This is a genomic window from Candidatus Saccharibacteria bacterium, assembly GCA_012965045.1.
Taxonomy (GTDB): Bacteria; Patescibacteriota; Saccharimonadia; order Saccharimonadales; family DTSZ01; genus DTSZ01.
In genome coordinates, this window is sequence record DTSZ01000001.1 from 75,762 (window position 1) to 133,432 (window position 57,671).

Annotated in this window: 57 protein-coding genes and 1 pseudogene (2 of these 58 cut by a window edge); 45 read left to right on the top strand and 13 right to left on the bottom strand. The window is 43.7% G+C overall.

The window, feature by feature from the left end:
* From EYO12_00315 to EYO12_00360, 10 genes and pseudogenes are all read left to right on the top strand, one after another.
* Positions 1–421 (top strand): annotated as a pseudogene (locus EYO12_00315) (hypothetical protein); it begins 917 nt to the left of the window's first position.
* Positions 313–1,005 carry a hypothetical protein gene (locus EYO12_00320; GenBank protein ID HIA91545.1) on the top strand — a complete coding sequence of 231 codons (693 nt, stop codon included), beginning with the start codon at positions 313–315 and terminating at the stop codon, positions 1,003–1,005. Before EYO12_00315 ends, EYO12_00320 begins: the two are co-directional and overlap by 109 nt.
* Positions 1,006–1,430: 425 nt before the next feature.
* The gene (locus tag EYO12_00325) at positions 1,431–2,708 is read left to right on the top strand and encodes a DUF11 domain-containing protein (GenBank protein ID HIA91546.1); all 1,278 of its coding nucleotides are present in this window, start codon (positions 1,431–1,433) and stop codon (positions 2,706–2,708) included.
* Positions 2,709–2,793: 85 nt separating this feature from the next.
* Positions 2,794–3,876, top strand: a complete 1,083-nt coding sequence (locus EYO12_00330; GenBank protein ID HIA91547.1) for a peptide chain release factor 2 — start codon at positions 2,794–2,796, stop codon at positions 3,874–3,876.
* A gap of 21 nt (positions 3,877–3,897) precedes the next feature.
* Positions 3,898–4,578 carry a cell division ATP-binding protein FtsE gene (ftsE, locus tag EYO12_00335; GenBank protein HIA91548.1) on the top strand — a complete coding sequence of 227 codons (681 nt, stop codon included), beginning with the start codon at positions 3,898–3,900 and terminating at the stop codon, positions 4,576–4,578.
* Positions 4,575–5,501 (top strand): ABC transporter permease, encoded by a 927-nt coding sequence (locus EYO12_00340; protein HIA91549.1) that lies wholly within the window; start codon positions 4,575–4,577, stop codon positions 5,499–5,501. Before ftsE ends, EYO12_00340 begins: the two co-directional genes overlap by 4 nt.
* A gap of 54 nt (positions 5,502–5,555) precedes the next feature.
* Complete coding sequence (locus EYO12_00345) at positions 5,556–6,737, top strand: hypothetical protein (GenBank protein HIA91550.1); 1,182 nt, start codon at positions 5,556–5,558, stop codon at positions 6,735–6,737.
* Entirely contained in the window at positions 6,704–7,996 is a 1,293-nt protein-coding gene (locus EYO12_00350; GenBank protein HIA91551.1) for a S41 family peptidase, read from the top strand. Before EYO12_00345 ends, EYO12_00350 begins: the two co-directional genes overlap by 34 nt.
* A 157-nt stretch (positions 7,997–8,153) precedes the next feature.
* Entirely contained in the window at positions 8,154–9,758 is a 1,605-nt protein-coding gene (locus tag EYO12_00355) for a CTP synthase (protein ID HIA91552.1), read from the top strand.
* Between the two features lie 19 nt (positions 9,759–9,777).
* Positions 9,778–10,149, top strand: coding sequence for a response regulator (locus EYO12_00360; GenBank protein HIA91553.1), 372 nt, complete (start codon positions 9,778–9,780; stop codon positions 10,147–10,149).
* A 23-nt stretch (positions 10,150–10,172) separates the two neighbouring features.
* Here the strand turns inward: EYO12_00360 and EYO12_00365 are convergent, their stop codons facing one another.
* Positions 10,173–10,445: a 50S ribosomal protein L27 gene (locus EYO12_00365; GenBank protein ID HIA91554.1), complete on the bottom strand. Its 273-nt coding sequence runs from the start codon at positions 10,443–10,445 to the stop codon at positions 10,173–10,175.
* A 13-nt stretch (positions 10,446–10,458) separates the two neighbouring features.
* A complete protein-coding gene (locus EYO12_00370) occupies positions 10,459–11,631 on the bottom strand; it encodes a hypothetical protein (protein ID HIA91555.1) in 1,173 nt (390 codons plus the stop codon).
* Positions 11,632–11,670: 39 nt separating this feature from the next.
* Here EYO12_00370 and EYO12_00375 point away from each other — a divergent pair, with 39 nt between their 5' ends.
* From EYO12_00375 to EYO12_00540, 34 genes are all read left to right on the top strand, one after another.
* Positions 11,671–12,768, top strand: a complete 1,098-nt coding sequence (locus EYO12_00375) for a flippase-like domain-containing protein (GenBank protein HIA91556.1) — start codon at positions 11,671–11,673, stop codon at positions 12,766–12,768.
* Between the two features lie 5 nt (positions 12,769–12,773).
* Positions 12,774–13,925, top strand: coding sequence for an exodeoxyribonuclease VII large subunit (gene xseA, locus EYO12_00380; protein HIA91557.1), 1,152 nt, complete (start codon positions 12,774–12,776; stop codon positions 13,923–13,925).
* Between the two features lie 14 nt (positions 13,926–13,939).
* Positions 13,940–14,113, top strand: coding sequence for an exodeoxyribonuclease VII small subunit (xseB, locus tag EYO12_00385; GenBank protein HIA91558.1), 174 nt, complete (start codon positions 13,940–13,942; stop codon positions 14,111–14,113).
* Positions 14,114–14,121: 8 nt separating this feature from the next.
* On the top strand, positions 14,122–14,616 hold the full coding sequence (locus tag EYO12_00390) for a hypothetical protein (protein HIA91559.1): 495 nt from the start codon (positions 14,122–14,124) through the stop codon (positions 14,614–14,616).
* 29 nt (positions 14,617–14,645) lie between these two features.
* Positions 14,646–15,332, top strand: a complete 687-nt coding sequence (locus tag EYO12_00395) for a hypothetical protein (GenBank protein ID HIA91560.1) — start codon at positions 14,646–14,648, stop codon at positions 15,330–15,332.
* Positions 15,333–15,402: 70 nt separating this feature from the next.
* Positions 15,403–16,125 carry a HAMP domain-containing histidine kinase gene (locus EYO12_00400; protein HIA91561.1) on the top strand — a complete coding sequence of 241 codons (723 nt, stop codon included), beginning with the start codon at positions 15,403–15,405 and terminating at the stop codon, positions 16,123–16,125.
* Positions 16,104–16,523 (top strand): response regulator, encoded by a 420-nt coding sequence (locus tag EYO12_00405; GenBank protein HIA91562.1) that lies wholly within the window; start codon positions 16,104–16,106, stop codon positions 16,521–16,523. The genes EYO12_00400 and EYO12_00405 overlap by 22 nt, the downstream gene beginning before the upstream one ends.
* Positions 16,504–17,196: a DNA repair protein RecO gene (gene recO / locus EYO12_00410; protein HIA91563.1), complete on the top strand. Its 693-nt coding sequence runs from the start codon at positions 16,504–16,506 to the stop codon at positions 17,194–17,196. The genes EYO12_00405 and recO overlap by 20 nt, the downstream gene beginning before the upstream one ends.
* A gap of 21 nt (positions 17,197–17,217) precedes the next feature.
* Positions 17,218–18,651 (top strand): glycine--tRNA ligase, encoded by a 1,434-nt coding sequence (locus EYO12_00415; GenBank protein HIA91564.1) that lies wholly within the window; start codon positions 17,218–17,220, stop codon positions 18,649–18,651.
* A gap of 14 nt (positions 18,652–18,665) precedes the next feature.
* On the top strand, positions 18,666–19,085 hold the full coding sequence (locus EYO12_00420; protein HIA91565.1) for a ribonuclease HI: 420 nt from the start codon (positions 18,666–18,668) through the stop codon (positions 19,083–19,085).
* 23 nt (positions 19,086–19,108) lie between these two features.
* Complete coding sequence (locus tag EYO12_00425; protein ID HIA91566.1) at positions 19,109–19,750, top strand: hypothetical protein; 642 nt, start codon at positions 19,109–19,111, stop codon at positions 19,748–19,750.
* Positions 19,743–20,114 carry a VOC family protein gene (locus EYO12_00430; GenBank protein ID HIA91567.1) on the top strand — a complete coding sequence of 124 codons (372 nt, stop codon included), beginning with the start codon at positions 19,743–19,745 and terminating at the stop codon, positions 20,112–20,114. Before EYO12_00425 ends, EYO12_00430 begins: the two co-directional genes overlap by 8 nt.
* 12 nt (positions 20,115–20,126) lie before the next feature.
* The gene (locus EYO12_00435; GenBank protein ID HIA91568.1) at positions 20,127–20,753 is read left to right on the top strand and encodes a hypothetical protein; all 627 of its coding nucleotides are present in this window, start codon (positions 20,127–20,129) and stop codon (positions 20,751–20,753) included.
* A gap of 20 nt (positions 20,754–20,773) precedes the next feature.
* Complete coding sequence (locus tag EYO12_00440) at positions 20,774–21,832, top strand: DNA recombination protein RmuC (protein HIA91569.1); 1,059 nt, start codon at positions 20,774–20,776, stop codon at positions 21,830–21,832.
* Positions 21,832–22,386, top strand: a complete 555-nt coding sequence (gene msrA / locus EYO12_00445) for a peptide-methionine (S)-S-oxide reductase MsrA (GenBank protein HIA91570.1) — start codon at positions 21,832–21,834, stop codon at positions 22,384–22,386. The genes EYO12_00440 and msrA overlap by 1 nt, the downstream gene beginning before the upstream one ends.
* Positions 22,386–22,778, top strand: coding sequence for a hypothetical protein (locus EYO12_00450; GenBank protein ID HIA91571.1), 393 nt, complete (start codon positions 22,386–22,388; stop codon positions 22,776–22,778). The genes msrA and EYO12_00450 overlap by 1 nt, the downstream gene beginning before the upstream one ends.
* Positions 22,762–24,021 (top strand): class I SAM-dependent RNA methyltransferase, encoded by a 1,260-nt coding sequence (locus tag EYO12_00455; GenBank protein ID HIA91572.1) that lies wholly within the window; start codon positions 22,762–22,764, stop codon positions 24,019–24,021. The genes EYO12_00450 and EYO12_00455 overlap by 17 nt, the downstream gene beginning before the upstream one ends.
* A 40-nt stretch (positions 24,022–24,061) precedes the next feature.
* Positions 24,062–24,742: a response regulator transcription factor gene (locus EYO12_00460; protein ID HIA91573.1), complete on the top strand. Its 681-nt coding sequence runs from the start codon at positions 24,062–24,064 to the stop codon at positions 24,740–24,742.
* Positions 24,735–25,778, top strand: a complete 1,044-nt coding sequence (locus tag EYO12_00465; protein HIA91574.1) for a HAMP domain-containing histidine kinase — start codon at positions 24,735–24,737, stop codon at positions 25,776–25,778. Before EYO12_00460 ends, EYO12_00465 begins: the two co-directional genes overlap by 8 nt.
* A gap of 76 nt (positions 25,779–25,854) precedes the next feature.
* On the top strand, positions 25,855–27,354 hold the full coding sequence (locus EYO12_00470; protein HIA91575.1) for a DUF2779 domain-containing protein: 1,500 nt from the start codon (positions 25,855–25,857) through the stop codon (positions 27,352–27,354).
* 40 nt (positions 27,355–27,394) lie between these two features.
* Entirely contained in the window at positions 27,395–30,592 is a 3,198-nt protein-coding gene (locus EYO12_00475; protein HIA91576.1) for an ATP-dependent helicase, read from the top strand.
* A complete protein-coding gene (locus EYO12_00480; GenBank protein HIA91577.1) occupies positions 30,589–31,134 on the top strand; it encodes a M48 family peptidase in 546 nt (181 codons plus the stop codon). The genes EYO12_00475 and EYO12_00480 overlap by 4 nt, the downstream gene beginning before the upstream one ends.
* Positions 31,135–31,153: 19 nt before the next feature.
* Positions 31,154–32,152, top strand: a complete 999-nt coding sequence (locus tag EYO12_00485) for a YvcK family protein (protein ID HIA91578.1) — start codon at positions 31,154–31,156, stop codon at positions 32,150–32,152.
* Between the two features lie 34 nt (positions 32,153–32,186).
* A complete protein-coding gene (locus tag EYO12_00490) occupies positions 32,187–32,810 on the top strand; it encodes a hypothetical protein (GenBank protein ID HIA91579.1) in 624 nt (207 codons plus the stop codon).
* Positions 32,807–33,643 (top strand): hypothetical protein, encoded by an 837-nt coding sequence (locus EYO12_00495; GenBank protein HIA91580.1) that lies wholly within the window; start codon positions 32,807–32,809, stop codon positions 33,641–33,643. The genes EYO12_00490 and EYO12_00495 overlap by 4 nt, the downstream gene beginning before the upstream one ends.
* A complete protein-coding gene (locus EYO12_00500; GenBank protein ID HIA91581.1) occupies positions 33,579–34,388 on the top strand; it encodes a sulfite exporter TauE/SafE family protein in 810 nt (269 codons plus the stop codon). The genes EYO12_00495 and EYO12_00500 overlap by 65 nt, the downstream gene beginning before the upstream one ends.
* A gap of 167 nt (positions 34,389–34,555) precedes the next feature.
* Positions 34,556–34,936, top strand: a complete 381-nt coding sequence (locus EYO12_00505; protein ID HIA91582.1) for a hypothetical protein — start codon at positions 34,556–34,558, stop codon at positions 34,934–34,936.
* A 395-nt stretch (positions 34,937–35,331) separates the two neighbouring features.
* A complete protein-coding gene (gene rsmH / locus EYO12_00510) occupies positions 35,332–36,240 on the top strand; it encodes a 16S rRNA (cytosine(1402)-N(4))-methyltransferase RsmH (GenBank protein ID HIA91583.1) in 909 nt (302 codons plus the stop codon).
* Positions 36,241–36,529: 289 nt separating this feature from the next.
* Positions 36,530–36,769 (top strand): hypothetical protein, encoded by a 240-nt coding sequence (locus tag EYO12_00515; GenBank protein ID HIA91584.1) that lies wholly within the window; start codon positions 36,530–36,532, stop codon positions 36,767–36,769.
* A gap of 19 nt (positions 36,770–36,788) precedes the next feature.
* A complete protein-coding gene (locus tag EYO12_00520; GenBank protein ID HIA91585.1) occupies positions 36,789–38,537 on the top strand; it encodes a penicillin-binding protein 2 in 1,749 nt (582 codons plus the stop codon).
* Positions 38,538–38,548: 11 nt separating this feature from the next.
* The gene (mraY, locus tag EYO12_00525; GenBank protein HIA91586.1) at positions 38,549–39,589 is read left to right on the top strand and encodes a phospho-N-acetylmuramoyl-pentapeptide-transferase; all 1,041 of its coding nucleotides are present in this window, start codon (positions 38,549–38,551) and stop codon (positions 39,587–39,589) included.
* Complete coding sequence (locus EYO12_00530; protein HIA91587.1) at positions 39,523–40,737, top strand: cell division protein FtsW; 1,215 nt, start codon at positions 39,523–39,525, stop codon at positions 40,735–40,737. The genes mraY and EYO12_00530 overlap by 67 nt, the downstream gene beginning before the upstream one ends.
* Positions 40,734–41,891, top strand: coding sequence for a hypothetical protein (locus EYO12_00535; protein HIA91588.1), 1,158 nt, complete (start codon positions 40,734–40,736; stop codon positions 41,889–41,891). Before EYO12_00530 ends, EYO12_00535 begins: the two co-directional genes overlap by 4 nt.
* Positions 41,869–42,735, top strand: coding sequence for a hypothetical protein (locus EYO12_00540; GenBank protein ID HIA91589.1), 867 nt, complete (start codon positions 41,869–41,871; stop codon positions 42,733–42,735). The genes EYO12_00535 and EYO12_00540 overlap by 23 nt, the downstream gene beginning before the upstream one ends.
* A gap of 811 nt (positions 42,736–43,546) precedes the next feature.
* Here EYO12_00540 and EYO12_00545 read toward each other — a convergent pair.
* The 4 genes from EYO12_00545 to topA form a co-directional block, all read right to left on the bottom strand.
* Positions 43,547–46,159, bottom strand: coding sequence for a DUF87 domain-containing protein (locus tag EYO12_00545; GenBank protein ID HIA91590.1), 2,613 nt, complete (start codon positions 46,157–46,159; stop codon positions 43,547–43,549).
* A 37-nt stretch (positions 46,160–46,196) separates the two neighbouring features.
* Entirely contained in the window at positions 46,197–46,733 is a 537-nt protein-coding gene (locus EYO12_00550) for a hypothetical protein (protein ID HIA91591.1), read from the bottom strand.
* Positions 46,734–46,741: 8 nt separating this feature from the next.
* The gene (locus EYO12_00555) at positions 46,742–47,782 is read right to left on the bottom strand and encodes a hypothetical protein (protein HIA91592.1); all 1,041 of its coding nucleotides are present in this window, start codon (positions 47,780–47,782) and stop codon (positions 46,742–46,744) included.
* Between the two features lie 161 nt (positions 47,783–47,943).
* On the bottom strand, positions 47,944–50,244 hold the full coding sequence (gene topA / locus EYO12_00560) for a type I DNA topoisomerase (protein ID HIA91593.1): 2,301 nt from the start codon (positions 50,242–50,244) through the stop codon (positions 47,944–47,946).
* Positions 50,245–50,368: 124 nt separating this feature from the next.
* Here topA and EYO12_00565 point away from each other — a divergent pair, with 124 nt between their 5' ends.
* Positions 50,369–50,833, top strand: coding sequence for a hypothetical protein (locus tag EYO12_00565; GenBank protein HIA91594.1), 465 nt, complete (start codon positions 50,369–50,371; stop codon positions 50,831–50,833).
* Here EYO12_00565 and dprA read toward each other — a convergent pair.
* The 7 genes from dprA to EYO12_00600 all read right to left on the bottom strand — a co-directional run.
* The gene (dprA, locus tag EYO12_00570) at positions 50,820–51,689 is read right to left on the bottom strand and encodes a DNA-protecting protein DprA (GenBank protein ID HIA91595.1); all 870 of its coding nucleotides are present in this window, start codon (positions 51,687–51,689) and stop codon (positions 50,820–50,822) included. The two genes, EYO12_00565 and dprA, sit on opposite strands and share 14 nt — an antisense overlap.
* A 446-nt stretch (positions 51,690–52,135) precedes the next feature.
* On the bottom strand, positions 52,136–52,660 hold the full coding sequence (locus EYO12_00575) for an aminoacyl-tRNA hydrolase (protein HIA91596.1): 525 nt from the start codon (positions 52,658–52,660) through the stop codon (positions 52,136–52,138).
* The gene (locus EYO12_00580; protein HIA91597.1) at positions 52,657–53,349 is read right to left on the bottom strand and encodes an alpha/beta hydrolase; all 693 of its coding nucleotides are present in this window, start codon (positions 53,347–53,349) and stop codon (positions 52,657–52,659) included. Before EYO12_00580 ends, EYO12_00575 begins: the two co-directional genes overlap by 4 nt.
* Before the next feature lie 31 nt (positions 53,350–53,380).
* The gene (gene der, locus EYO12_00585) at positions 53,381–54,715 is read right to left on the bottom strand and encodes a ribosome biogenesis GTPase Der (protein HIA91598.1); all 1,335 of its coding nucleotides are present in this window, start codon (positions 54,713–54,715) and stop codon (positions 53,381–53,383) included.
* 429 nt (positions 54,716–55,144) lie between these two features.
* The gene (locus EYO12_00590) at positions 55,145–55,801 is read right to left on the bottom strand and encodes an rRNA pseudouridine synthase (GenBank protein HIA91599.1); all 657 of its coding nucleotides are present in this window, start codon (positions 55,799–55,801) and stop codon (positions 55,145–55,147) included.
* Positions 55,802–55,915: 114 nt separating this feature from the next.
* On the bottom strand, positions 55,916–57,466 hold the full coding sequence (locus EYO12_00595) for a response regulator (protein HIA91600.1): 1,551 nt from the start codon (positions 57,464–57,466) through the stop codon (positions 55,916–55,918).
* A gap of 43 nt (positions 57,467–57,509) precedes the next feature.
* Positions 57,510–57,671, bottom strand: the final stretch of a protein-coding gene (locus tag EYO12_00600; protein ID HIA91601.1) for a PAS domain S-box protein. It continues 1,569 nt past the right edge of the window; 162 of the gene's 1,731 nt are visible here — the last part of the coding sequence; its start codon lies off the right edge, out of view; the stop codon is at positions 57,510–57,512.

A 57,671-nucleotide genomic window follows, 5' to 3' on the forward strand; every position in this document is an offset into this window, starting at 1 on the left:
GTCGAAGATGTCGAGGTCCCGCTCAACGTTCAGGACGATGGTTCCTGCGATGACGATGAGCCCGAGACACACTTCGTCTGCCAAGATGGCGTCGAAGATGTCGAGGTCCCGCTCAACGTTCAGGACGATGGTTCCTGCGATGACGCGGAAGAGCCGAAGTGCTTCGACGATGATGGCAACCCCATCTTTGAAGAAGAGTTCTGCGGAACTTCCGACGCGGGTGGAGACCAGCAGCCTGTCCAGACGAGCGACCCGACCGAGGGTTACGAGGAAGACAGCGCTGAAGATAATGACGACGCTCAGGGTGGCCCTGTGGCCGAGGAGGACTTTGATCTCGAGGACGAAGCGTCTGACGCTGGAACCGAGATCGAGGACTCGCTGGACGGCGATGTCGCCATTGGCGGCGGTGACGAGAGTGTGACGGAAGAGCCTGGCGACGATGCTCAGGACAACCCCGATCACGACCCGGAAGCCGCTCCTTCGCCCGGTACCGAGGATGGTGTAACTACCGATCCTGCTGGTACGGGTGATGATGATGCAGCTGGTGACCCTGGCGGCTTTGGATCTACGCAGACTGCAAATGCTGATGAGGCAACCCCTCCGGCAGATGCAGACGAGCTGGAGTCCGATGACGCCGCTGAGGAGGCCGAGGAAACTCAGTCTACTAGTGGCTCTAGCCAGCCTATCCAGCCTGTGGTCGAAGACGGCATTCTTGCCGCCAATGAGAACGACACTACTGGTGCCGCTCTGGTGGCTGCAGAAGTTGTCGACGCTACGGTGGTAGTCGAACCCCGCGAAACCACCCCGGTGGTTGACGTGACTGTTGACACCACGACTCCCGTCGTTGAGGCAGCATCCGCTCCCGCTCCGACTCCCGTCGTTGAGGCACCGCCTGTTCCGACACCCGCTCCGGCCCCTGTGGTTGAAGCACCCGTCGTTGAGGCACCGCCTGTTCCGACACCCGCTCCGGCCCCTGTGGTTGAAGCACCCGTCGTTGCTACTTAACCAGTAGCACGCGCTAACTTTAGTTAGCGCAAAGTATAAGAACTGGCCAACTTTCACGCGAGTTTAAACTATCCATCCTACAATTGGATGAGTATAGCGGACACAAATCGTGTCTACCCGCGATCGCACCCAGTGCGAGTGAAAAGAGCATAAGACTTTGTTTCCTTGATTGCCGAGGAAGCTAAGCAGCAGTGAAGTTGGAAATGTTCTTCAAGGTTAGAAGAAGTAAGTGTTTTCCGGGGTAGAGGATTAATTGCATATAAGACAGCCGTAACATGGCGCCTTGCAACCTCCCCCGGACACACCTTGAATTTATTTGCAGTGATTTGACTAAAACGACAAACGAACCTGAAACAGAGGCTCTTTAACAAACTGACCGCTTAACAAAAATTTATAATTATTTACTAATTTTGAAAGGAAGCAATATGAGTATTTTTACAAGCTCTAATCGCTTGGCGTCTATAGTTTTTGCATTATTTTTTGCATTTGCTATTCCGCTTAGTGTTGTTGCGCAAGCTCCAGCTGTTCGTTTAGAAAGCGACCTAGGAGTTGCAAACCAAACCCAAGGTGACACAAGTTACTCTGACAGCGTTAACGCAAAAGTTGACGACGTTGTTAAGGTTCAACTGTGGTACCACAACATGGAAGACGCAGATTCTGGTTTAAACGCTGAGAAATTAACTGCGAAAATCAACATACCAACCGATAAAGGGGTTAATCAGACAATCTCTGCCACTGTAGGTGCAGACAATGCGAACACAGTAAACACATCGGTAGATGTAACATTAAGCCTTGAGAACGCGTATCTTGAATTTATTCCTGGTACCGTTGAATGGCGACACAACACCGGTGCAGCTACTGACCCAAGTGTTTGTGACACAGGCAATGACCCAGCTGGCGCACCAGCTAAATGTTACACAACAGAGGTGATAACCGATGAAGTAGTAACCAAACCTAACGGTGCGGTGATCGAAACTGACTACAAGCCGTGTTTTGGGTTTGAGTCTACTATTACTGTCTTAGCACGTGTTAAAGCTCAGGAAGTGAGCATTAACAAAACTGTGCGTGAAGCTGGCTTAACTGGTTGGCAGACACACAATGCTGCTAAGCCAGGTGCATTGCTTGAATACCAAATTCGTTTTGCGAATGAAGGTAATGTTCCACTTGAAGGTGTAATTGTTGGTGATAACTTACCAAAATACCTTAGCTATGTTGAAGGTTCGACTCGATTTATGTACAGCATGAAAGACGTTGACGATGTAGATGGCGACGGTGACACCGATGAGTTAATCGAAAAAGTTATCGAAGACGATAAAGACTTGATAACTCGTGGTGGATTCGACACCAGCGAGTACGTTGCAAGTTTTGGTCCAGGTGCAGTTGGGTACGTAATGTTCCAAGCACAAGTTGACGATGTTGAAGTATTTGAAAAATGTGGCGATTACGAGATAACAAACGTTGGTCTTGTACGTCCTGCAGGCATGAATACTTTTGTTAACACTGCTAAAACTGATATTCGAGTAGAGTGTGAACCTGGTGAAACACCGCCAGAAGAAACACCTGAAGAAAATCCTGAAGAACTACCAAACACTGGTGCAGGTAGCATGATTGCTGCCGCAGCTGGTACTGGTGTTCTCGCCCAAGGTGCAAACATATTTGTAAGCTCACGCCGCAAGCTTGCCGAAACACTTTTAACTAAGTAATAGAGCGCACCTCACCAAACAAAGACCTCGACTAACATCGGGGTCTTTTGTGTTTTAGGGGATAGAACATATACTTGATCAATAGATGAATGAACAGATCACCCAACTACAACGCGACATACAGGACGCTTTAGCGCGAATCGACAGCGATAGTTTGAGTGCGCAGCTAAGCGAACTCGAGCAGCATATGGCTGAGCCTGACTTTTGGAACGATCAAGAGCGAGCTAAGAAAATCACTAAACAACACGCCAAAATTAAAGCAAAGCTGCAGCCGTGGCTTGAAGTAGCCTCGAAAATTGACGAGATCGCTGAGCTAAGCACCATGGACGATGCGGCACTACACACCGAAATAAAACAAGAATACACCGCTATTAAAAAAACCTACGACCAGTTAGCGTTTGCCTTAAAACTGTCTGGTAAATATGACGACTACGATGCACTTATGGCCATCCATGCTGGCACCGGTGGAACCGACGCAATGGATTGGGCGGAAATGCTGGAGCGTATGTATCTACGTTTTTTCGAAAAAGCTGGTTTTAAAACAGAAGTTATTGAAAGAAGTGCTGGTGACGAAGCTGGAATAAAACGAGTGCAACTAGCTATAACCGGCCCATACGCTTACGGCAAGCTACAGAGCGAACATGGCGTGCACAGATTAGTCCGACTCAGTCCGTTTAATTCAGATAACTTGCGACAAACTAGTTTTGCGCTGGTGGAAGTAACTCCGCAGATTGATGAACCAGACGAGGTGGAGATTGACGACAATGACCTAAAGATTGACGTGTATCGCTCGGGCGGCAAAGGTGGGCAAAGTGTTAATACGACTGACTCTGCGGTGCGAATTACTCACGAACCAACGGGGATTGTAGTGGCGATTCAAAATGAACGGTCGCAGTTACAAAATAAGCAAACGGCTATGAAAATTGTGCGGTCTAAATTAGCGCAGCTGGCAGCCGAGCAACATGCTGAAAAAATCAGTGAAGTACGCGGCCCAGACGTGCAAGCGGCCTGGGGTAATCAAATTAGAAATTACGTGCTTCATCCATACACATTAGTAAAAGATACCCGCACCAAACACGAAACGACTGATGCCAGTGCTGTTCTTGATGGTGATATCGCTGACTTTGTGGACAGTTATTTAAACTGGAAAGTGGGTTCCGAAGCTTAGAACTTATGCTAAACTATTGAGGTGATTTTACTTGATCGTGTAAGCAAAGTTTACGGAAAAGACCACACAGCCCTTAGTCGCATTAATTTACATATTGAAGCGAAAGAATTTGTGTGTGTTGTCGGTACGAGTGGTGCCGGAAAATCGACGTTAATGAAGCTGTTAACCAGAGAAGAAGAGCAGACCAGCGGCAAAATTATTGTTAATGGTATTGATTACGATACCTTGAAAAAGCGAGACATTCCGTATTTACGACGCCGTATTGGTACGGTGTTTCAAGATTTTAAATTATTACCAGGTAAAACTGTGTACGAAAACGTAGCATTTGCGCTTGAGATCGTGGGTATTCCAAGCTCGCGCATTAAACATAACGTGCCAAAAGTTATTAAGTTGGTGGGACTAGAAGGTAAAGAAAACGCCTTTCCAAACCAGCTGTCTGGCGGTGAGCGTCAACGAGTTGCAATTGCTCGGGCAGTTGTGCGACAACCAAAGATATTAATTGCCGACGAACCAACTGGCAACTTAGACCCTAAACACGCCTGGGACATTATTAACTTGCTGCTTAAGATCAACAAACACGGCACAACAGTCTTGCTCACAACTCATAACGTTGAAATTGTTAATACCTTAAAACGCCGCGTTGTTACCATTAAAAATGGTCGAATCTCTACCGACCAAGCAGTAGGGATGTACAAAGTATGATTCGACTGTTTATTTCGATCGGTCGAGTGTTTAGGACAGGCATAAAAAACTTTGCTCGCAATTTATGGCTTTCAATGGCAGCAACCGCGATAATGGTAGTTACACTGGTTATTATTTTGTCGACTTTTGCTATAAACAACGCCACTAAAGACACCTTGCAGCAGGCGGCAGAAGATATTACGATTTCGATCTTTTTGACCGATGACATTACCGAAGAACAACGTCTGGAGTTCCAAAACGATCTACAGATGAGCCCTGACGTCACCAACGTCTTTTTTACTAGTAAAGACCAAGCACTTGAAAATTACTTACGCGACAATGCCGACACTGGTCTGGCAATAGCTACGGAATTTTTGGATGAAAATCCATTGCAGGCATCGTTTGAAGTAGAGCTAACTCAACTAAGCCAAAATCAAAATTTACTGAATTTAATTAACAGCGATCTTTACAGCGACGTCATAGACGACTTTAATTCAGAGCGGCTGGAACGAGCCAGCCGAGTTGGTAACTTGCAGGATTTTATTATCACCGCAGGATTATTAGCGGCAGGGGTATTTGCGCTTATATCGGTATTGGTCATCTTTAACACTATACGGTTAGCAATTTTCACCAGAAGCAACGAAATACAGATTATGAAGTTAATCGGCTCGACAAATAATTTTATACGCGGGCCGTTTTTGGTTGAGGCCGGCATATATGGACTGCTGTCCGGTGTTATCAGCCTCAGCTTGGTGTATTCGGTAATGAACCGCTTGAGTGCTTCGGGCGAGAATGGATTTATCACTATTTTGCCAACTGCTGAACTGTTTAGTGAACGGGTCTGGCTCATAAGCACCAGCACTATTGCCGGCGGGGTACTTATTGGTGTAGTATCTTCTTTGCTTGCAATGTCCCGCTATCTCCGACTACATTCCAAGAAATAACAGATGACAATAATTGACGCATAAGCGTAACAAGTATAAAATAAGAGGGTATCTATGAACATTCGCGAATTTGCGTCTGCAAAAATAAAAACACTATCTGCCGCACTACTGATTACAACACTTCTTGTTGGGTCTTTTACTGTGTTCGCACCCTACATAACAACTGCCCAAAGTGTTGATGAACTTGAGAGCCAAATTTCTAAACTTGAGCAAGAGATTGCTCAGTCAGAAAAAGAAGCTGACCATTTTCATGCTCAAGCCGAAACACTCCAAGAAGCAATCGACGAACTTGATGATCAGATTGCAGAGATTGAAAAACAGATCGAACTAACCAATTTGCGGCTAAAAGACCTAGAGCAAGAGCTAGAAGAAACTCGTATAGAGCTAGAGCGGCAAAAGGACACTCTAGCAATTTCGATTCGAGAGCATTATAAGACTGGTGAAGTAACGACAATTGAGTTGATAGCAAGTTCAGACAGTTTTGCTGAATTTTTTAATCAAAAAGACTACTTAGATCAGCTTCGCGAAAGTATTTTAACCTCGTCCCAAGAAGTCGCCCGATTAGAAGCTGAGCTAGAGAAACAACATTCACAACAAGAAGCTTTATTAGTAACTCAAAAAGACCAGAAAAAACAACAATCTGACATTAAAGCATCTAAAGAAACCCTCTTGAAGGAATACAGAGGTAAGGAAGCGGAATACAAAGCTAGAGCAGGAGAGCTTGAAAAAGATAAAAAAGAAGCGGACAAAGCCTTAAATAGGAGATTGGCAGAAATTGCAGCAGCACAACGAAACGGTACGCTCGTTAGTTTAGGTAGAGTTCAAGCGGGTGATTTTATCGGTTACGTCGGTAATACCGGATATTCGACAAGTGAACATTTGCACTTTGAAATTGTTTCAGGGACAACTAGGCTCGATCCTGAATTAATTATTTCAAGCAGGGGTTACACCTGGCCTGTGCCAGCCAGGACGCGTGTCACACAGTCATTTAAGGGTGCGGCACATGATGGTATCGATATTGGCACGCAGTATGCAAAAGGTATTCCAGCAGTTGCAGTCGCTAATGGGGAGATCATAACAAATGGGTGTGTATATTACACGAATCCTAAGTACAATAACTATACTATTGAAATTCTGCATGATGACGGGCTAATAAGTAGGTACGTTCACCTAGATACTAGAGGTGATTCACGCCTGAGTGGTTGCAGCAGGAACTACGACCCGCGCATATACTAATCGAGCGGCGTAGTAGTAAAATTTTTGATCGTTTGACATGTTATAAAGGAATTGGAGGACCGTTGGATAAAAAAGTACCACTTATAAGTGTGATAGGGATCGCTATTATCAGCGCTGCTGTAGCGTTTGTCGTTGGCGTACTTAGTAAAGACACATTTTTTGCGGCTAAGATCGCTGAACAAGTAACGTCGTCGTCGAGTTCGAACAGTAGTTTGCCCGACGATTTAAATTATTCAGAAGTCGAGAAGGTCTACGATGTTTTGCGAGCAAACTATTTTGGCGATTTAACCGAAGAGCAACTGATAGAGTCGTTAAAGGATGGGATTGCTCGTGCTACAGAAGACCCATATACGGTCTATCTTGATGAAGAAGCTGCCCAGGCCTTTAGCGAAAGCCTAAACGGTGAATTTTCAGGGATTGGTGCAGAAATTGCCGTTAAGAATGATCAACTGCAGGTTGTGGCTCCGCTCGAGGGAACACCAGCTCAAAATGCTGGTTTACGACCGCAGGACTTAATATTGGAAATCAACTCAGAAGACACCACCGGAATTACGGTCGAAGAGGCAGTCGCTAAGATTAGGGGCGAAAAAGGTACTGACGTTGTTTTAAATATTTACCGCGGGTCAGGGGAGCCGTTCGACGTTACCATCACCCGTGATATTATTTCTGTCCCGAATGCCGAAGGCGAAATTCTCGACGGCGGTATTGGCTACATAGACCTTAATACGTTTGGTGAAGATGCAGTGCGTGATGTAAATGCGATCGTTTCTGATTTTGTCGACCAAGACATACAAAAAATTATTTTAGACCTACGCGGGAATTCGGGCGGCTTTTTGGACGCCAGCGTTGATATTGCTGGGCTGTGGCTGAACAATCAACCAGTCGTTGAGCAAAAGGGCGAACAAGGGGCGGTTTTACGATCTGGTTCTACCGGCCCGCTACTGGGCGTTGAGACAGTCGTTCTAATTGATGGCGGCAGTGCCAGTGCGAGCGAGATCGTGGCTGGCGCGTTGCAAGATTACGGAGCAGCAACAATACTGGGTGAACAAAGTTTTGGTAAGGGCAGTGTTCAAAGCCTTGAGAACCTGAGTGATGGCGGACAGCTAAAAGTAACAATTGCACGCTGGTTTACGCCGAATGGCAAAAACATTGATCAAGAAGGTGTTACACCTGATGAGCAGGTTGAACTTACACTCGATGACTTTAATGCTGACCGAGATCCTCAGCTTGATGCCGCAAAATCTCTACTTAATAATTAAGATTTAAAAGAATCAGTGGCGTTTCGCTAGACCAAACTCCATTCGGTCGGTATTATGGAGCGAAGAAAGGAAGGGTTTAACTTTTAATGTTTGCTTACAGCGAACAATTTCAAACAAAGTCAAAGCCTCTTCAAAGCCCTAAAAAATCAACACTACTATGAAAACAAAATATATTTTTGTTACTGGCGGTGTATTGAGTGGTCTTGGTAAGGGTATAACTGCGGCTTCAATCGGGCGAGTACTAAAAGCCCGGGATATATCTGTTAATATTCAAAAACTTGATCAGTATTTGAATGTCGATGCCGGCACACTAAACCCGGCTGAGCATGGTGAGACATTTGTAACATATGATGGCGCAGAGACCGACCTTGACCTTGGTCATTACGAACGGTTTTTGGACATCGAACTCGATACCAACAGTTCTGTGATGAGCGGGCGAGTGCTGCGCAAAGTAATCGAAGATGAACGGGCTGGAAAATATTTAGGTAAGACCGTACAGGTTGTGCCGCATGTTACTAATGCCATGCAAGAGTACGTTGCGAATGCTGCCAAGGGGCATCAAGTTCATATCGCAGAAATTGGCGGCACGGTTGGTGACATCGAAGGTTTGGCATGGATAGAAGCAATACGGGAATTTTCTAATGCTGTGGGACGCGAAAATTGCATATTCGTACATGTTGTTTATGTTCCATACCTTGGGGCGAGTGGTGAGTTTAAAACTAAGCCGGCACAAAATGCAGTGCGAACGCTCCGTTCAATCGGTATTTTCCCAGATGTTTTAGCTGTTCGCAGCGAAGCGGCTGCACCACCCTCGATAAAAGCAAAACTAAGCATACATACCGGCGTAGAAGAATCTGGAATAGTCTTATTGCCAAACGCGAAGAGTGTGTATCAGGTACCGCGTGTCTTAGAGTCAAGCGGTACAAGCGACTATATTTTAAAGAAGTTAAAGCTCAAGGCTTCAAAACCTGACCTAAAAGAGTGGGATAAGCTCATTGAGCGAGCCACTAAACAATACACCAAAAAGCTGTCGGTCGGCGTGATAGCTAAATACATGGACAATGAAGACACCTATATGAGTGTCTTCGAAGCCTTAAAGTCCGCTGCCTGGGCAAACGACATTGGAATTTCTATCGAATGGATAAATGCTGAAACCTTAACTACCAAGAACAAAACTACCATGCTACAGTCACTCGATGCGATTGTTGTGCCTGGTGGGTTTGGTGAACGGGGGATCGAAGGAAAAATCATCGCAGCACATTATGCGATCGATAATAATATTCCATATTTAGGATTGTGTTTAGGTATGCAAATTGCAGTTGTGGCTCACGCAAGAAAACACCTCAAAGGCAGCGTTGCTTCTGAGGAAGTTGATCCGCAATGTGATCACCCAGTTATTCACCTTATGGAACACCAAAAGACTATCACACACAAAGGCGGCACAATGCGCCTTGGGGATTACGAATGTGTATTGGCTAAAAACACCCACTCCAGACGCTTGTATGGTGAAAAATCTATTAAAGAACGACATCGCCACCGGTTTGAGTTTAATAATGCCTACAGAGAGCAATTAGCAGAACATGGCTTGGTAATTGCTGGAGCATCGCCAGACAATCAGCTTGTCGAAATTATTGAGCTAGACAAAAAGCTGCACCCGTATTTCGTAGCTACGCAGTTCCACCCAGAATTCAAAAGCCGGCCGACTAGACCACACCCACTATTTTATGGTTTAATACAGGCAAGTAAGCGTAAGCTACATTAAATAAAAAGGAAAAATACTAATGGCACACAAAATACTACTGGTTGAAGACGATCAAGGTCTTTCTACGGTATATCAGCAACGACTTGAAGCAGAAGGCTTTAGCGTAAAACATGTCCCAAACGGCGAGGATGCGCTTTCGGCTGCAATCGAATTTAAGCCCGATTTAATCTTACTCGACGTAATGATGCCAAAAATAAACGGCTTTGACGTTTTAGACATCTTAAGAAACACACCAGAAACCACAAATGCTAAAGTTATTATGCTCACCGCTCTTTCCCAAGCCAAGGATATTGAACGAGCACAGGAGCTTCATGCTGACGACTATCTAATTAAGTCGCAGGTTGTTATTGCTGACGTCGTTGAGAAAATCAAAAAACACCTAAAAGTTTAGGTGTTTTTTAGATTAAAGTAACCTTAAACGACGCTAACTTCAGTTCGCGGAGCTGATTTGCCCGTAAAGCGTTTTACTTTTATGCTGCGGTAGCTGACCGTACCTGGTTTAGTTGCGTAAATAGTGTAATCGCGACCGTAATCAGTTCCAGGGCCAGCAACTTTGCTGCTACCACGTTGTCGTACTAATACTTCGCCAGCGCCTACAACTTCACCGCCGTAACGCTTAACGCCAAGCCTTTGACCGGGTGAGTCATTGAGGTTTTTACTTGTGCCGCCTGCTTTATTTTTACTCATCTTGTGATGACTCCTATTTCTTGATTAACACCATGATTCTCCGACCAGTTTGTTGGTTGTCTCGTATGTACACCAGGTCAGTAGAGTCTACGTGCTGAAAACTCGCATAAGTATACCCCAGTTGCTGTAGCTCGTCAACAGATATGACAGAGCTAAAAGAGTTGTGAATTCTCCACGCTGGAGTGGCGATTGCCAGCACCGTACCAACTGCAATTTGACCGTGTATGTTTGCTAAAAACTTGGTTAATAGTTGATTGCTTTGGGTATTTAATTCGTGGACTTTTTCTGGAGAGGGAAGTGATTTTAATGGCTCACCTAAAAACATTTCTGTTGCTACGGCTTGGATTGGCTCTGACCAGGTGTGGGAGGTAGCGTCGCCGGTTTCTATTGTATAGTTTGCGGGTACGTTTTTTAATTCTGTGAACCACTGCAGATTTTCTTCTGAAGCTCGCACCATCTCTGGTGATATATCGGTGCCGTAGGCTGCTATGCCTGCGTAGGCGCATTCTTGAATAACTGTTCCAAGCCCACAGAACGGGTCGAGTACATAGCCTTTCTTCTCAGGACTGGCCTTAGCTAGATTGATTAGCATTTGAGCAAGTTTTATTGGAAGCATCCCAACAAAGGTGTCGGTGTTTGGGCGCTGCATGTCCCGGGCAGTGTAATTGTCTAAGTTTTGGGTGTCGGTGGTTACCGCAAGATATATAATTCCGTCTCGGCCTTTTACCAGAACAAGTTCCGCGCCCTTATTTCTGTCAAATAATTTATTGTGTTGAACTTGGGCGTTAGAAAGAGCTTGGTTTTTGGTTGGAACGACACGTAATTTGCGTGGTGTATCTAATTTTTTTAATTTCTTTTTCAACTCCAGCGCTATTCCATTAATGTCATTGTCGGCTATTTCAAGACCATAGCAGCTTATTCCGAAGTTATATTTTTTATCTTCAGCAGCGAACAGGTGGGTTGGATCAATGCTTAAAATACGTCGTTTTATAGATGCCGTTGAACTGTCAGCCAACTCGTCGAGGATGAACGCTTGCTTCAGCGAACCGCCCATATGCTTAAGTCGAATTGCTTGGTCAACAGCAACAAATTGATCATCAACTATTTTTAGCGATGAGCTAGGTGCTAGTGCTTCGATTTCGGCGATACTTAACTCTTGTTGTCGCCCTGTTTGGTACAAGTACATGGGCACATTCTAAACCAAACAGGTATAATCACATAAGAGATGCAGATATTTAGTCGTAAATACTGGACACCGAGACGACTTTTAACACTAGTAGCTGGTGCAATATTCGCAGCCCTTATTTTTTTCAATGTTGAAGTTGTAGTTGGCGCTATTAAACAGCTGGCAGATACAAATTTAGCTATATTCTTGCTGGTGCCTAGTTCATTTGCTCTCAGCTATCTTTGTATTGCTAATTATTACCATTATTTTTTCAAAGCGTTCAATAAAAAAACCAGCATTAAACAGCTATACAAATTAGTGTTTGCACTTAACTTTGTTAATCAAATTCTCCCGTCAGGGGGGCTTAGCGGCACGACTTATTTTTTGTATGGTGTCGATAAAACCCGTAAAAAGATACCTGCAGGTCTAGCGACGTTTTCACACTTCGGGCGCTATATTTTTGCCTATATTAGTTACTTTTTTGTTTTAGCTGGTGCATTTTTATTTTTAAGATTTGGCAGTGATTCACTTACTACTAAATTCTTGAACGAAGGATTTATGCTGGTGGGCATTAACTTCACCGGCCGCACACTCATCACTAGTTTAGTTGTCGGTTCAACAATTCTGATTTTTGCAGTTTTCTACATTATTTCTAAGGAATCACGCGTAGACAAAACAGTTGGGTCCATGGGAAGGGTAATTGACTGGGTTGGCCGTAAGTTCAGAAGCGGTAAGCCGATTTTTGGCGAACAATCCATTCGACGAACTACCAAGGACTTCCATAAAAGCTTCCAAAAATTACGTAGTAACAGGAAGCATTTGCTTGCACCTGCAGCGTTTATGATTCTAAGCACGACATTCGAAGTTCTTGTGGTGTATTTTTCGTATTTGGCTGTTGGCGCAACAATCAACCCTGGCATTATTATGGTTACCTTTGCAGTTGCGAATGTGGCTGGTGTCATATCGGTTATCCCTGGTGATGTTGGTGTACATGAAACCGTAATGGTTGTTATGCTTTCCTTGGCTGGTGTAGAGAAGGAAGTTGCACTTTCGGGGGCGCTTTTGTATCGAGTTTTGGCAAAATATTTATTTACATCGATTGGCTTTTACTATTACAACCAAATTTTAAAACCACCTAAAACCGCTAAGTCTACCTAAATAATATGGAAAATATTTATACTGTCAGTCAGTTTGCTGCTGTTGCAAATCAAATACTTGAAGCGGCACTACCATTTGTCCGAATTCAAGGTGAGGTGTCCAACTATCAAGTTCGCGCCGGAAAATGGGTGAGTTTTCGGCTTAAGGATAATAATTCGATTATTGAGTGTTTCGGGAGTGTCTGGCAGATTCAGACTCCGCTACAAGACGGCATGGAGGTGGTGGTTGCCGGCAACCCTCGATTAAGCGCCAAATGGGGCAAATTTAGCGTTAGTATTAGTGCTATTAAGCCTGTAGGGCAAGGATCGATATTAAAGTCTTTGCAGCTACTAAAATCTAAACTAGAGGCTGAAGGCCTATTTGACGTGGATCGTAAACGCCCATTGCCGGCTTATCCAATGAAGATTGGTGTTGTCAGTTCTGAACAGGCGGATGGCTATAAAGATTTTTTAAAAATAACAAAACAACGCTGGCCGCTGGCTACAATTGTGTTTGCTCACAGCTTAGTTCAAGGGGATGAAGCACCAAAGCAAATAACGGCCAGTCTAAATGCCTTAAATCAAACTGACGTCGATGTAATTGCGGTAGTTCGCGGTGGTGGCAGTAGCGAAGATTTACTAGCTTTTAGCAGTGAGCCAGTTGTACGTGCAGTCGCCGCCAGTAGAGTGCCAGTTGTAGTGGGTGTTGGCCATGAAGCTGACATTGCATTGTCTCAACTAGCTGCAGACAAAAGTGCTTCAACTCCGACTGATGCTGCACAAATTATTACACCTGATATGGAGCAATTCGATTTGCTTGTTGATCGGTCTTTGCGCGATTTACATTCTGGGCTGGAATTACGGTTTACCCATACAAAAGATCTAATCGGCTTATTTGAACAATCCGCAATACGCAGCTCAGCAAAGATTTCTCACAAACTTGAGACGCTCGATAATCAGCTTTTCGCCGGTGTTCAAACAGCACTGCGTGTTAATGAGAATAGGGTTGGTGGACTGACTCGTGTTTTACACCAGTTGGATCCACACAATATTTTGCGCCAAGGCTATGCAATGGTTAAGCGGGGAGATACAATAGTCACTAAGGCAAAAGACCTTAACACAGACGACGTAATACATTTAGTGCTGAAAGATGCAACTAAGAAAGCGAAGATTCTATGAAAAAAGTCGATACGATGAATTTTAGTGAATTAGCCGAGGAGCTTGAGCAAATAGTTGCCTGGTTTGAGTCTGACAACGTTGATTTAGAAGCGGCAGTAGAGAAGTTCGAGCGAGGGGTGGTGTTGTCGAGTGAGCTGAAAAAAAGGCTGAGCAGCGCCGAGCAAAAAATCAAAAAGATTAGTTCCTAAATCCAAATATGATCTGGCTTGTAGGACTAGCACTAATTAGCTTGCTCCTAGCGTGGGCCGGCGCACCATATGTACCCACCCACAAAGCCGATATAAAAAAATTGTTCGATAGGTTACCGGATTCTATAGGCACAAATGAACAAAAAACGTTTTTAGACTGTGGAGCGGGCGATGGACGGTTGGTGCGGGCTGCGGCACAACATGGCTTTAAAGCTGTCGGTTACGAGCTAAATCCAATAGTGTTTCTTGTTGGGTGGTGGTATTGCCGCGGCATACCAAACACCCGTATGCGATACGGCTTATGGCAGCAAGCTGATCTTAAAAAGTGTAGCGTTGTCTATATGTTCGGTTCAAAATCAAACCTAGCTCGCTTGGTTGCAAAGCGACCAACAGGGCTAATTATTAGCTATGGGTTTGCGCCAGCCAAAGAAACCGACATGGAAATACTAGAAAATCAACAGCCGTTTTGGTTTTTTAAACTGAATCAGGATATTGTTGATTAACCAACTTTGATATACCATAAGCAGTACATATGGAACCTCAGTTTAATCAACCATTTCAGCCACCACAACAACAGCTGCCACCGATAGGCGGCAAGAAACACAACACCGCTCTGATCGTGGCCTTTATGTCCTCGGCCTTAGCTGTGATTTTTCTCGGGCTGTTTATATGGCAGTTTAGTGAACGCAGTTCACTGCAAGCTAATTATGACAGCGACCTTGATGCAGCGGCATTAGCAGCAGTGAACGCTCGGGAAACTGAGCTACGAGAAGAGTTTGAAGATCGACTTAACAGCGACACAACAACCTATGTTGGTTCTGATGTGCTTGGTAGCATTACATTTGACTACCCTAAAACATGGAGTGCGTCAATTAACGAGAATGACTCCGGCAATACTCGACTGGACGCAACCTTTCACCCCAACGCTATTAGCAACTCCGTTAAAGCTTTTGCCTTAAAGATTCAGGTTGTTGATGATCCGTACTCGCAAGAGCTGGGTACCTATGATAATGATGTTGAGCGCGGAGAGTTAACCGCTAATCCGGTGACGTATTCTGGAGTCGACGGTGTGCGCTTGAATGGTCAGATCGATAATGATCTAACCGGCAGTATAGTGCTGCTGCCATTGCGAGACCGTACGCTTATTTTGCGAACAGAGTCTGACACACACCAAGATACCTTCGAATCTATTCTTGATTCACTACAATTCTCTCCATAGCGTTTGTGTTTAGCTAAAACTTTAGTGATAAAATTTAGATAAACCAATAAGAGAGGGAGTGTGTTGCTGTATGCAGCCGGATGAACTTCAGTTAAATATGCTGGAAAACGAGCTTATCGCTATTGCTGCTCACGAGCTAAAATCCCCATTAACTGCAATAAAAAACTTAGCCCTTTATGCTTCTGACGACCAAAGTGAGCTTTTGGATGACTTGGCACGAATCGCTCATATTTCTGACCGCAGTTTGAAATTAGTCCATTCGTTGTTAGATGTTGAAAAACTAAGAAGCGGGGCAGCACATATAAAAAATGAACCAGTGAATTTAGTGCAAGTTTCATATAACGTCGGTCAGATGTTAGAGCCTGTATTAAAACAGAAACAACAACAGCTTAGAATATACGAGCGCCCACTGCAGCCAATCTTTTCTGACGAAAATTATGTAGAGCAGATTATGTATAACTTGATTGATAACGCTGCAAAATATTCAGCCAAAGGTCAGCCAATAGAAATCCGCTTTGCCAAAGAAACCAATAGACAGAACATACGCATTAGGGACTATGGTTCGGGTATATCAAAAAGCGAATGGGCGGCTTTGTTTAAAAAATTTGGCAAGCTTAAGCAGCCGTTAAGCAAACAGGCTGACTCAACTGGGCTGGGGCTCTACATATGCAAACAATTGTCCGAGTCAATCGGCGGCAAGTTGTATCTGCAACCACGGCGTATCGGTAGCTGTTTTGTGTTACAACTCCCATTAATGGAGCAGCTTGACCTATGGCACGGAGCACGCTGGTAATGCATGTCCACAAGTCGATTGTCTATGTTGAGGACGAGCCCGAAATTAGACGAACATACGAGCGGGCCATGGAAAAAGCCGGCTACCGGGTGTATTCAGCTACAACTGCGCAAGAGGCAATAGACATACTCGACACTTATGACGATATTCGGTGTTTAGTTGTTGATTTATTTTTGCCCGAGCATAATGGCTTAGCTATATTGCATCACATTCAGTCCTACGCTGATTGGCAGTCCATACCGGTGATTATTCTGTCGGCAAAAAACCGTGACGAAATACAGGCCAGCGACGAGTATTTAGCCGATCTTGGTGTTGTTAACTATTGTGATAAAACGCAGACCGAACCAAAAGACTTAATACGCACATTGAGCGAGGTTATTGGTGGCAACCAGACGTAATGTAGCAGGAATCATTCTACGCCGAACCGACTATGCTGAGGCCGACCGTATTCTAGTAGTACTAACCAAGGAACTAGGCAAAATTACGGCCATCGCTAAAGGGGTGCGAAAGCTTAAATCTAAGTTGGCTGGCGGCATAGAGCTGCTAAGTGTTAGCGAGCTTGGCGTATTGCCAGGTCGCTCTATGTACACAATTACGTCAGCTCGGTCTACGCAGACATTCGACCGTATTCCAAAAGACCTCACGACACTCAATATTGCCTATGATCAGCTAAAGCTTATCAATAAAAAAGTAGAAGATGGTGAGGCTGCGGAGTTATTTACCGTCGTTGAACAGTCTCTATATGCCTTGAACGAGGGTGTAGACGTTGATCTTGTACAGGTGTGGTTTTACGTGCAGGTATTAACGTATTTCGGCCAGCAGCTAAATCTTACCCACGATGTAAATGGAGTAGAGCTTGGGGCTGATCTTACATACGCGCTTCAGCCAAGTCAGGGGGCACTAATACCGAGTGAGTCCGATTATGCTATTTTTTCTGAGGACGCCATAAAAGCTCTTCGCTTAATGCTTAGGTATGATCCTCGCCAATTAAATCATGTCAAAGGGGTGGTAGAAGCTGTTAAAAAAGTGTCGCCGGACATTGAAGCATTTACAAATTATCAACTCGGCTAGTTGGCGTGTATACTACATTTTATGAGCAAAACAGATGTAACCCTAGAAGATATTACCAGTTTATGTAAGCGCCGAGGCTTTATTTATCAAGGCAGCGAAATATACGGCGGGTTGGCTGGTACATGGGACTATGGGCCGCTCGGGTTGCAGCTTAAAAAGAACATTATGAACCTGTGGTGGAAGACGTTTGTTGAAGATCGCAGCGATATGTACGGTGTTGACGGTGCAATCTTAATGAACCAAAAAACCTGGCAGGCCAGTGGTCATGTCGATACGTTTGTTGACCCATTGTGTGAAGACACCGTTAATCATAAACGATTTAGGACTGACCACATTTTAAAAGATAACGGCCACAATCCAGATGGCTTAACGATGCAACAAATAGATGAACTAATTGCAAACGAGGGCATTAAAAGCCCTGATGGCAACCCGTTGAGTGAATCTCGCACTTTTAATATGATGTTTGAAACTTTCATCGGACCAAACTCTAGGCACGAGATGCCTGGTGTCGTAAATGATGGACCTGCTAATTCAAATATAGTCACAATGGGAGGCTTGAACAAAGATTCGGTTGTTTCTTATAACAAAAAAGACCTTATTTATTTACGACCAGAAACTGCTCAGGCGATTTTTACGAATTATCGCAATATAGTAGATAGCTTTAGCCCAAATTTTCCGTTTGGAATTGCTCAGCAGGGTAAGGCGTTTAGAAATGAAATTTCTCCGCGTGATTTTGTGTTTCGATCACGAGAGTTTGAGCAAATGGAAATTGAATATTTTGTTCATCCAGATAACTGGGAAGAGCAGTTTGAGTTGTGGCGCAAAGAAATACTAAGTTTTTTTGAAAAGCTAGGATTGCCACAGGATAAATTGCACGAACTAGAGGTTCCAGACAATGACTTGGCCCACTACAGCAAGCGCACGATTGATTTTGAGTTTGAGTATCCACATGGAAAAGACGAGCTAGCCGGATTTGCATATCGTACTGATTTTGATCTGAGCAATGTTCAGCGGGTGAGTGGTAAAAATATGCAATACCGACCTAAAGACCAAAGTGAACCTTTTGTGCCACATGTATTAGAGCCGTCGTTTGGCGTGGAACGTGCAGTTATGGCGGTGCTTACCAGCGCCTATTGGCACGACACAGAAAATGACCGAATTGTCTTACGACTACCCAAGCACCTCGCTCCAGTAAAAATGGCGGTTAGCCCGTTACTTAAAAACAAACCAGAGTTGGTAAAAAAAGCTCAAGAAGTGTTTGGCGCGATGAAGGAAAAATATGGCAATGTGATGTGGGACGACAATGGCAACATTGGTAAACGTTACCGACGCCAGGACGAGATTGGTACTCCAACCTGTGTCGTAATTGACTTTGACACCCTTGAAGACGACACAGTCACCGTGCGCGACCGTGATACGACCGAACAAACACGCGTGAAAATTGAGGAACTGTAATAATTTCTGAGTCGATTGTTTACTACACCGATGGCAGCGCCAGCCCCAACCCTGGTCCAGGAGGCTTTGCAGTTATTAAAGATATGAAGCCAGCTATATTAGGCGGTGAACCGAGCGGAACAGAAACCACTAATATCCGCATGGAAGGTTTTGCGATTATTGCAGCGCTCAAAGATGCCAACGGACGGGAATGCGTTATTCATACCGACAGTGAATTTTGGATTAATGTCATTACTAAATGGTCGATTGCGTGGGAGGCTAAAGGTTGGAAGAAAAAGGGTGGAGACATAAAAAACCTCGACATTGTTAAGGAGGTCTGTGGTTTGTACAAGCAATCAAAAGCCAAGCTCGTCTGGGTGCGCGCCCACAATGACGATCCTGGTAATGAGATGGCAGATGAGTACGCTAACAAGGCCCGCGAACAAAATCTATAGAAGTAAAGTGCTAAAATGAATCCATGAAACTACTTTTAACTTCCGCGGGTATAGCTAATCAATCAATTGCAGATTCGCTAAGCGAATTAACAGATAAGAAACCAGAGCAAACTAAGATTGGCTTTATCCCTACGGCTATGAATGTTGAAGGAGCAAATAAAAATGAGCGTTGGTATCTGGGGCTTATAGATAACTTGCGAAGGTTTGGTTTCGGCTGGATTGATTTAATTGATATTTCAGCTGCAGATGTGGATTGGCGTACAAGGTTAAACGAAGTAGATGTTGTGTTTGTCGGAGGTGGTAATACGTTTCATTTACTAAACCAGGCACGCAAGACCGGTTTTGATCAATGGGTAAAGAAAAACATCAAAAATAAAGTATACGTAGGCGTAAGTGCCGGCAGCATTTTAGCAACTCCAACTATTGAAGTTGCAAGAATTGAACCAGCAGACCCAAATTTATGTGGATTAACTAATCTGACTGGTTTAGGGTTAATTGATTTTGAAATTGAGCCACACTGCGACCAAAAGAGGTTTAGGGTGGTAGAGAAATGGGCAGAGCAGAACAAGAAAAAAATTTATGCGCTCGACGACGAATGCGCTCTTAAGGTAATTAACCGATCAATAGAAGTAGTTTCAGAGGGAGCCTGGGAATTTTATGGTTAAAGTCGCTGAATTTAGGTTAAAACTATTCCCGAAAGATTTTTATAAAGTACGTAATTTTTACGAAGATCAGCTTGGCTTCAAGGTAGTGAACGAGTGGGATCATGAAGATAAAAAGGGTGTAATGTTTACAGTAGGCCCAGCAATACTGGAGCTATTGTGGGAGAAAGATCAAGCAACTCCAGAGTATCGATCATCAGATGTGTCTTGGCGAGTAGACGATGTGTGGAGTATTTGGGAAGAGTATAAAGGAAAAGAGTGTATTGTCTTTGAATTGCGAGACAATAGTTGGGGTGATACCTCATTTTTCATTAAAGACCCCGAAGGATTTAGAATTACTTTTTTCACAGAGCTTAAAGCCACTTGATATAATTGAGTCATGAGCAAATTAGATTTTAAGAAACTTGATTATTTTAAAGCTAAAAGAGAGCCAAGTATTGTAAATGTACCTAAAGCACAATATTTAGCAGTAGATGGAACGGGGCACCCAAGCTTGTCGGACGATTGGCAAAAAGCTATAGAAATGCTGTATCCAGTGGCATATGCAATTAGGATGTCACCAAAAAAAGACAGAGCGCCTGCAGGTTACCGAGAATATACAGTCGGGCCGCTAAGTGGTTTATGGTGGGCTGATGATGTTACTTCGCAAGAAGATTTTGAGTCTCGATTAAAAGAAGAATGGAAATGGACAGCACTCATTGTTCAGCCTGATTTTGCAACAAAGGAAGTGGCCGAGCAGTTTATTGAACTAACTAAAGAAAACAAGCCAGAGCTTGATCTAGATAAAATGTATTATTTGCAAGAAGAGACAACTGAAGCAGCACAGATATTGCATATAGGGTCGTATGAAGCCGAAGCGCCGACAATAAGAAAGCTACATGATTTTATTGAAGCACAGGGCTATAAAATCAATGGCAAACATCACGAAATATACTTAAGCGACCCGCGCCGAGTTGATGAATCAAAGCTTAAAACTATTATTAGGTATCCTGTAGAAAAATCATAAGTACGCTACACTAATAGAGTATGGATTTAAATTTTATAGTCAGTTTAATTGGCGGGTTGATGATAGGGCTTTTGGTAGCTAGTTTATGGCTTAGAAAGCCACAGACTGGAACTAATAATGAGAATCAGAACGACAGCCAGCTGCGCTTATTGCAAGATCAGATTGCTAAACTTACAGATAAAATGGACACCCGTTTAGATAAATCTAACACCATGCTGTTAAACAGTTTTGGTAAATTTCAAACAGAAACAAATCAAATCGTTAAAGATGTCACTCAGCGCCTGACTAAACTTGATGAAACTAATAAGCGTGTTGTTGATGTAGCAGACGAATTAAAGACCCTGCAAAACGTACTGCAAAATCCAAAACAACGAGGCGTATTAGGGGAGTATTATCTGCAGACGGTGTTAGAAAACGTCTTGCCACCTGGACGATTTGCTATGCAGTACAAGTTTGCTGATGGGGAAATAGTTGATGCGGCAATTTTTTTACAAGACAGCAAAATTTTACCAGTTGATTCGAAATTTAGTTTAGAAAATTACAATCGGCTTATAGACGAAAAGGACAAAACAAAACGGGATGCTCTTACGAAGTTAATAAAAAATGACTTAAAAAAACGGATTGATGAAACCGCCAAATATATTCGCCCACAGGAAAACACTATGGATTTTGCCTTTATGTTTTTGCCAAGCGAGGCCATGTATTATGACCTCCTTATAGCTAACGTGGGTGTGGTTAGCAGGGACTTAATTGAGTATGCGTTTCAAGAAAAAAAGGTGATTATTGTAAGCCCAACAAGCTTTTTAGCTTATTTACAAACTGTGCTACAAGGGTTGCGTAGCTTGCAGATTGAAGAGCAAGCCAAAGAAATTCAAAAGAATGTTGGTAAACTTGGACGGCATTTAGAAGTATATGATGAGTTTATGGGCAAACTAGGTAGTTCGCTTGGCACGACCGTAAACCACTACAACCGAGCCCACAAAGAGCTTAAAAAAGTTGATAAGGATGTAACTAAAATCACTGGTGCGACAGAGGTAGTAGACCCATTGCAATTAGACAAGCCACAGGGAGACGATTAATGGCGGCCGGAGTTCAGCAGGCGACATTTGCAGCTGGTTGTTTTTGGTGTTTAGACGCAATATTTCGTAAAACAATAGGAGTGACAAACGTTCAGTCTGGCTACAGTGGTGGCGAGCACGACAGCCCGACATATGATTCTATTCACACTCGAAATGACGGCTATGCAGAAAGTGTACATATTGAGTTCGATCCCGATCAAATTTCGTACGCAGTTTTGTTGGAAATTTTTTGGACGAGTCATAACCCAACTACGCCGAACCAGGACGGAGCTAATATTGGGCAAGAGTACCGAAGCATAATTTTTTACCATGATGATGAACAAAAGCAGCAGGCCGATATCAGTAAGCACGAAGTAGCGCCGACGCTATGGGATAAGCCAATAGTTACAGAGATTGTAGCGTTTGAGAAATTTTATACAGCTGAAGATCATCACCAGAACTTTTTCTTTGAAAAACCTAACAATCCTTACTGCATGGTTGTCATAAACCCCAAGCTAGCGAAATTCAAAGAACGGTTCGCGGAGTATGTCCGCGAGGAACCGCTTGGTACTTAATGAAGAAAGTCCTGATTTTAGAGGATAATAGGCAATTTGTCTCATTACTCACTGGCTATTTAGAAGAGCTGGCAACAAACCAAAGTACTCACATACAAATTGATGTGTATGAGTCTGAGCGCGATGTACTTGAGATAGTCAACCCGAACGCGACAAACTGGGATGCGATTTTATTAGACTATTACGCCGTTGATGGGACATTCTTTAAGCTCGACTTTGACTTAATTGACGCACACAAAGTGATAGCTATGTCTTCCGAGCCGTCCAAAAATGCCATAGCCAGAAGGTATGGAGTAACGCATACTGTGCAAAAGGATTATCGAAAACTAGGTACGAGCGCATACGCGATTGTACAAATATTAAAAGGAGTACTTTTTGGCAAAGAAGAATAAAACAGTAGTCGTAAACCTAGACGCCTTTGTGCCGAGTGGGCAGACTATAGGCGAGCTAGACGACGGTCGCAAGATTTTTGTGTGGGGAGGATTGCCAGGCGAAGAATGCAAGGTTGCTATCACTAAGTCGAAAACAAAATTTGCTCAAGGTATTGTCGTTGAGGTCATACAACCATCTAAGCAACGTGTTGAGCCAAAAGACGGAGCGTTTTTAAGTACGTCTCCGTGGCAGATCGTACCGTGGAAAATGGAGAACACCGAGAAACACCGATTGTTAAAGGAAACGTTTGCTCAGCAGGGAATTGAGGTGGAGTTCGATTGGCATAACGATGAGCAGCAATGGGCTTATCGCAACAAAATGGAGTTTAGTTTTTGGTGGGATCATGACACTGGACTTGAACTAGCGTTCCATATGCGCGGTGCACGACACCGACTACCCGTAGAGGGTAGTTCACTTGCCATGGAAGAAATTAACAGAGCAGCACGTGGAATTAGAGACGCTCTACGCGTAGCAGAGGTTGAGGCGAGAGTTTTAAAAACACTAATGCTGCGCGCCGACAGGAATGGGTCTGTGTATGCAGCGTTATTTGTTAAAGATAAAGATTTCCAGCCTCCGACCGACATAGAAAAAACAGTCGACGGTTTAAAAATTTATTTTAGTAATCCTAAAAGCCCGGCTTCTGTGAGCACGAAGCTTTTACATGCATTTGGCGAGGACAAGATCGTAGACAAAATCTTAGATACAGAACTGACGTATAGCGTTGAGTCATTTTTTCAGGTTAATATACCGGTCTTCGAGCAAGCCCTACGAGATATTAAAAAATTTACTACCGAAAGTGACGCTACCAGTATCGTAGATCTCTACAGTGGGGTAGGCAGTATTGGGCTGAGTGTTGGCGCCCATACGTTAGTTGATTCTGATACAGAATCAATTCGATTTGCAAAAATGAATGCCGCTAATAATGAAACAGTCATTCATTCCACCAGCGAACAGGCTGTTGAGCACATAAACAGCGCCGATATTCTAATTGTTGATCCACCGCGAGCTGGCCTGCATGGTTATGTAACTGATGCGATTGAGGAGTACCAGCCACGCTATGTTGTGTACTTGTCGTGCAACCCGGCAACACAAGCCCGCGATATCGGCCATCTCGGCAGCTATAAGATAACAGCTGCCAAAGGGTATAACTTTTTTCCTAAAACTCCACACATCGAAAGTTTGGTTATTTTAGAAAAAACTTAACAGTGGCTGAACGGAGCCATGTTGTATAGTAGTTTCATATATGTATAAGATTTTGGTTGTTGAGGATAACTCGGATATGCGCCAGGCGGTTGCCGAAGCGCTGGTACGAGATGGCCATAAGGTGTATTCGGCTGAATCAGCTGAGAAGGCAAAGGATTTTTTAGCGCAGGACGCCGACATTGATATTGGGATATTGGATATTAATTTACCGGGTGATTCGGGCCTAGATCTAACAGATTATATTCGCGATCTCGACATAACCATACCACTTATTGCAATTACAGCCCGGGATAGCCTACAAGAGCGAATTGAGGGGCTAGAGTCTGGCTTTACCGACTATGTTGTTAAGCCCTTCGATCTAACCGAGCTAATAGCCCGCGTCCACGCTCATTTACGTCAAGCTGGCCACAACGACGACAGGAGCCTTGTTTTGCGCACCAAGCGGTTTAAGTTAGTGCCAGATGCCTTTGAGTTCTTTGTTGATGACCATATGGTTGAGTTAACAAAAATTGAATTTAGAATTATGCAAAAACTGCTCGAAAATAACACTGTTATGGTCCCGATAGACGACATTATAGAATTTGCCTGGGGCGAGCAGTCAGACCTGATAAACCCTCCGATACGTATCCATATAGCTAATCTTCGTAAGAAAATTGGTGACGACGACTTTTCGGTAATCAAAACAATACCCGGTACAGGCTATAAGCTGAGTGATGGCTAGAGAAAAGTCCTCAACAAATATTCGAGAATTATTTTATGGTGTACGGCTAAAAATAACTCTTACAATTATTGTATTGGTTGCTTTTTCGATTTTCGTCTACGCGTTGACGCTGTTGCAGTCGATATCGCAGGTCCGGCTTACAGAACAAGAAACCCTGCAGATAATTAGCGACACCCAACCAGATACACAGCGAATTTTTTTCATGGATGTGCCCCAGGAAGCACTGCAAGACTATACAGGGGTATTGTACGAGGAATTTGTCGAGCGTAGAGCTCAAGGCGTAACCCGCTTAACGCCGTTAATTGTTCTAGCAAGCGGTGTAATTGCCTATGCCGTGGCACGTCAAATTTTGCGCCCAATCAAGGATTCTTACAGCGCTCAGGAGCGCTTTATGCAAGACGCAGCGCATGAATTTAGAAATCCGTTAGCGGCCCTAAAAGTTACCGTGCAAAATATTAAGTCGCGCGGCACGCTAGACAAAGACGATGCCTTAAAACTACTAAAATCAACTGAAACACAGGTAAATAGACTTATTTCAATCAACGAAGACTTGCTTTATTTGGAGCGAAAAGAAGAATCGCTATCGAAAAAATCAAAAAAACTTAATATCTCAGAGCTTCTATTAGACGTTCTTGAAGATTTAGAGTCATTGGCTCGACAACAAAATCTTAAAATAATTTCTAAAATTCAAGATGATATTTCTTTACGTATTCCGGCAGAACGTTTTGTGAAGATTGCCCAAAACATCATTGGCAATGCTATCAAATACAGTAAGCCTGGCTCTGGCGAAGTACGGGTTTCGCTGACAGAAAAGAATGGCAGTGTTCGGTTGAGCGTGCGGGACTTTGGAGTAGGTATTCCGAGTGACGACTTAGCTCAGATTGGCCGACGGTTCTACCGGGCGTCGAACACCTCGGCTTTTAGTGGTACCGGCCTTGGTATGGCGATTGTGCAAAAGGCAGTTTCGGCTCAAGGCGGTCAACTAACAGTTAATAGTAAGCCCGACGAGGGCACGCACGTTGTCGTGAATTTGTAGGTGCCTGACCCGCGTGGGTGTAATGGTCTACAATTGAACTGTACGAACTCCGGTATACGAGCTACGATATACTGACATGCAGCATCTTTCTAAGTCAGATTATTTAAAATTTCGGGTTCATCCAGCTTTCTTGTGGTATCAAAAACATAGTCCGAATGTTTTGCCAAAACCGACCGACAATCAAAAATATACCTTTCAACAAGGTGACGAATTTGAGCAGTACGCTAAACAACTGTTTGAGGGCGGGGTCGAGGTTGCTGCCGAGCATTATGATTTCAAGGAAGTTTTAAACCAGACTAGACAACTACTTTCTGGTGAATGGCGCGTGGTGTTTCAGCCAGGGTTTATGACTGACGACCGCCTGTACTGTAGAAGCGATATCATCGAGAAAACGGACACTGGCTGGATCTTGTATGAAGTAAAGAGTTCCACAAGTGTTAAAACAAGTCACTTGTTTGATTTAGCTTTTCAAAAAAAAGTTCTACAACAACTCGGGCATACCGTTACTGCCTGCCGGGTGCTGCATATTAATAAATTTTATAAAAGAAAAAAAGTCATACGACCTGAAAGTTTGGTTGCAATCCGTGACGTAAGCGAAGAAGTTGCCGAAATAGCCAATAAAGTCGACAAGGAAGTTGCAGAGGCGCAAGCCGTTATCGAGCAGGCGGAGGCCGACGATCACCCGGCTTTTGCTGGAAATTTGGCCGAATGGATGCCGATATACAATCATATTCATGACGTAGCGGATGATTCAGTTTTAAACCTAACAAGTATTAAACCATCGCAGGTAAAAGAATACTTTTTCGCTGGTATTGAGTCACTGCATGAGCTCGAGCCTAGTTCTGCATTAAATGACAGACAAAAATGGCAAATTAGGGCTACCAAAAATGGCTCGCCGCTGATTGACGGCGAAAAAGTAAAGACGTTTTTAGATTCTTTGCAGTATCCGTTGTATTTTCTCGATTACGAAACCTCGGCCTACGCAATTCCATTTTACGAGGGGGTGAAGCCATATCAACAGATGCCATTTCAGTATTCGCTACATAAACTCGATTCGCCGCAATCACCATTAGAACATTATGAATATCTGCACACCGAAAAAAACAATCCAGCCCAGCAACTAACGGAGTCATTACTGGGTGATTTGGGTGAAACAGGCACGGTGTTAGCTTGGTTTGATAAGTTCGAAAAATACTGTAATCGAACGCTTGCAGACTTTGTACCCGAACATAAAGATAGGCTCCATGACATTAATAAACACATGAAAGATTTACGCATACCATTTGCTAACTTCGGATATGTAGATGCGCGGTTTGGCGGCAGTACATCGATAAAAAATGTTCTTCCAGTGGTTGTACCTCAGTTAAGTTACAAAAGTCTCGGCATTCAAGAAGGCGGAGCAGCCCAGCGACTGTGGCAGCAGGTTGTGTTTGATTCTGTTGACGGAGGAGAACAAGTGTTTAACGATCTTATTGAATACTGCAAACTCGATACACTTGCTATGGTGGAAATTTATAGGGTGTTGCTTGCAGTTGCTGGTTTAGAGTCAGTCAAGACTCAAAGCAGTCTTTTTTAGTTTCGTCATTAACGCTTTATTTTGAGACAATAGGACGGTAATGTCTGATAATTTTACAAATCGGTACAATGGTTTAAACGCCAAGCAAAAGGAGGCTGTAGATTATATCGACGGCGCTCTGATGGTATTAGCTGGTCCTGGCACGGGCAAGACAGAGCTTCTATCAATGAGGGCTGCAAACATTCTACAAACAACCGATACGCATCCAAGCTCTATCTTATGTCTAACTTTTACTGACAAAGCATCGCTTAATATGCAGCAGCGGCTACAGGAAATCATTGGTTTTACAGCCCGTAATATTCAAGTGCGAACATTTCATAGTTTTAGCGCAGACGTGATTAACCAAAACCCAGAATATTTTTTTAATCATGCACTCGTCGAACCCGCCGATGACGTGATTCAACTACAAATTATTAATAATATTTTAGAAGAGCTACCATTTCAGAGTCGCCTTACGTCTAAATATGGCGGTAAGTTTACGCAAATTAAGCGAATTATCAGATCAATTGATCAAGCTAAAAAGGCTGGGCTCACCCCTGAGAAACTACGGTCGGTGGCTGCTCTGAACATTGCGTATATTGACTCTATCAGCGACAGGTTCGATCAAGTTTTTTCTAAGCGATTTAATAAGAATACAGCCAATGAGATTCATCAATTTCTAGATGAAATACCGACACTTGAAACAAAAACTCATCCTATTCGCGGCTACGACGAAGTGCTTCACTCTTCGTTAGCTGCAGTTCTGGTAGAAGCAGATGAAAACAACACAACAAAACCACTTAGTGCGTGGAAGAGTGCTCATAGCCAGGTTGTTGACGGTAAGCGTGTGCTAAAAGACGTAAAACGAAGCCTGTGGTGGTTAGAGCTAGCTGATGTATACCAGCAGTACCAATCAGCACTTGAAGAGCAAGGGTATTATGATTTTTCGGACATGGTTTTAAGTGTTATTACTGAGCTTGAGCAAAATGAGACGCTTCGACACGCAGTTGCAGAGCAATTTAATTATGTAATGGTTGATGAATTTCAAGATACAAATGATGCTCAGATGAGGCTTGTGAACCTTATTGTAGAGCTGCAAGCCAATAACCCCAACATAATGGTGGTAGGAGACGACGACCAGGCGATATATAGGTTTCAGGGGGCAGAAATATCGAATGCTCAGAACTTCCTTGATACCTTTACTCATACGAAGATTATCTCGCTGACTGAAAATTATCGCTCTAGTAGTAAATTAATTAATTCCAGTCAGACTATCGCAAGCAAAATACTGCATCGACTATCGGCCCAACTTGATATACCTAAAAAAATCGAAGCAAAATTCAATACTACTACCGATAAAGTCGAACACAAAAGTTATTCAACGCTCGATGTTTCTTACGTTTCTATTGCACAATCAATCGAGCACGACTACAAAGCAGGCTTGTCGGTGGCTGTTTTAGCGCGCAATCATTCCAGCCTTGCCAAGATAGCTGCCGTGCTTGATGAATGCAATGTGCCACTGCAGTATGACAGGCAGAGCAATGTGTTCGAGCTGCCTGGCATTCAGCTCCTTATAAATGTGTTAAAGACTGTTGCATCAATACAAAAAGGCGATATACAACAGTCTACCTATTTACTGCGTACCATTTTGCCGAGCGATGTTGTAGGTTTAGATTCTAAGTTTTTATGGTCTTTTAGTATACGTAATCGATATGAAGACTGGGTGAGCGCTGCTCTTGCTAGTGAAAATGAGGACCTGTTGTCTTTTGTAGAGTGGTTGGTTGAGTTAGCAAAATTAGAAAGAAATACCTCGATTTCAATTTTGCTGGAATATATTTTAGGCTTGAAGCCCCTTGGTAGCTACGTTTCGCCACTGAAAAAACTTGTTGATTCTGCCGAAGATTTTGAAGCGATGCAATTACTGTCCGGTGTACAAAAACTAAGGTCTCTCGCGAGTAGCAGCTTAAAATCTAGCAGCAATAATCTGCAGTCATTTGTTGAGCTTTTACGGTCCTATGAAGATTTAGATCTTCAAATTTCAAATGAACTAACTTTTTTAAATGGTGATTCATTTGTGAACCTAATGACTGTTCATAAATCTAAAGGGCTGGAGTTCGATAGTGTATTTGTGTTGGACGCTGTAGATTCTATTTGGAGTCCATCACGGTCTCGAAACAAAACACCAATTAATTTAGAAATGATGCAAGAGTACGGCGAGGATCCTGACGATTATGCTCGCTTATTGTACGTTGCAGCAACACGGGCAAAGTCCAGATTAGTATTTGTTAGCTATAAAACCGATGCTGCAGGCAAAGCTCAATTACCAAGCCCACTTCTTGCCGACATACCCCCAACAGATATAACTAGTACTAAGCAGGTACTTCACCAGTCCTTGCTACGAGCTAATACATGGCCACGACTCAACCATACTGACGAGAAGCTCCTACTTAAGCCCCTTCTTACCAACTATGAGCTTTCGGTGACTCATCTTATAAATTTTTTGGATATCGAAAATGGAGGGCCGCAGCTGTTCATTGAACGGAACCTTTTGCGTCTGCCAGATGTGAAGTCTCCCCACATGGGGTACGGGACGGCAATTCATGCCGCGCTCCGCTTACTGCAATTACAGTTCAATAAGCAGTCAGTGCAGCTTGATTTAGTGCTTGATGAATTTGATTCTGTACTTGAAACACAACACCTTGAGCAGCCAGCTTTTATAAAATATAGACAAAAGGGTCGTGAGTTGCTTGAGAAATATGTTAAAAATCCAGATCTGCTTACACTGATTGAAGGCGCACAGCCTGAACGTAGTATAAAAGCCGTAAAAATTGGCGATGCAACTATTGGTGGTCAAATCGATAGGCTGGATGAACTACAGTCAGAGCTAGTTGTCGTTGATTATAAGACTGGCTCTCCGTTGGCTCCAGAGCTTGGCGCTAAAACAAAAACACACGGTATAAAGGCTTTTAAGCATCGCTTACAACTCATCTTCTATAGCCTGTTACTAGAGGACTACGCAGCTCAGAAACATAAATCAATCAAGGGTCGCATGGTATATGTAGAAGCCCAAAGCGATAAAGATTTGGTGCGCGAATACATTCCGAGCCACGTAGAAAAAGATCAGTTAAAGCTGTTAATTGACGTAGTGTGGGGCAAGATTCAGGCGTTCGAGTGGCCAGAGGTATCTGGATACGAGGAGTCTTTTGAAGGAATGAAGCAATTCATTACTGATTTAATTGGAGAAAATCAAATAATATGAGGTATTTAGAGGTAGATATCGGTGGTACTCCTATGTCAATCAAAGTACTAAAACACCATTGGGCAAAAAAGCTTACTATGAAAGTGAATAGCTTGGGTGAAGTCACGGTCACAATACCCAAACATTCTTCGTATAATTTGGCAAAAAAATTTGTGGAGACTAATACCCCGTGGCTCCAGGCTCGAGCAGATGTAATTAGTCGACAAAAAACTAAGCCAACTCAGAACGAACTGCGACAGGCACGCGCTCTTGTCTATGCAAAATTAGATCGTTGGGGGAGTGAAGTTGGCGTAACTTGGAATAAAGTTTTTATCCGAAACCAATCAACCCGCTGGGGCAGTTGCTCATCTGTTAATAACCTAAGTTTTAACTGGCGAGTACTAAATTTATCACCCGAATTGCAAGACTACTTAATAGTTCATGAGCTCGCTCATATAAAACAACATAACCACAGTAAGCAGTTTTGGACTGAGGTTGCTCGTGTCCTGCCAGACTACCGAGAGCGAAAGCGCCAATTGGATGCTATCGATCTAATTCAGTAGGAATGCTACGCTAGGTACCATGAATGTAGAGGGTATTAAATTAGTTACAATTGGCGGCGGAACCGGTAGCTTTACATTACTTTCAGCCTTACGTAATTATGTTACTAATGTTACAGCTATTGTAAACATGGCGGATGATGGTGGTTCGACAGGTAAATTACGAGATGAACTTGGAGTGTTGCCTCCAGGCGATGTCCGGCAGTGTCTTGTTGCTCTCGCGGAAGATTCATCAGTAGTTCGTGAGTTGTTTAATTATAGATTTGGAGAAGGTGATCTTAGCGGGCATAGCTTCGGGAACTTGTTTTTGACTGCGCTTGAAAAAGTTACCGGTGACTTTGCCCAAGCCGTTGAAACTGCAAGTAAAGTTTTAAATATCAGTGGTCGAGTTCTACCTGTTACTACCGACCCACTTACATTGGTGTATCAAAAGCAAAATGGCGACGAAGTACGCGGTGAATTTAAAATTGCCGAATCAGATCTGCAGTCCGAGGGAGTGTTGCCGCAGTTAAAATTAGACCCTTCAGGGGCTATTACGCCCGAAGCGCGTGCGGCAATAACAACTGCCGATATGGTAGTAATCTGCCCGGGGAATCTTTATGGATCGCTGGCGCCTGCATTACTGGTGGAGGGTGTGGCTGAGGCTTTGCAAGAAACGAAAGGAACCGTAGTGTATGTAAGTAATTTGGTAACTAAACCCGGGCAGACAACCGGCTTATCTGTTGCCGACCACGCCAGTGAGATCGAACGGTTTGTTGGCGATCGAATACTAGATTATGTGCTGTTCAACAACAAGAAACCGAGTGATAGTCTCTTGGCTAAATACGCAAAAAAGAACGAGTATGCTTTGGATTTTGATATCGGGCGGCTGAAATCGATGCACTATACAACCAAAGGAGACAATTTTGTAAGCAATGATATGTATTTCCAAGATCCAAATGACACCGCTATCCAACGAACACTGATTCGCCATAACGCAGATAAAGTGGCCCGAACCCTGATGAAAATATATTTTAGCTAATGCTAATTACGTATATGTTTGGTACTGTTTGTGTATGAAGAAATTATATTTTTTAGATTTTGATCGAACACTGTTTAACAATCATGAGTTTTTTCAGGACTTCTCAACTATTTTAGCGGCTTATTTTGAAATCAACGGCGACGACTTACACCAAATCGCAAAAAAACATAATCAAATTAGGTCTACAGCCAAAGGCATTTTTAGCGCATTTGACATGATCCGTGAAGAATATCCACAAATTAATATTGATGATGTAAAACGCATAGCAACGCAAGAGTTGGCTGAACGGACCTATGTTTTTGCAGATGTAGAGAGAACATTAAAAATTATTGACGCGGCAAATGACGATATTCATATTGTGACAGTCGGGACAGATGAGTATCAGCGCTTTAAGTTTGGCTTTGCGCCAAAGCTAAAATACTACCCGCTAACAATCACCCAAGAATCAAAAGGGAAGTGTTTGTTGCAGTTTAAGGATACATTTAATCAGTACGAAAAGGTGGTACTAGTAGACGACCGAGGCGACACATTTGACGATGAGTTCCGCGAACTTGGTATTGATGGGATTAGACTTAACCGCGTTGATAGTACCTATAGTTCAAAACCGACTCCGCCGGATGTTAAAGAAATAGCAACGTTAATTGAACTTGTGTCGTGATACGTCCAAGAGTAGCTGTTATAGCTGCTGCTGGCTTTGGTGGTAGGATGATGCCTGTTACAAAATCCATAAGTAAAGAAATGCTCCCCGTAGGCAACAGGCCGATAGTTGATTATGCGGTAGAGAACGCGGTTAAAGCGGGGGTTGAAAAGATAATATTTATTACCCGCGAGGATGATGATCAGCTGCGGAGCTTTTATTCAAAGCCTAAACAAGCACTTGTAGACGGCCTAGCGTCAATCGGAAAAACGAACATTATCCCTGATATTGAGTATTTACACACCCTGGCAGAGTTCGTGTTTGTAGATCAACCGCATGATGGACGGTACGGAACCGGCCTATTGCCGGTCATAGCCCAGCAGGCGCTAGAATCTGAAGAATTATTTTGGTTGCTGGCAGGTGACAATGCAGCTTTTAGGCCAGACGGCCGAGAGTTGGAATTACTACTCCAAACGCTTAACGAGCACGATATGCACAGTGCAATCGCCTGCACCGAGGTTCCTCTACAGAATGTTGGACGGTATGGAGTGATTGAATATCAAGATAGTAACGATCATAAAATATTTAATCGGATAGTAGAGAAGCCAGCTCCAGACCAAGCACCATCTAATCTCATTAACATTTCAAGCTACTTATTTCATGCAGACATAATTGATATATGTAAAACCATAGAGATAACTGACAATGAATATTTGTTAACCGATGCTTTTGAAGAATATTCAAAACGGCACCCGATGCTAACATGGCCGATTACTGGCAGTTTTATAGATGTCGGCAACCCAAAAGCATTTGCCGAAGCAAACCAGCTCGTCATTAACACTATTCGTGGCTAACATGGATCTGCTGCCGATTGCTACATGCTTTGTGGCTTTAGTAGCAAGCATTGGCAGCAGCATAGCGGGTGGAGGCGGTGGCCTACTTATTTCACCGTATATGATCTTAATTGGACTACCACCACAAGTAGCAGTTGCCACACCTAAACTTGCTGGCCTGGGGCTTGCAATCGGTTCGGTTCAACGGTTCGCCCGTTCCAATGTTATTAACTGGCGAATGGTTGTATGGCTTGCTCCAATATCAATTGTTGCCGGTATAGTTGGACCCCAGATTTTAGTACAAACTTCACAAAAAGTTGTCGGGTATATCGTAATTGCAGTATCTATTTCATTGAGCCTAGCAACTCTTAAAAGTAAGGTCGGGCTCGAAGAAAGACAGCCGTCAAAACGTGGGCGCTTGCTTGGTTACGCGCTGTATAGCCTTATAGCAATACTGCAAGCCGCCTTCGGTTCTGGTATAGGCAGCTTAATAATGTTTGTTTTTATGGGGTTGCTCGGTATGAATGCTTTAGCCGCGAATGCCACTAAGCGAGTGGTGGGCGTCGGCATCTTAATACCAGCAAGTATTATTTTATTTAGTAATGGCCTCATTGATGTACCGCATGGAATAGCCATGCTGCTGGGCATGTACTGTGGCGGTTGGATCGGTGCACATATCGCTATCAACAGAGGTAGCCAATTTATAAGAACAGCTTTTATTGCAGTTACTATCGTCACGGCTATAACAGCGGCTATCAGATTTTAGTTTTACACAATGCTGTGGAAAATAGGGTAATATACCAAAAAAGTGGGTATAAGTGGGTTGCAGTGGGTAATTGTGGGTGGTAAAGTAATGTCAGTGGAACAAAAAGCCCAAAAGCAGGGTAAAAAACAAAAATAAAAAAACCACTACATTAACAACAAAATAGGTACATGACTTCTATAGATTTTTTTGAACGCCGCTTAGACGACAAAAATCGGCTGACAATACCAGCCGAAGTTCGAAGCGAGTTCGATAACGGAGAAGTAGTACTCACACGAGGTTTTGGACCGTATCTGCATATGTACACACTCCAAGTATGGAATGAGCAGGTAGAACCAGAACTTAAAGGAGCAATCTTGGACGAAAAGATAGCTGATTTAAACGTAATATTTCGCAGAGGAAAAGTAGTAACTACTATGGACTCTAAGCAAGGCAGAATTACGCTTGATCAAAGTCTTATCGATTTCGCCACTATTACTCGAGATGTTGTTGCCGTTAGAGCAGGAAACTACTGGAGATTAATGTCTCCCGCCGTTGCCGACGCAGTCTAAACACTTGTTTAGGTTAATGTTTTAGTACTTTAACAATCTAAGATTACGAGCAAATAACCAAAACCAATGGTTTGCCACAAACAATAGAAGTTTATCTATCTGGCAGCCAGCAAGTGGATTGAAGTAACCACTTTATAAAAACTTTTGCACCTTTTAAAAAATTTGGAAACACCTCCCAAACTCCACCTCACACATAAGTCTCTCAATCGCAAGTTCAAGCTTCTATTATAGAAGATACATCCACTTGCGACTCATCATTTAGGATTCGTCCCGAATGATAAACAAAAACAAAAACATACGTACAAAACAAAACGCTGACTGCTGGTTAGATGAACTTTTTTTCATCGATTCTCTACAACTTATATTCTGCCAAAATTCTGGGCAGGGTCTAAGTTGTGGAGACACATCACAATCCACACACACCGGTTTTATGTAAGCAGGTAGTAACGCTACTAGAACCGCAAAAAGAACAAAGTTATCTTGACTTGACTGCCGGATATGGCGGTCATGCTAGTGAAATTCTTGATTCAACATGGGCATGGAATCAAACAACACTAGTTGATCGAGACGCACAAGCCATAAAACACTTAGAAAACCGTTTTTATGAGCATAAGGACCTGTTGCGATTTGTTCACGCGGATATGGTAACAGCACTACAGGCATTAATTGACGAATCTCGTCAGTTTGATATGATCTTGGCCGATTTGGGCATCTCTTCGGTTCATGTTGATCAAGCAGACAGAGGCTTTAGCTTTATGCGAAACGGCCCGCTTGATATGCGCATGGACCCTCGCCAGGATCTAACAGCTGCAATCGTTGTCAATACATGGAGCGAGGTCGATTTACTACAAATTTTGCGCGAATATGGCGAAGAACGCCAAGCAAAACGAATAGTCCAGGCCATAATGGCACATCGACCTATCCGTACTACAGAAGAACTGGCTGATGTTGTCTCCACGGTGGTACACCGCAAAGGGAAGAAACACCCAGCAACACGTACGTTCCAAGCACTGCGAATAGCCGTCAACGACGAAGTCGGACAGCTAAAAACAATGCTACAACTCGTGCCAAAGGTCGTAAGTCCCGGTGGTAGAGTCGCAATTATAAGCTTCCATAGCTTAGAGGACCGCTTAGTAAAACAAGCATTTAAAGACCTCACAAGCCTTGGTATTGAAAGCGATTTTACATTACTAACCACCAAGCCGGTAACGGCAACCGAAGATGATATAAATCCGCGTGCCCGTAGCGCAAAGCTGCGAGCCGTTGCAAAAATAAAACAAACAGGCGACAAAAAACCAAAATAGTTTTATCGCCGAGAAAGGACACCTTACTATGCCTATCAAGGTACAAGGTCAATCCCACGCTTACAAAGTACTCGTAAAAGTACAGTAGGTAATAAATAGCCACGATTAATCGGTGCGTTAGCATGTACTCACGTGCGTGCTAGCCGCTGGCGTGGCCAAAAATAAAAAGAAAGAACATTAATATATGACACATTCCGCACGAGTTTCAGCCGGTTCGACCCGAAGAGTTAGTCGAAATCGCAATGCTGTCAGCCATCGAAGTAGTGTTTCCTTGGGTCCTATTTCTAATATGCTGATTGTAGGACTTATCCTTACTGCAATGGGGCTTTTGTACTTAGTTCAAATTACAAAGACCTCAGTGTATGGTTTTGAAGTTAACGAACTTAAAGAAACCCAAACAGAGCTAACTCAAGAGAACCAGAGTTTACGTGTTGAAGCAGCTCGGTTACAATCACTGCAGCGAATAAGCGACAGCGATTTGGTCCAAGAATTCCAACCAACTGAAGAACTTAGCTTTCTTCCTCGCTAGTATTTAAAAACGTACAATTATGGCACGACAACAACAGTCAAAAGTTTCTATTGATAGGTATCTTCTTACAAAGATATTTTTGTTTGTTGTTGGATTATTTTTTATGGTGCGGCTGTTTCAAATACAAGTGCTTGAGCACAGCTACTACAGTCAAAAAGCAGTATCGACGCACAACAAAAGCTATGTAATTCCTGCCGAACGAGGAGAGATATTTATTCAAGATAAAAACGGCAATTCTGTGCCGTTAGCGTTAAATGAAACATTTGTACGGGTAATTGCTGATCCACGTTACATAACCAATTCCGAAGAGGTTAGCCAGCGTATTGCCGAAGCTACTGGTGGTGATCAAGGATATTACAAAGAACAACTCGATAAAGACACCTCTTACGCAGTTCTCGAGGACTATTTAGATCTCGAAACCGGCGAAAAAGTAGCTGATCTTAATTTGGCGGGTATAGCTCTCCGCGATGTGACCCGCCGTGTCTACCCAGAAGGGTCTTTAGCGGCACATTCACTTGGTTTTGTGAATGCCGACGGGGCAGGGCAATATGGGATAGAACAGTACTATGACAAAGAGCTACAGGGCGTCGAAGGACGACTCAGCGGTGCGTTTGATGTGCGAGGAATTCCGATAGCTGTTGCAGATTCAATAGAGCAGCCAGCGCTGCCAGGTAATGACGTAGTCCTTACCATTGATAAAAACATCCAATACGAGGTAGAAAGAGCGTTGAAAGAGGGTGTAGAGCGGGTTGACGCCACCAAAGGGAGCGCGGTAGTAATGGATCCTTCGACAGGGGAGGTTAAGGCACTGGCCAACTACCCAAGCTACAGTCCAGAAAGTTACCGTTCCGTGGACGATATTGCAGTGTTTACCAACGCCGCAATATCCGAACCAATAGAACCGGGTTCGGTTGTGAAAATTTTTAGCATGGCTGCTGGCTTACAGTCAGGAACAGTAACGCCAGACACAACCTATTTAGACCGATCATGCGAAGAAATCGACGGCTTCACCATTTGCAATACTGGCGATCGCGTGACTAAACACCGTTCAATGACAGAGACCATTACTCGTAGTGCTAATACTGGTGTTATCTACGTTTTAAAAACGCTTGATGGTGACGATGATTCTATTAGTCGAGAGGACAAAGAGTTATTGCATGATTATTACATCAATAGATTACATTTAGGATCGCCAACTAATATTGAATTGTCGGGTGAGCGTGGCGGTGTTGTTGACGGGCCTGAGGTGAGCGATGTTCGCTACGCGAATATGACATTTGGCCAAGGTCTTTCAATTAATATGGTTCAGCTGGCTGCATCGTTGAGCTCGGTTATAAACGGGGGAACGTATTACAAACCACACATTGTAGCGAGCCAGATTGACAGCGCAGGCAACGAATATGCCGTTAAGCCACAAGTGGTTGAGCGCAATGTAGTGTCTGAAGAAGCTTCCCAGCAGCTAAAAACTATGATGGAAACAGTTGTCACTAACGGTGGCGGTAGGTCTGCATATCGGTCGGGCTATTCAATCGGCGGCAAAACCGGGTCTGCTCAAATCGCTAATCCTGAAGGTGGCTACTATGAAGACAGAGTCTTAGGAACGTTTTTTGGATTTGCACCGTCAGAAGATCCCCAGTACGTTATTGTCGTACGAATTGATGAACCCCAAGGTGTGTTTGCGGGCAGTGGTGCCGCCGCACCGGTTTTCGCAGATATTTCAAATTGGTTAATTGACTATTACGGTATCGCCCCTAAAGGAGTAGAATAAAGGTAGCTTACATGGAACAAATATTTACAAACTTTACATTAAACGATGTTCAACAACTTGCCGCACTTGGTTTGGCGGGGTTTGTGTTGGCATTAATATTTACTCCTATCTACACCAATATTGCCTTTAAAGAAAAGTGGTGGAAACGACCGCGTCAAGACGCAATGACCGGTGAAAAAGCCGTAGAATTCAACAAATTGCACAAGGCAAAACACAAACGTCATATTCCAACCATGGCCGGCCTTATATTTGTTTTTGCTACTGTGATCATCACCATACTGTTTAATCTAGATAGAGCCCAAACACTTCTACCGCTAACTGCTTTGCTCGGCGCTGCATGGGTAGGCTTGTTAGATGACATCATTAATCTACGTGGCTCAAAAGGAGTCGCTGGATTAACCTCCAAGGTAAAATTTGCACTTATTAGCTTGGTTGCGCTTGTTGGTGGGGCCTATTTTCACTACAAGCTTGGCTATGACGCAATCTCAATTCCGTTTTTTGAAAGTAGCTTAACCATTGGCGGAATAGGAATTATCTTGTTGTTTACTTTGGTGGTGGTTTCAACCGCCAATGCAGTAAATATTTCTGACGGACTCGACGGGTTGTCGGGCGGATTACTAACCAGCGCCTTTGCTACCTATACAGCGATAGCCTTGTTACAGGGAAATATTGGCATAGCTGGATTCTGCGCTACGATTGTCGGAACACTTCAGGCCTACACGTGGTTCAATATCTATCCAGCGCGGTTCTTTATGGGCGACGTCGGATCGTTCAGTCTCGGAGCGGCCCTTGGAGTGGTCGCAATGCTAACAGGAACAGTGGTGCTATTACCGATTATTGCTGGAGTTTTTGTGCTTGAGGCAGGTTCATCACTTATTCAGGTACTTTCAAAAAGATACTTGGGGCGAAAGATCTTTAAAGTCGCACCGCTTCATCACCATTTCGAGGCGCTTGGCTGGCCCGAAACTAAAGTCACTATGCGCTTTTGGGTGGTTGGACAAGTATTTGGTCTTATGGGTCTTGTTATCGGATTGGTGGGAGGAGTCTTGTGATTCGAAGTCGGACAGCACGACGACAGGGTCAACGAGATTACGGGTTAATTGGAATCACTGGCCTGCTTATTCTAGTCGGCATTGTGGTTATCTACACTATTAGCCCAATTCTTAATTACGGGGCATTCGGCGAGGTTGGCGCCAACTATTTTTTGTACCGCCACTTGTTTAATTTATTACTTGGTGCGGTGGCGTTTTTCGTAGCCTCACGAATTCCACTTAAAACCTGGAAAGAACTTTTGCCAATTTTACTTGGAGCCTCGGTAGTAGCGAGCATACTACTGTTAATTCCTGCAACTGCTGTAACTATAAATGGGGCAACACGGTGGATTAGTTTGGCGGGTATTACCTTTCAGCCTTCAGAATTGATTAAGCTAACTGCGGTGATATATACAGCTTTTTGGCTAGGTGGTAAAACCAAACAAGAACTCAATAACCCTAGTCTTACCTTGTGGCCGTTGATGGTGCTCATCGGTGTGCTTGGGATTTTTATTGTCATTATTCAAAAAGACCTTGGAACAATGATTGTGCTTACGGCCATCTTGCTTGGAATGATGTATTTTAGCGGCATGCAACTGCGATATATCGGTTTTGCGGTGGCGCTTTTAGGGCTGCTTGGCGCACTTTCGGTAGCAATTGCACCACACCGAATTGCTCGGCTTACAACGTTTTTAAACGCGTCTGAGGATATACAGGGGGCGGGCTATCATATTGACCAAGCTCTAACCGCTATCGGTTCTGGTGGGGTGTTTGGGGTTGGACTTGGTCGCAGCATTCAAGTGTACGGCTTTTTACCCGAGGCAGAGAACGATTCGGTTTTTGCGATCCACAGTGAGATATTTGGTTTTGTAGGAGCCGTTGTGTTGTTGGTCGCCTTTGGTGTGCTACTGACTAAACTATTACGGATTTCGGAGCATCAAAAAACTCAGCCAGGCCGGCTGCTTGCTGCAGGATTGTTTTTTTGGCTTGGCGCCCATGTGTTTATTAATGTTGGCGCTATGTTGTCGGTACTGCCATTGACTGGACTAACATTGCCTTTTTTAAGTTACGGTGGCAGTAGTCTACTGATGATGATGACTGGTCTAGGAATTGCTTTTGGCCTTTCAGCACAAACGACAAGCCGGTCAGGCTTACGGAGCAGAGCATGACCGCAAACAAACGAGTCAAAGTATTGTTAACTGGGGGTGGTTCGGGCGGTCACACCACGCCACTGGTGGCGGTTGGCAAAGCCTTAGAGTCTATGAAGAATATCGATATTGTGGCAATTGGAGAAAAATCCATTCCCGCCCAACCAATCGGAGACTATAAAACCTATTATATTTCGGCTGGAAAATTTAGACGCTATAACGCGTTGGGGTGGCGACAGTATATTAATCCGCGGCTAGTTTACCAAAATCTTCGTGACTTATTTAAGGTTTGTATTGGCATTTTTGAATCAATGAAGATTCTGCGCAAAGTAAAACCAGACGTCATTTTTATAAAAGGAGGCTATGTGAGTTTACCGGTTGGTTTGGCTGCCCGGTTGCTAAATATACGCTATGTCACGCATGATTCTGATCTGTTGCCAGGCTTAACTAATAGAATTCTATCAAAAGGAGCGCACTATAATTTGGTAGGTTTTCCAATAGAAAATTATTCCTATGACAAGTCCAAAACCATTCAAGTTGGCGTGCCAATTCGAGAGGTCTTTCGGGCAACTTCCAAGGCAAGTGCTCGCAAAAAACTAAAGATACCAAGTAACGCCAAACACATTATGATTATTGGTGGTAGCAACGGTGCCAAAATAATTAACGACGCCGTGCTGCGGGTGGCTGATAAATTATCTGGTCTAGCCTACGTCACGCATCAAGTCGGTGCTGTCCAAGAGCAAGAAATAGCAACCTCTATTAAATCGAAGAAAATTAAAAAGTATGCTGTATTCGGCTTTATGGACGCAAACTCCTATTCAGCCCACTTGGCTTCTGCTGACGTTGTTATATCTCGTGCTGGCGCCACGGCTGTGAGCGAACTAGCATACTTAAAAAAAGCCAGCATTATTGTTCCAAATCCTCTGTTAACAGGTGGGCATCAACTCAAAAACGCCAATGTTATTCAAAGTAATGACGCCTGTCGACTACTTCACGAAGCGACCATGTCGCACGACCCTAATTTACTCGTAGTATACTCTGATGAACTACTGGCGAATACGAAAGAAAGTGCGTGGCTAGGAAATAATCTTCACAAACTTTTTAAGCATGATGCGCAAAAACAGACAGCAAAAATATTGGTGGATTTAGCACATGAAACTGCGACCACAACGTAACCGTAGACGTAAACCAACACCCACCTCGCGGTCTCGTGGTGTCTATAAAGGGACGACTACAAATACTAGCCGCCAACAGGGAAGAGTAGTGCGCCGTAGTTCTTCTCGCGTCGAATCTACTATTGTGCAAAAAATGCTGTCGTACGGCGTTTTTATTGGACTAACCGCAGGAATATTGGTGTGGTTAGTCATGTTTTCAAGAGTTAACCACATTGAGTATGAAGGCCCCTTGGATGATGGATTGGTGCAAGAGATATCTAACGAATATTTTGAGCAAACATCTCGGTGGCGTTTTGCTTTTGATTCAGCGTCTTTTGAGCGATATTTGCGCCAGCGCGCACCATTTTTTACTAATGTAACAACCCACATAGGCATATTTAGCGACACGATGACCATCCGTGCTGATAATCTACCAACGCGGCTTCTATGGCAAAGTAATGGTGTTCAGTATGAGGTTAACCAACTCGGTTACATTAGCCAGTCAAAAGACCAGCTTGATGAACTGCCGATAGTGTTTGATGCCGCACGGCTAGAATATAGTGTAGGTCAAAAATTATTGCCTGAACGTGTGGTGGCTTTTATTAGTGAACTTACTGCAGTGGTAGCGAGTCAGTCTGATGTGAGCTATTTTGAAGGCATTAACTATGTTGCAGGTCAATCCACCGAGTCATTAACCCTGCAAACTAGTCAAAATGGTCCAAAATTTTTGGTATCTACCTCTATTGATCCTCAAGCTCAGATCGACAGTATCCTTGACTTATATTCCAAACTGTCCCAAGAGGGAAGAGCAGCTCCTAAGGAGTATGTTGATACTCGAGTAGCAGGGCGAGTTTTTTGGAAATAGCAGAAGCAGCAATAGTCTAATTGGTACATAAATAAATATACTTATCGTTGCTGTATGTAGGTAATTATCAATACTACTACTATCGCCCCATCAATGTTCGCTTTTTGTTCTTTGGAGAAATAGTCTGCTGTATTTTTTCTGCCTGTGTGTATTTTGTTCCGATACATATATTGAGACTTTGTTTTTAAAAATGACATAAACAGGGAAGAAAAGTATATAAAATACCAAAAACGAAAAAAAGCAAGGGTTGTTGTGGAAAAGTATGTGAAATACTATACAAAACAAGTTATTTCACGAAAATGCAAATATTGCAAAAAATACAATTTAGTATATAAAGATACAAAAATAGCAAATATGCAAATAGTTGTCAGTTTAACAGAGGTACACTAGGGTTAATTAGTAGAGGCGTTAGGACGCGTAGAAGCTCAATGCTGGCAATGGCACGAAAGTTGCGTGGGTTGATTGCTAAACCTTAAAAAGTCTTAAGAACAGCGTAGGTTGAGCGCCACTAAATAGCTGAAGTAGCACAAAGTCCCCCGTCACTCGTGATGTACGTGTCATAGGTGATACATATACTTAGTGTCGCAAAATATACATTGTGCGACGTAGCGTTTAATTCTGTTTTAGGTATGAATAGTCATCTTTCTTATGTTAATTTTTTGAGATTTATGTGCATGTGGCTGATTCGTGAATGTATCGATCAATCACTTCCCTTATTCGCCGCAGTACTTGCAGTAAGTAATTTCATTATGTGTTTGATTGTCGCTGTACATTATTTTTTATTGCGTAATGCAAAATGTTCGTTTTTTGATCACCTTAACGTAATCACTTCATTTTCGTTTAATGATCCATCATTGTTTTGCTGAGCATGTGCTTGTTGAGCTTGTTGTGGTCTGGGCCGTGATTGGTTGGGTTTTGGTTGCGGTTGCCGATTAGTGCGCTGATTGTTTCTACCCCGCTCTTTTCTATTTTCTCTTCGTACGCGCGTGTTCGCTTTTTGTTTGCTATCACGTTCGAGGGCTTGTTTTTGTATGTACTGCTCTACGATTTGTCGCGGCGAACCAAATACTTGCCGTGAATTTTCGATTATTACAGGGCTTAAGTCCTGCTCTGTTGGTGGGATATTTAAGGTACTGGCAGAAAAGGCCTTAGATTTTTCGCCATCTATAGACAATGCAGCTGTAAAGTAACGGTTAGTGGTGTTCACGAGGTCGTTTGCAGTAAAGTAGGGTTCAAAATATTTTTCGAGAATACGGCCATCCTCGGCGCCAACCCTAAAGGCTACAATACTACCAACGTTACCAAAAATAGCGTCTCGCACCTCTGGTATCATTTGATTAATGTATTGGTTGGCAACGGTTAGTTTTAAGCCGTATTTACGGGCTTCACTTAAGATCACTGAGAACGAATCGGTCGCAAAGTTCTGAAACTCATCCACGTATAGGTAGAATGGCCGTCGTTGGTCTTCGGGCATGTCTGCCCTGCTCATAGCGGCTAACTGAATCTTAGTCACCATTAACGCACCGAGTATGGCGGCGTTGTCTTCACCTACAAGACCACGCGAAAGGTTAACAATTAAGATTCCACCTTGGTCCATAACCTGACGAATATTAAAGCTCGACTGCGGTTGACCAACAATATTACGCACCATTGGATTGGCCACAAACGCTCCGACTTTGTTTAGAATTGGTGCCACCGCCTCTGTTTGAAAGCGTGGCTCCCAGCTATTAAATTCGGCAACCCAGAAGCTACGAACCACCGGATCTGTAATATGATCGATAACTTCGTCACGAAACCCTTTGTTGGTAAGCATGCGTGTAATGTCTAGCATGGTGGAGTTAGGGTAATCTAACAGAGCAAGAATGGTGTAGCGCAGAATATATTCTAAGCGTGGACCCCAAGAATCAAACATCCGTTTTAAAACTCCAACTAACTCGGAGCTAATGTGCCCTTTCAGCTTTGGATCAGTGACTTCCATAGGGTTGAATGCAAGTGGGTGTTCGGTGTCGGCAGGATTGAAATAGACAACCTGCTTGGCCCGCTCTTGTGGAATGTAGCGCAGCATATTTTGGGCATAGTCTCCATGCGGGTCAACCAATGCAAAGCCTTCGTGGTGATAAATGTCACTAAGGGTGAGCAAATTCAATAACCCAGATTTACCAGTGCCGGTTTGACCAATAATGTATAGATGTCGTGCGCGGTCTTTGCGGCGTAGGCCAAATTGCAGGTTGCTGCCCCTAAAGTTAGTTACACCAAATAGGCTTAGCTCTTCTTCTGAGGCGTTTGTAAGCGTCGGGAGCTGCGAAGGCGGTTCTGCAACGTTCGTCTTTGTCCAAACGATATTAGGCGTCTCTACGTTGGTGTGAGGCAAGTGCCAAATACTTGCCAGTTCCTCAGTGTTAAGAGTGAAACCTTTGCCTGCAAAGTAGCGGGCGCGGTATTCGCGGACTACACTTGCGTCAAAACTGGACTTTCTTTGCTTGAAGCCATTTAAGTTAGTGCTGTTAAATTGCTTAAACGTGCCAACTAGTGATTGCATGCGTATTTTGGCGGTGCTTTCGTTATCGCCTAAGTACACTATTCGAATTTTTACCTCATAGCCAAGCTTATTGCTCTTTTCTTCTATAGCCGATATTTGACTTCGTTCTCTCTCTGTTAAATCGACTCCGCTACTGGTTGAGCCGGTTGCTTCTGGCGGCTTGAATAAGGCACTAAAGATTTGCAAGAAATAGCCAAGTACGCCGGCCCCCACTCCCCTACTCTTTCCACGTTTAATATTAATAATCTCTTTGGCGCCTTTAGTGTGCCATGAATCATTTAGGGGTCGTGCCAGAATCTGCACCCATAGTTCTTCGTGTGCACTGTCCAGCTTCGACAAAGTCGCTGTAATAGCAGCTAGTGGATCAACCTCAAAATTTGGGAATGTCCTAATTGGCAGCGTGTCGCTAGCAATCATGCTAAGTTCGGCAGAGTGAGCCACTGTTTGGTTAAATTCGCGATTTGAGTAGTCATCGACAGCTTCAGATATTTGCACGTCTGGGTATTGAGCATAGATTTGACCTTCAACAAAACTTTGCAGGTGCTTTGGCGTCCATACGTAGAATTTAATCTGCTGTCCGATTGTCACAATCTCAAAACTTATGTGCTCTTGAATTGCTCCTTCACGCAAGATTTCTTTACGGGGACGCAAAATACCATGCAAGCTGGCGAATAGTTGCTCTGCAGACAGTTCGCGTTTTTCGTTATTGCGAGGAATTTCAAGAATAAGCAACTGGTAATCGGTTTTAAGGGCGAATTTTGTGCGTCGCCAGTTTTGCCACGCTAAATAGCCCAGCACACCGGCAAGCGGTAACCATATCCATACAGTAGTCACTACAAGTTCAACCAAAGAGAATATAAACTGGACCACCCCGAAATTTGTCATAACACTAGTGTACTACGATGCTTACGCCTAACAAATTTTATGATTGGCATATCTGATTCACTAGGTCATTTGCGATACCGCGAAGCGCCAATATGGCTGCTGCAGACAGCTGCTCGCCGCAGGGCCCCTTGCCAGAAGATATTCTATCGACAATGCGTTCCAGTCGATGTTCGATTTCCTCGTGGCTACTGAGGTTGATTTCGTCATTGCTGGTTGCTTGAATCCTAGTGCCCTCAACTACTTCGCTACGTAAACTCTCTGGTACATACGTGTGGCTTGCGGTGGTCGAGCATTGGATTTTCATAGGTGTACCTCGGACAATCATCGGCCCATCTAGGCAGTATTGGACAGCTGTATCTGCAACGCCAACCGAGCGTATGATCTCGTCTTGCTTTTGTCTTGTCTCGGAGTATGTTTGGATTATTACAGTAGAAACTGGCGCGTCTGGATTGTCGCTGAGTATTTCCTGCTTTGTATCAGCTATCTCATCCTCAAGTCTATCTATTCTTGATCGACAAGTAGACACAACCGGGCAGTATCGTGCACAGTTGTTTTTTGCTGAGACTTCTCCCATTAATAGGACTATTCTTTATCAGCTAAGTCGTAGGTAGCTTTTTCTACTCGCTTAAACTGTGGTTTGCTCTGTAGGTTTAGCAGGATAGTTGTTTCTTTAACTTGGCGTTGTTTTAGTACTCGCTTAACAATTTCATCACGGTGCAGTGGACCACCCTCTTTTTTAAGAATACTTACAATCATGTCGGCCACTGTTCCTTTGCTGTAGCCCCATTCTTTAAGGGCGTAAATTCCCCGACCAATCAATACAAAACGGGCATCTTTGATTAACTCATTATGGATTGCTTGGGTTGTTACGTCGCTTCGTCGTAGGTCAGATTCTTGAATAGCGCTTGCAATGTCGCTAAAGTGCATAGGTTCTTTGTTTTCGCTCAACACAACATAAATTTTGTCACGAATGTTTTTTGGGTTAACTGTTGGCCACTTTTTGAGCCCCCAGTTACTCTTAAGACTAGCTAGTTTTTTAGACAGAGTTGCCATAGCGTGGGTGTGGGTGTGGTGCTCGTGGTCAGTGCTTTCGTGGATTTTTTCGATTGTATGTGGTTCGCCAATGTCTTTAATAGTTTTAACGAGATTTTTCACACGGTCTTTAACGGCTTTTTCATCGTGGTGCTCTTTTATTGCCACACCGTGATAGTAGTCGTTATTTTCGTTTATAACTGCTAGTTTTGGCGAAAGGCTTGATAAAAAGTGCACATGTGCGTGAGCTCGATCGTCAACTTCACTACTAACCTTAGGGGTAAGGTGTTCAATTCGAGCTGCTCGTCCCATTTCCTCGAGGTGACGAATAAAATTCTGTTCAATTTCTGGCAGGTGTGGCAATTGGTTCGACATAGACTTAAGTTTTTGAATTACAGATTTTTCAAGTTGGCGAACTCGTTCACGAGTAATACCTAATAGGTCGCCGATTTGCTCAAGAGTTTCACGACGGTCGTACAGCCCAAAACGACGACTAATGATTTCTCGCTCACGTTCTTTGTCGATTGTGTTCAAGATATTTTTAGCCGCCTCCTGAATAGTTATAGTTGGTTCAAGAGTGTCTGTTGCCATAATTTACCTAGTCTATTTTATAATTATTTTGTAAATGTGTCAATCAAGTCTTGTGATTTAAAAAATTATAGCAGCAACTAGAAAATTAACCAACAATGTTGGATGAGTAATTAACAACATTACTTTATTTTATAACTGTAAAATATGTGTAAAAGCTACGTTTACTTAGTCTTTTTCTTTTTAGTGTTTTTTGCCTTCTTTTTTGGACCAGCCTTTTTGCGAGCTTCTAGTAGTTCTTTGGCTTTTTCTAAATCAATGTCCGATGGCTCAACGTCTTTAGGTACCTTTGCATTTGTTTTGCCGTCGGTAATGTACGGACCAAAACGACCATCTTTAATTTGTATGCCGTTTTTAAAGTCTTTTATAAGCTGTTTAGCGAGCTTTTCTTTATGAGCTGCAATTAATTCATTTGCGGTTGTCTCGTCGATTGTGAACGGGTCATAGTCTTTAATATTTACGTAGGTAGAGCCGTACTTAACATACGGGCCAAACCGACCTTTGTTTGCAATAATTTCTTCGCCATCGGCTGTTTTTCCAACAGTTCTTGGTAGGTCAAAGCCCTTTAAGGCTTGCTCGAGCGTGACAGTTTCAAGATTTGCACCATCTGGTAGCGGTGCAAACTTTGGTTTTTCTTCGTCTTCAGCTTCACCAATTTGTACCATCGGACCATATCGGCCTAATCGAGCAATAACTGGCTTACCGCTCTTAGGGTCGGTGCCGAGCGTCCGCGCCTGTGAGGCTTCTTTACGGCTGACATCGGCAGCTTTTTCGACGTCATCATGAAACCCTTTGTAGAAGTTTTTCAGTACAGACTTCCACTGGGCTTTACCTTCGGCTATTTCGTCGAATTCTGCTTCGAGTTTGGCGGTAAAGTCATAGTCCACCACATCGTCGATGTGCTTGGTTAAAAAGTCAGTAACAATAGTTGCTATTGTTGTCGGCACAAGCTTGTTTTTGTCACCGCCAACTTCTTTTTTAGCCGTTTCAAGCGATACAGTTTTATCAGCAAGCTTTAGTACTGATATTTCGGTCTCCTCACCTATAACATCGCGCTTTTCGACGTATTTTCGGTCTTGGATGGTGCTAATTGTCGGAGCGTAGGTAGTTGGTCGGCCAATGCCGCGCTCTTCCAACGCTTTAATTAAACTGGCTTCGGTGTAGCGAGCAGGACCACGGCTAAGGGTTTCAGTGCTTTCAGCTGTTACAAGATCAACGGCTTGGCCTTCTGTTAAGTCTGGTAGTAGAGAGTCGTCTTTGCGGCGACTTTGTACTGCTAGAAAGCCAGGGAATGTCACGACTTCGCCTTTTGCAATAAAATCTGGTGCCACATTAGCGGCTCCAAGTACAAGTGTAGTTTTTTCAGTAGCGGCTGGCGCCATTTGGCTGGCAAGTGCGCGCTCGCGAATAAGTTGGTAGAGCTTGCGTTCGCGTTCGTCTTTGCCTGCTGAGGTAGCGGCTAAATTAGTGGGCCTAATTGCTTCGTGAGCTTCTTGAGCGCCTTTGGACTTGGTCTTAAAGGTGCGGCGGTGATGATAGTTGCTGCCAAATTCACTGGTAATAATCTTTTCAGCTTGCGTTAAGGCTTGATCACTTAGATTTAGTGAATCTGTACGCATGTAGGTGATATGACCAGCTTCGTAGAGGCCTTGAGCGAGTCGCATTGTTTGTCGTGGGCTGAAACCAATCAGACTACTGGCAGTTTGCTGCAGGCTCGATGTGGTAAACGGCGGACTCGGGTTGCGTTTGCCGGGCTTTTTTTCAACTGATTGTACGGTGTAGTCGGACTGAGCAGCGGTTTCTAGAAATATCTTTGCTTCTTCTTTTGACGCAAAGTCTTTAGTTTTCGCTTGAATCTCTTCCCCGTCAGCCGCAAATACAGCAGATGTTTTGAAACTGGTTTCTGGTTCGTGAGCTTGAATTTCGCGCTCGCGTTCTACAACCAACCGCACGGCAACTGACTGGACTCGACCCGCACTTAAACCGGGCTGGACTTTACGCCACAGTAGCGGTGAAAGCTCGTAGCCTACTACCCTGTCAAGAACTCGCCGAGCTTGTTGGGCGTCGACGCGGTGGTAGTCGATATCACGCGGGTTTTTAATGGCGGTTTCAATTGCCGGCTTAGTGATTTCGTGGAACGTGATTCGTTTAGTGCTGGCGTCTTTAAGCTTTAAAGCCTCTTTTAAGTGCCAGGCAATCGCCTCTCCTTCACGGTCTTCATCGCTGGCGAGCCATACGGTTTCTGCCTCTTTTACGGCTTTTTTAAGCGCACTGACAGTTTTTTTCTTATCAGCATTAACTTCATAGGTTGGTTCAAAATCATTTTCGATATCAACAGACATGCCCTTTTTTGGTAAATCACGAATATGCCCAAAGCTGGACAATACTTTGTAATCTTTACCGAGATATTTCTCGATAGTTTTAGCCTTGGCTGGTGATTCTACTATAACGAGGTTCTTTGACATCGAGGCTCACTCTACGTTTTAAGCTTACGTATTGTCAAGTAAAGTACCCGTAAACAAGCACAAGCGTCAAATTTGATTTAGTCATTGATAACTGATCTAGGATAACTTTATAGTAGGTGCACATATGGATTACAACAGCGATTATTTACGCAGATCCTGCACGGATCTTTTTGAAGGCCTTATTTTTGGCGATGAGGTAATGGTGTCTAGTAATAGCAATGCTTTAGTGGACGCTGGACTCCCTTTGGCGGAATATACCGGCATAGAAGAAGAATCCTTTGATGAAGACCATTTTCGGTTTGCTATTTTGTGTGCGGCATCAAGCAAATTAATTTCAGACTGGTCGTATTTTAGATTTGTTGCGAATAGTCAGGGCTTTTCTGACGACTGGTTACGGTTTTTAAAGCGGCCGGAACATTACTTAGTAGATAATACCGATTTAGACGACAAACAGATTCAAGAAATTACAGACTATATTAAAGATACCTTCCGTGAACAGTTCCCCGATCAGCATAATCGGTCGATCGAAGCTCTAAAGCGCTTTGGTCGTTCAATATCAAGTATTTTTGAGAAAACTAGCGCCGAATAGCCCACTGATTGTTACCGAGCGGTCGAATATGACCTTCGATTTCTAGCATGGTAAGTGCTTGCTGAAAGACAGCGGTTTCTAGGTTAGCCCGTTGCTGTAGTTCATGCGCGTCGTGGCTCACCCCGTCTTTAATTAACTGGTATATGACCGTTTGCGTGTCATCTGTGAAAATTGGCAAGCGAATGTCTTCGGTCGGATCGCTATGGTCAAGGTTTAAAACCTCCAGAATATCTATCGCTTTTGTAACTGGATGTGCGCCAGCCTTAATGAGCTGATTTGTTCCGTAGCTCAGTGGTGCCGTTATCGACCCGGGCACAGCAAATACTTCTTTTCCTTGCTCTAGAGCATGACGAGCGGTGTTTAATGAGCCGCTCCGTTGGGCGGCTTCCACAACGACCACAGCTCGGCTTAATCCAGAAATAATACGGTTTCGTTCTAGAAACTGATGACCTAAATGTGGTGTGCCATTGCTATATTCGCTTACTAAAGCGCCTCCAGAAGTGACTATTGTGATTGCTAACTGGCGATGAGCAGGTGGTGAAATAATATCCACACCGCCACCAAGCACCGCTACGGTGTAGCCATTGCTTTCTAGGGCGATTTTGTGCGCCCATGAGTCTATGCCAAAGGCAAGACCACTAACAATGCCTACACCGTGACGCACAAGTTCTTTCGTAATAAGTTCTGTTGCTTGTTTACCGTAATTTGTAGCCTTCCTGCTACCAACAACAGCAACTAATGGCATTTTTGATTTTAAATTGCCGTGTACATACAGTTTGCTAACAGGCTGTGGAATATGTTTGAGGCTGCTCGGAAAGCTTTCTGAGTTGGCTGAAATTGAAGTTATTGTGCTCATGGTTTACTTATTTAAGAAAGACTATTGACAATTTGTAAAACAAATGTTAAATTTTATTGCGTGAGTAGTTAAATCTACTTTGTACATATTCAACAACAGATGTTAGGTTACCTACGCTCAATTAAGTTTCTACCCTCCACTTGATTGAAAAAATCGTAGGTATCCTAATGCCCTTGATTATACCTCACTGAGACTCCGGATATTTGAAATGGTGGTCCAAAATCCACAACTTGAGGTGTTATGAGCAGACATAAGCCTGTTCGTAATACCTCAAGGGTGGGAGGAATAATCGAGGGTTGTAATGAGCCAAGCGGTGCCCACCCCCGCTTGGCTCTTTTTGTTTAAGGGGGATGTGAATCTTCACCCTTAGCTCAAGCTAAAGCTTTCGGATCCCCCACCCGAGTTGATGAATTTTATTCGAAGTGAATTCAAATAAAATTCACGCTTTATAATAGTTCTTTTATATGACTTACAGATTCTTGAATGATTTTTTGCAAATTTTGCTTTTCGTTTTCATTAAAATTCGCTAGCACAAAGTCTGCTGGCACTGGTATTTCTCGCTGTTTTTGGTCTATGCCGACGCGGACACGCCTATATTCTGGACCAATATGTTGAGTAACACTGGCAAGCCCGTTGTGAGAACCGTCACGGCCGCCATGTTTAACTTTTACGTCGCCAAACTGTATATCTAGCTCGTCGTGCACAACTATTAGGTCTTCAGGCGCCACTTTAAAGAAATCCATCAATGCTCGGGCGGCTTTGCCCGACTCGTTCATCATGGTTGTAGGTTTGGCTATAACAACTTCTGCCCCATCAAGTTCGCCCTTGGCCATGACGCAAAACAATTTAAACTTGTCTTTGTATTGGGCTTTCATTTCAAAAGCTAAAGCGTCGATGACCTTGAAGCCAACATTGTGGCGCGTGTTTACATATTGTCTGCCAACGTTGCCGAGGCCAATAATTATTTTCATGAGCTCATAATACCTTGGATTGCCGAGCACAGTTCATCTCGTTTTAGTGAAAAGTTATGGTTATCGTCGAGTATTTGCAAATTTGTAGTCTCTGAACTCAGGAATATATTGTCTGCCAATACCTCATCATTCTTTGCGGCAATGACATGCATCTGAGGGCTATCACTAACCCCCAGAATTGTTTTCTTAGGAGTTTTGTTTTTGAGCTCTCTCCAAAATTCGGCAGGAATAGTAGTAATAGTGCCATTACTGCGTGGGATTTTCATTTCGCTGCTAACGTCAAATTCCGGAACCCGGCTCTTAAAGGCATCTTGTAGGGTTTGATGCAAGTCCTCTGCTGCTGGGGCGAGGAATATTATCTTTTTAGCACCCTGCAATAATTGCTGATTCTCTGCCGCCAGTAAACATCCCATAGAGTGCGCGATGACTGAATATTTATTAGTTTTGTGCTCTTCAAACACTGCTTGTATGCGCTCGGCTTGAGTAGCAAGTGTGTTTAGCGTTAAGCCTTGCGCTCCTTCTACATTCAGGTCAAATAAAACATTCTTAAATGCAGGTAGCGACTTAGCAACATCTCTTAATAAATCGCCGCCATCGTAACGATTCTCACCAAAACCATGAATATAAAAAATTGCGTGATTAGAGTTATTGTCTCCAATAATTTCGGTTATCACTTCCCTATCTTCCATCTTCCAGCTACCAACTCCTCTATCCTATCTTCTATTTATCCATCTCTCTATCTTTATCATTCTTAAGCCAAATCTTAAGCGGTACGCCACTTAGATTCCAGTTTTCACGAATAGCTTTTTCGACATAGCGTTTGTAGCTCCAGTGCAGCACTTTCGCGTTTTTGCCGTGGATTGTTACTTCTTGCGGTTTTACGCTGGTTTGAACGGCGTATTTAAGCTTAGGGTAAATTTTTCTGCCAGCTGGTCCTGCTGGTGGGTGATGCTGTACGACTTTTCGCAGTAGCTTATTAAGGTCTTTGGTTTCTAGTTTTTGATTCATACGCTCGTGCAGTTCTAGAACTTGCTCGAATATTGTATTTACGTTCTGCCCTGTCTCGGCGCTGGTAAACATTAATTGCGCCCACGGCACGTGCTGGTAGTTACGCCCTACCCAACCGCCGATATTGTTTTGGCTGTAGGCGTCTTTGTCTTCTAACGTGTCCCATTTACTAACAGTCAATATCAACCCTTTGCCGCTGTCAGCAATTATTCCAGCGAGCTTTTGGTCCATACTGACATTAAGTTCATTGACATCCATCAAAAGCATACAAATATCAGCCTCGTCGATAGCTGCCATGGTTCTAAGAACACTGAATTTCTCAATGCCTCTCTGAATCTTGCCTGGGCGACGAATCCCAGCTGTATCAAGGAGCCGAATTTCTTTACCTTTGTACTTCAGCTCGGTTCTATTCACGTCGCGGGTTGTTCCAGCGATGTTAGCGACAATTGCCTGTTGTTTTTTAGCGAGGGCATTAAATAGGTATGACTTACCAACGTTTGGGCGGCCGATTAAGGCAACGCTAATTGAGTCGGACACTTCTTGCTTGGCTCGTGGTAGTTTTTCAGTCAGTCGTTTTACTAGCTGGTCAAAACCAATTCCGTGGATGGCCGACACTGCAAACAAGTCTTTTATGCCAGTTTTATTAAATTCATTAAAGTCAATTTTTTTACCGCGATCAGCTTTGTTTATAAGCATTATAACGGGGGTGTTAGATTTAAGTGCGGTCTTGGCAACTCGGCGATCTTCATCTGTTAAAATCGTCGTCCCGTCGACAGTCATTAAAATTAAATCTGCGGCCTGAGTAGCTTCCTCAATTTGCTCTTGAATAGAAGCCTCAAACTCGTCCTCTGCTGGCTTTAAGCCTGCAGTATCGACTAAGCGAATGGTATGGCTATCAGTTAGCTTTACGCGGGCTGTGACGCTGTCTCGCGTTGTGCCTGCTTCGTCGGCGACAATGGCCTGCTTGTAGCCAACCAAGCGATTAAAAATGCTGGACTTACCAACATTTGCACGGCCAATAATAGCGACTATAGGAATTTTACTCATAACAGATGATAGTATAGCTTGTTACATCTGTTATTGCTACGCTCTCATTATAATTAGGGGTTCAACCCATAACTCAACCCTTAATTTAGGTATGCAAACTATCGTTTGCGAATTAATGTTCCATTTGTACAGACAAACGGAACCCGAAACTGCTGGGCGGACAGCTAACCCACTCTGAGATCTTCCTGATGAAGAGCGTAAAAATAACAATTGCCCGGAGGGCGAGGACCACGAAAGCGAAAGCTTGAAGCTTTCTCCCGCAGCCAATTGTTATTTATACAACCGAATCATAAAGAAGGGTGAATGTGGTCGTTTTTTGGCTTTACCGTTTTGACGAGACAAAATGGTAATAAGTTTTGGTAAGCGACAGCTTACATCTAACCGCTCAAATACTCATAAACCATCTAATTAGCAACTATTAATGAATTATCATTTATTAACTTCTTTGTAGTTTCTTTCTTCGATTCCTTCTAAATCATAATTTCCGTGCTGAGTTCTTTTTAAATCTAAAACCTCATATCCCGTGTGAGCGAAGGTTCGGCGGATTTGGCGGTTTTTTCCTTGGCGCATTTCAATTGTCCACTTTTTGCCAGAGCCGGAAAGTCCGAGTTTACTTATACCATCCTTTAGATTTATACCATCTATGATTTTTTTCTGATCATCTTCGGACAGTGCTTTATGGAGTTCTACTTCATACACACGTTTTATCTCATATTTGGGATGTGTTAATTGTTGTAGCCATTGACCATCATTCGTTAGCAGTACAAGCCCATGAGAATCTACGTCTAATCGACCGACATAATTTAGGTTTTGTAGTTCTTTTGGAAGCAATTGGTACATACTTGGGTTTTTACCTTCTGGATTTTTGCTACATTCATAGCCAACGGGCTTATTAAATGCAAAGTATTTTAAAGTCACCGGGGCTAATACTTCCCCATCAATCTTAATTTCATCTTTTTTATCAACCTTAGCGCCCAACATAGCCACAGCACCGTTAATTTGAACGCGCCCAGCCTTAATAAGTTCACTGGCCTTACGGCGTGAATATTGGCTTCGTTCTGCTACGGCGGCATTAAGGGATTGCATGAACTAATAGTAGAAGGTGAAAGGTAAAAAGTACAAAGTAATGGCTAAATTAATAATATTCTAAGAGAATACTATGTTCGTCTATCTGTCATCTTCTATATTCTGACTACTAACTTATAGCGCTATATCGTGTGGGTTTACGTCGTCAGATGCAGCTGTTTCCTGCTGCTGATTTGCGGCCTCTGGTGCTGGTGCTTGTTCACTAGGTGGTGCTTGTGGTTGCGGCTGAGAATCTGCTGGCGCTTGAGCTGCTGTTTCGGTTGGTGTTGCTTCAGGCACTGGAGGTGTAGCTGGATCTGCTACAGGCTGTGGCGCTGGCGCAGGAGCTGCTGGTGCTGGCTCTGGATGAGCGATATCAGTAGTGTCTGGTTCAATTTGTTCAGCTGGCTCTGGGGCAGGCTGTGGTTCTGGGGCTTGGGGAGTTGTTTGCTCTGGCTCTGCTGCGGGCGCAGGTTGAGCTGGCTCTGGGGCAGGTGTTGTAGGCTCAGTAGGTTGTGGGGCTTCCGTAGCGTCTTGCGCAGCTTGAATAAAGCCTTCAGCAGTGGTTTCTTGGCTGTCTTGTAGTGCCTGTTCGACGGCTTGTTCTGCGCTTTCAAGCGCTTCTGGAGCAGCTGTAGCATTATTTTCGGTTTGAGCTGGTTCTTCGGCTGCTCCCTCATTTTGTGAGCTAGAATCGGCTGGCTGGTCAAGGTCGGCTGCAGCGTCGCTAATTGTTTCTTGAGGAATATCGACATCGGCAACTGCCAAATTATCGAGTTGGGGGCTTGTTGTTTGCTCGCTTGCATTAGCAGCTTGTGGTTCCGGTTCAATGCTAGTTGTTGGCGGTTCGCTGTCCTGAACTTGATCGTCGTCCGCAGGAGTTGGCGTGACGATTACTGGAGCTGGAGGTACTTGTGTAGTTGGCTCTGGAACACTCGCTACAGGAGCTGGAGCTGGCTCGGGTGCAGGTGGTGGTGCAGGCGCAGGAGGCGTTGCAGGTTGTGGAGCTGGAGCACTCGTTGGTACAGGTGTAGGCGGTGTAGCAGGTTGCGGAGCCGCTGTTGGCTGAGTTGGAGGCGCTGGAGCAGGTGCAGGTGGTGGTGTTGCCACTTCTGCAGGAGCTGGTTGTGGGCTGGCTTGTGGTTCTGGTGGTGTGGCAGGTGCTGGAGCTTCAGCGACCGGTGGTGCGGCCGCAACTGGGACTTGATCGCTGGTGTCAGAAACTGGTAGATTTGGCAATTCAATATCAGCTTGTGGCTGAGCAACGTCGCTAGCCGATGGTGCAGCTGACTCATCGTTGCCTTTATCTGGTGCTGGACCTTGAGATAATAGTTCATTTACGTTACTTACGATGTCTGGAATAGTTACCTGTGATTTAACAAGGTATCTGTCAGCGCCAAGTCGTTCACCGCGCTCTTTGTCGCTTTGTTGACTTAGGGCTGTCATCATCATGATTCGGGCATTTTTTGCTTCTGGAGTTGAACGGAGAATATCAAGAACATCGAAGCCGCTGATTTTAGGCATCATGACGTCTAAAATAATTAGTTCTGGCTTTTCTTTTACGGCAACTGCGAGGGCTTCTTCACCATCGGCAGCAGCAACAACCTCGTGGCCTTCGGCTACGAGTGCGTCGGTATATATTTCTCTTAAATTATTGTCGTCTTCAACGACCATTACTTTTGACATCTTGCCCCTATTCTAACTCATAATACTTATGCTAACCACCCTTTTATAACCTGCCTTCTAACTCTAGTGGTTTAACCTGTCCTTCTTCTTGCTGTTTTAATTGAGCGGCTCTGTCGGCATCCAGTCGCGGTAAATTAATGTAGAATGTGCTGCCTTCGCCTAATTTACTTTCGACCCAAATTCTTCCTTTGTACATTTCAACAAT

Excerpts from the sequence above, each read along its gene's own strand:
- EYO12_00485 (HIA91578.1), top strand. The coding sequence starts at position 31,154 with ATGAATGTAGAGGGTATTAAATTAGTTACAATTGGCGGCGGAACCGGT.
- EYO12_00370 (HIA91555.1), bottom strand. The coding sequence starts at position 11,631 with ATGTACTTGTACCAAACAGGGCGACAACAAGAGTTAAGTATCGCCGAA.
- EYO12_00540 (HIA91589.1), top strand. The coding sequence starts at position 41,869 with ATGAAACTGCGACCACAACGTAACCGTAGACGTAAACCAACACCCACC.
- EYO12_00565 (HIA91594.1), top strand. The coding sequence starts at position 50,369 with ATGGATTACAACAGCGATTATTTACGCAGATCCTGCACGGATCTTTTT.
- EYO12_00505 (HIA91582.1), top strand. The coding sequence starts at position 34,556 with ATGACTTCTATAGATTTTTTTGAACGCCGCTTAGACGACAAAAATCGG.
- xseA (HIA91557.1), top strand. The coding sequence starts at position 12,774 with ATGGAAAATATTTATACTGTCAGTCAGTTTGCTGCTGTTGCAAATCAA.
- EYO12_00465 (HIA91574.1), top strand. The coding sequence starts at position 24,735 with ATGGCTAGAGAAAAGTCCTCAACAAATATTCGAGAATTATTTTATGGT.
- EYO12_00575 (HIA91596.1), bottom strand. The coding sequence starts at position 52,660 with ATGAAAATAATTATTGGCCTCGGCAACGTTGGCAGACAATATGTAAAC.
- EYO12_00500 (HIA91581.1), top strand. The coding sequence starts at position 33,579 with ATGTCGGCAACCCAAAAGCATTTGCCGAAGCAAACCAGCTCGTCATTA.
- EYO12_00470 (HIA91575.1), top strand. The coding sequence starts at position 25,855 with ATGCAGCATCTTTCTAAGTCAGATTATTTAAAATTTCGGGTTCATCCA.
- dprA (HIA91595.1), bottom strand. The coding sequence starts at position 51,689 with ATGAGCACAATAACTTCAATTTCAGCCAACTCAGAAAGCTTTCCGAGC.
- EYO12_00425 (HIA91566.1), top strand. The coding sequence starts at position 19,109 with ATGAAACTACTTTTAACTTCCGCGGGTATAGCTAATCAATCAATTGCA.
- topA (HIA91593.1), bottom strand. The coding sequence starts at position 50,244 with ATGTCAAAGAACCTCGTTATAGTAGAATCACCAGCCAAGGCTAAAACT.
- EYO12_00400 (HIA91561.1), top strand. The coding sequence starts at position 15,403 with ATGCAGCCGGATGAACTTCAGTTAAATATGCTGGAAAACGAGCTTATC.
- EYO12_00550 (HIA91591.1), bottom strand. The coding sequence starts at position 46,733 with ATGGGAGAAGTCTCAGCAAAAAACAACTGTGCACGATACTGCCCGGTT.
- EYO12_00360 (HIA91553.1), top strand. The coding sequence starts at position 9,778 with ATGGCACACAAAATACTACTGGTTGAAGACGATCAAGGTCTTTCTACG.
- EYO12_00545 (HIA91590.1), bottom strand. The coding sequence starts at position 46,159 with ATGACAAATTTCGGGGTGGTCCAGTTTATATTCTCTTTGGTTGAACTT.
- EYO12_00340 (HIA91549.1), top strand. The coding sequence starts at position 4,575 with ATGATTCGACTGTTTATTTCGATCGGTCGAGTGTTTAGGACAGGCATA.
- der (HIA91598.1), bottom strand. The coding sequence starts at position 54,715 with ATGAGTAAAATTCCTATAGTCGCTATTATTGGCCGTGCAAATGTTGGT.
- EYO12_00415 (HIA91564.1), top strand. The coding sequence starts at position 17,218 with ATGAGCAAAACAGATGTAACCCTAGAAGATATTACCAGTTTATGTAAG.
- EYO12_00480 (HIA91577.1), top strand. The coding sequence starts at position 30,589 with ATGAGGTATTTAGAGGTAGATATCGGTGGTACTCCTATGTCAATCAAA.
- EYO12_00460 (HIA91573.1), top strand. The coding sequence starts at position 24,062 with ATGTATAAGATTTTGGTTGTTGAGGATAACTCGGATATGCGCCAGGCG.
- EYO12_00580 (HIA91597.1), bottom strand. The coding sequence starts at position 53,349 with ATGGAAGATAGGGAAGTGATAACCGAAATTATTGGAGACAATAACTCT.
- EYO12_00490 (HIA91579.1), top strand. The coding sequence starts at position 32,187 with ATGAAGAAATTATATTTTTTAGATTTTGATCGAACACTGTTTAACAAT.
- EYO12_00520 (HIA91585.1), top strand. The coding sequence starts at position 36,789 with ATGGCACGACAACAACAGTCAAAAGTTTCTATTGATAGGTATCTTCTT.
- EYO12_00375 (HIA91556.1), top strand. The coding sequence starts at position 11,671 with ATGCAGATATTTAGTCGTAAATACTGGACACCGAGACGACTTTTAACA.
- EYO12_00450 (HIA91571.1), top strand. The coding sequence starts at position 22,386 with ATGAAGAAAGTCCTGATTTTAGAGGATAATAGGCAATTTGTCTCATTA.
- msrA (HIA91570.1), top strand. The coding sequence starts at position 21,832 with ATGGCGGCCGGAGTTCAGCAGGCGACATTTGCAGCTGGTTGTTTTTGG.
- EYO12_00355 (HIA91552.1), top strand. The coding sequence starts at position 8,154 with ATGAAAACAAAATATATTTTTGTTACTGGCGGTGTATTGAGTGGTCTT.
- EYO12_00405 (HIA91562.1), top strand. The coding sequence starts at position 16,104 with ATGGCACGGAGCACGCTGGTAATGCATGTCCACAAGTCGATTGTCTAT.
- EYO12_00590 (HIA91599.1), bottom strand. The coding sequence starts at position 55,801 with ATGCAATCCCTTAATGCCGCCGTAGCAGAACGAAGCCAATATTCACGC.
- EYO12_00325 (HIA91546.1), top strand. The coding sequence starts at position 1,431 with ATGAGTATTTTTACAAGCTCTAATCGCTTGGCGTCTATAGTTTTTGCA.
- EYO12_00515 (HIA91584.1), top strand. The coding sequence starts at position 36,530 with ATGCTGATTGTAGGACTTATCCTTACTGCAATGGGGCTTTTGTACTTA.
- EYO12_00475 (HIA91576.1), top strand. The coding sequence starts at position 27,395 with ATGTCTGATAATTTTACAAATCGGTACAATGGTTTAAACGCCAAGCAA.
- EYO12_00555 (HIA91592.1), bottom strand. The coding sequence starts at position 47,782 with ATGGCAACAGACACTCTTGAACCAACTATAACTATTCAGGAGGCGGCT.
- EYO12_00435 (HIA91568.1), top strand. The coding sequence starts at position 20,127 with ATGAGCAAATTAGATTTTAAGAAACTTGATTATTTTAAAGCTAAAAGA.
- EYO12_00430 (HIA91567.1), top strand. The coding sequence starts at position 19,743 with ATGGTTAAAGTCGCTGAATTTAGGTTAAAACTATTCCCGAAAGATTTT.
- EYO12_00390 (HIA91559.1), top strand. The coding sequence starts at position 14,122 with ATGATCTGGCTTGTAGGACTAGCACTAATTAGCTTGCTCCTAGCGTGG.
- EYO12_00535 (HIA91588.1), top strand. The coding sequence starts at position 40,734 with ATGACCGCAAACAAACGAGTCAAAGTATTGTTAACTGGGGGTGGTTCG.
- EYO12_00395 (HIA91560.1), top strand. The coding sequence starts at position 14,646 with ATGGAACCTCAGTTTAATCAACCATTTCAGCCACCACAACAACAGCTG.
- EYO12_00365 (HIA91554.1), bottom strand. The coding sequence starts at position 10,445 with ATGAGTAAAAATAAAGCAGGCGGCACAAGTAAAAACCTCAATGACTCA.
- EYO12_00440 (HIA91569.1), top strand. The coding sequence starts at position 20,774 with ATGGATTTAAATTTTATAGTCAGTTTAATTGGCGGGTTGATGATAGGG.
- EYO12_00345 (HIA91550.1), top strand. The coding sequence starts at position 5,556 with ATGAACATTCGCGAATTTGCGTCTGCAAAAATAAAAACACTATCTGCC.
- EYO12_00330 (HIA91547.1), top strand. The coding sequence starts at position 2,794 with ATGAATGAACAGATCACCCAACTACAACGCGACATACAGGACGCTTTA.
- EYO12_00595 (HIA91600.1), bottom strand. The coding sequence starts at position 57,466 with ATGTCAAAAGTAATGGTCGTTGAAGACGACAATAATTTAAGAGAAATA.
- xseB (HIA91558.1), top strand. The coding sequence starts at position 13,940 with ATGAATTTTAGTGAATTAGCCGAGGAGCTTGAGCAAATAGTTGCCTGG.
- mraY (HIA91586.1), top strand. The coding sequence starts at position 38,549 with ATGGAACAAATATTTACAAACTTTACATTAAACGATGTTCAACAACTT.